Here is a 57,671-nt window from a genome sequence, read left to right on the forward strand (position 1 = left end):
GGAACTTTTAAATAAAAAGCCAAAGAGCATACCGCCGACATTTCCGCCGGCCCCTACAATACCACTTACCAACCCTATATTTTTTTCGTCGATAAAAGGTGTAATGGCATAAGTAGCGCCATTGGCCATTTTAAGGAATAAGGCAAAGGAAAGCATGGAAATGATGGCGAGCGTCAGTGAACCGGCCATCGCGAACAGCGTCAGGCCAATGCCTTCGAGCAATAATACCGAGGCTAAAAGGATGCCTTTACCACGCAGGCCATAGGAGCGGCCTACTCTATCGGCAAAGATGCCGCCCAATGCCCGCGCGAATAAGTTCATCAATCCGAATGCGCCGGCCCAAAAGCCTGCGGAACGCTGATCAAGATTGAACTCCTGCACAAAGTGCAGCGCTGCTACATTGTCGAACGTTATTTCCATACCAAAGCACATGGCGTAGGCCAATGTTAATGCCCATATGCGCCAATCCTTTAAAACCCTGTAATCGGTTTTCGCCTTTGTCTTGGTAGCTCTTTCAATTTCATCAAAGTTGCCTTGCGGCGTGTCTTTTGTAAACCGGTAATATAGAAAGGCTGCAAAAAGCATCATAATACCGGGTACGATCATGGCGTATCTCCAGGCCTCATGGGTTGTGTAACCCAAACCAACGATGGCGGCAAATATAATAGGCATCACTATGTTGGTAACACCGCCGCCGAGATTGCCCCATCCTCCGGTGACCGCGTTGGCAGTGCCTTTGATCGCAGGCGCAAACATCATAGAAGTGTGAAATTGGGTAATAACAAAAGAGGCTCCGATAACACTTATCGCCAAACGGAATAAAAGAAAGGAAGTATAACTTTCGGCAAGACCCACGCAGAAGACAGGTATAGCGCCGACAAGTAACAAAGCAGTGTAGGTTTTCCGGGGGCCCCATATATCACACAATCTTCCCATCAGCAAACGTGCGACAATGGTACCTGATACGGAAGCGATGACGATATTACCTATCTGGGATTTGTCTAACTGTAAGTCTTCTTTGATCGTGGGCATCAGCGGAGCAAGGCCAAACCATCCAAAAAAGCAAACGAAAAAAGTAAACCATGTAATATGAAAGGTACGCATCTGAACGCCCTTTATAGAAAGGATTTTCAATTTATTTAATGGCTTTGTGTTGATATCCGTCATAATAAAATTGATTGATGATGAGTGAATATATTTGATTGTCAAGGCAGAAAAGACATCAGAACTTATAACCGGCACCGATGCCTACCGCCCACCTTCCGTCAGTGGCGGCCGTCTTAGCATTGTAGTACAGCGGCACCTGCAGCGCCAGATGTTTAAAAGCGAGGCTAAGCCCTGCACCGAGAGAGGGCGTTACAAAAGCGTTTCTCCTGGCACCCTCAGGCACTTTATCTTCTTTGAAGCGCAGTGAAGGCAACATTCCCAACGAAAAAACAAAAGGCTTTACAGCGTATTTGATACAAGGCCCGCCAAAATTCAGGAAGGCGCCTTTGTCTACATATCCGGCTACAAGGCTGCCATCACACAAAGCGGTATGAACCTTTGGCCGCTCTGGCAACTGGGCCACAACATCCATTCCTGAAAAAAGAAAAGCGATAACGACTAACGGCTTTTTCAAAGCATTCATAAATTCTGTATTTAAAAAATAAAAGATCATGGCAGGTGTATTGGTGCACCGATAACAGTTGTTTTAAGGTTGAAGCTTTAGAGTTTGATTAATCAGTCTTTTCTCCGACCTTGATAAAAACCATACCGTCCTCTACTTTAACCGGGTAGGTTTTGATATCGCATTCGTCGCCGCTCAAACACTGGCCGGTAGCGAGCGAGAAGGTTTTCTTATGAAAAGGACAGGCCACTTTAGGCTCCTCGTTCCTGGAGCCAAGCATGCCGCGGCTTAATGCCATCTGCTTTTTGTGGGGACATAAATTTTGCGTAGCATACCATTCGTTACGCCGGGTGAAATAGAACAGCGCGATCTGTTCATCGCCATATTTTACACATACACCGCCGTTGTGAACAGCATCTTCTACACGACAGGCGGCAAACCAATGTTCCCGGGTTAAGGTTGTCTGATCTTGAACCATAATAAAAAGATTAATTTGAAATAAGATGTATTGCAGAATAAGCGTACAGGGAAATAGCGGCTACACACTTACCGGGTTGTTCCACTCGGCTGCTTTTTTCTGGCCTCTGAAAGTGTCGAACTGTACAGTAGGATCTTTCTCCTGGGGCGCATTGACAAAGTGATTAAAACGCTTCCTGATCTCAGGATCTTCGATGGCTGCTTTCCATTCGCATTGATAATGATCGACCAGTGTTTGCATTTCACGCTCGAGGTCTTCACCGATACCGAGGCTGTCGTTTACCACCACATTCCTCAGGTAATCGATGCCCCCTTCCATTTTATTCAACCAGGTAGCGGTACGGGTCAGCGGATCGGCTGTTTTGATGTAGAACATCAGGAACCGGTCAATATATTTGATGCAGGTTTCAGAATCGAGGTCCGTAGCCAGCAACAGCGCGTGCTGGGGCTTGGAGCCGCCATTGCCACAGACATAGAGGTTCCAGCCTTTTTCGGTGGCAATGATCCCAAAATCTTTTGACTGGGCTTCGGCACATTCCCTGATACATCCGGACACGGCTGATTTAATTTTGTGCGGCGCACGCAACCCGCGATAACGCTCTTCAATCCGGATGGCATAGCTGACACTGTCGTGCAGGCCAAAGCGGCACCAGGTGCTGCCCACGCAACTTTTTACAGTGCGGAGCGCCTTTCCGTATGCATGTCCGCTTTCGAAGCCTGCTGCAATCAACTCTTCCCAGATAAAGGGCAGGTCGCCCACATGAGCGCCGAACATATCAATGCGCTGTCCGCCGGTGATCTTTGTATACAGGTTGTATTTCTTAGCAACCTGCGCAATGACCATCAATTTGTCCGGCGTAATCTCTCCCCCGGGGATACGAGGGACGACTGAGTAGGTGCCTCCTTTTTGAATATTTGCTAAAAAGCGATCATTGGTATCCTGGGAAGTAGCGTTTTCCTTTTTGACAATTAATTCATTCCAAAGACTGGCCATAATGGAGCTTACGACAGGACGGCAAATTTCACAACCGTCTCCCTTACCCACCGCATCAAGCACCTGGTCAAAAGAATGAAGATCTTTCACTTTGATCAGGTCGTATAGTTCCTGCCTTGAGTAATTAAAGTGTTCGCACAATACATTGCGCACCACCTTACCTTGCTGCTTCAGGGTGTATTGCATGATATCTTTTACCATAGGTGCACACCCCCCGCAGCCTGTAGCTGCTTTGGTACATTTTTTAATGGCATCCACCGTTTCACAACCAGATTCGGTGACTGCATTGCAGATATCGAGCTTGGTTACTCCTTCACAACTACAGATCAAGGCGTCTCCCGGCAAGGCCTCAACGCCAGCGCCCTGACCGGCCGCTCCTTCTTTAGCCTTGATGATAAGGTCCATCGGATCGGGCGGCAGCGCCATTTTATTCTTACAGATCTGCAGCAGCATATTGTAGGCATCTGCATCTCCTACCAGGATGCCACCCAGCAACTCCTTTCCATCCGGGGAAAAATTGATCCGCTTGTAGATCCCTTTATGATTATCGCGAAACACGATTGTTTTGGCTTCGTCGCCGCTGATAAACGGATCACCGAAACTTGCTACATCCACGCCGATCAGCTTTAACTTGGTGCTCATATCGAAGCCCGGAAAGTGTTTGGCCGCATTACCCGCCAGCCTCGCCGCTACCACCTCTGCCATTTCGTAGCCCGGCGCCACCAATCCGTAGACCATGGAGTTATGGAGCGCACATTCGCCGACAGCGTAGATATGCTCATCACTGGTCTCCATGAAATCATTGACCACAATGCCCCCGCGCGGTCCGACCGTTAATCCGCAGGCTCTTGCGAGCTCATCGCGGGGTTTGATACCTGCCGAGATGATCAGCATATCGGTACTTAAAAGGGTCCCATCTGTAAAGATCATCCCGGTGATGGTTTCGTTTCCGAGTATGGCCGCGGTATTTTTTCCGGTGTGAGTGGTAATATTAAGATCGCGCAACTTTTGGATGAGCACATCGGATCCATGCTCGTCGATCTGGCGTGGCATGAGGCGTGGGGCAAATTCGATAACATGTGTATTCCTGATACCCAGATCAAGACAGGCTTTGGCCGCTTCCAGTCCCAGCAATCCGCCCCCGATCACTACGGCCGATTTGGCGGTAGCCGCATGGCGCCAGATCATGTTGAGATCTTCGATGGTTCGATATACGAACACCCCATGCTTGTCCACACCCGGAATCGGTGGCACAAACGCTGCCGAGCCCGTGGCCAGGATCAGATAATCATAAGAAAGGGTATTCCCTTCGAAGCAGGTAACCGTTTTCTTTTCGCGGTTGATCTCCTGCACGGGATCGCCGAGCCGGAGGTTGATACCCTGCTCTTCATACCAGCTTACCGGCTGCAAGGTGAGGTCCTCCACCGTTTTTCCTGCGAAATAGGAGCTCAGGTGAACGCGGTCATAAGCAGCTAAGGTCTCTTCTCCGAAAACGGTCAGTTGCAGACCAGGAATTTTTTTAGACAGTAACTTCTCACAGCATTTTTGGCCGACCATGCCATTTCCAATGATTACAACTTTCATAATGATGTCGTTTTAAAATCAAAAAAATGGCAAAAGAAATCGTATTATAATTTATTATATATAATATATTTATGAAAAATGATTTCAAAATAAAGTATAAACAATAAAATTATATTTCAAATATAATATTATAACTACAATATTTCCTATTTTAGCTAAATATTTATTATATATATTTAATTATAATTTGAATAGAATGCCCAAACTTACCTTAATCGGAGCCGGTCCGGGTGATCCGGAACTCCTCACCCTCAAAGCCGTTAAAAAATTGCAGCAGGCTGACGTTGTCCTTTATGACGCGTTGGCTAATCAGCAATTGCTGGAACATTGTCAACCCGGCTGCATCAGGCAGTTTGTAGGCAAGCGGTACGGCTGTCATGCGCTCAGCCAGGCGGCTATCAATGATCTGATCGTGGAATACGCGGCGTCCCATGAGAATATTGTGCGATTGAAAGGTGGGGATCCATTTGTTTTCGGGCGGGCCTGGGAGGAACTGGAAGCAGCACAGATGGCCGGCATGGAGGTTGAAGTTGTACCTGGCATATCAAGCGCGTTATCCGTTCCGGCTTCACAAATGATCCCGGTCACCGCCCGCGGCGTTAACGAAAGCTTCTGGGTGGTTACAGGGACCACACAAAAGGGCGATATTTCTCCGGACATACAACTGGCGGCGCAGTCTACCGCAACTATTGTGATCCTCATGGCCATGAGCAAGCTGGAAAAAATAGTAGATATCTTTCTGACCTATGGAAAAGGAGATACACCGGCGGCGATCATACAAAACGGGACGCTGCCCCACGCGAAGATGGTATGGGGCCAGGTAAAAGATATCAGCTTCAGGGCACAACATGCAGGCCTGGCAAACCCCGCCATTATTATAATAGGAGAAGTGGTGGCGCTTTCTCAACAGTTCCTGAAGCAACAGCCTATGCGCCAGCTGTTTCAGATCTGATAACAACCGAGCGAACGCACCAGCGATAGATTAAGTCGGGAATGCACGCATAATCCTATGTGAGTGTATCGACAAAGCATCTCAGCATCAAATGAAATTATATCCGTTCGTATATCTGTTATCAACGGATCAGGCCTAAAAGCATATGACTGCCTCTGCACCGAAATAGACAGCATTTTCACGCACCTGTCGCTGATATTGAGCTATCTTTATTTCCGCTATGCGTCAGAAGAAAGTAATTCCTGCCCAACACTCTTTTTTACACCAGCATTGTATGAAAGAATGGTGGCCCGCTCTTGATACGAACATTCAAATTGATCAATATAAAAAAGGCGATATCATCTTCGCCGAAGGCAGCCCTGTAACCGGCATTTATTTTATGCTGAGCGGCGTATTGAAAGTGCACAAGCTTTGGGAGCAGGACAAGGAGCTGATTGTCCGCTTTGCCCACAACCAGGATATTCTCGGTCACCGCGGATTAAGCACCGGTCCCGGCAACTACCCTATCACTGCAACCGCCCTCTCTCCTGTAACGGTTTGCTATATTACCCTGGATTTCTTTGAAGCCACCTTTAAGGTGAATAAGGATTTTGCCTACGCATTCATGATGTTCATGGCTGATGAACTGCACCTGTCAGAGATCAGGATGCGCAATCTGGCTCATATGCCTGTGAGAGCACGGCTGGCGAGCGCACTGCTGGCTTTAGAAAAAAAGTTTGGATATAATGACTTAGGCTTTATAGCTTTTACGATCAACCGGCAAGATATTGCTGCCTACGTAGGCACCGCTTATGAAACCGCCTACAAGTTCCTGGGAGAGTTTGCTGAATTGGGATATATCAGAACTGAAGGCAAGAATATTGCGCTGCTGGACCGGGAAGGCCTTGCCGCAGCTATCTGTTAATGTTACATCAATTTATCGAATAAATACTTCCGGTGCCTGAATTGGCACTGAATTCGATTGCGTGTAGTTAGTACCATTTTGTTAACTACTAAACTGATGAAAACATGAAAAGAGTTCTCGCAATCTTCGCTCTTGTAGCCTTATCCTTTTCACTTCCTTCTTGTAAGGGCAAAAGTGATGCTGACCTGAAAACGGCTGCTGAAGCGGCTTTGCAAACCAATCCCGATTTGAGCAATGTTACAGTTGAAGTAAACAAGGGTAAAGCTACCCTGACCGGCGAAGTGAAAGACCCTGCGACACAGGCGGCCGCCGAATCAACCGTAAAGGGCGTTGAAGGCATTAAAGACGTAGAGAATCTCACGACCGCTACTCCTCCGCCAGCCCCTACCCCCGCTATTACGGTAAGCCCGGATGATTCTTTATCCAATGCGGTGAGAGACGCTATTAAAGATCACCCGACTGTATCCGCTTCTGTATCCGGAGGTGTGGTTGTGCTGACCGGCGAGATCCCTAAAAGCGAGCTCACCACTATGATGCAAAAAGTTCAGGCTACCAAAGCCCGGAAGATCGATAGTAAAGGACTAACGGTTCAATAACCGGTTATGCTTCCCAATATTTATTCATTACATCAAAAAAACTCATATAAAATTTTATCCTTATGGCACTCCAGGAAAAATATAAGGCTTTGATCGATGCAGCTAATCAGGCAGGTGTTTCTAACTTATCCGTGAGGGAGCAGGACAACGTGCTATATATTGATGGTGACGCTCCGAGCGGAGCGGTGAAAGACCAGCTGTGGGAGCTGTACAATCAGATCGATCCTAATTATTCAGGGGGCGACCTTATCCTGAATGTAAATGCAAAAGCAGAAGTAGGAAGCCAGGTGAAGGTGATCACCCGCGAAACAAGTCTGAATATCAGGAAAGGACCCGGAACGGATCAGCCCGTGATTGGAAAGGCAGCGAAAGACGAAATCATTACTTTAGTTAGTAAAGCCAATGACCTCTGGTGGTTGGTGCGCACTAAAGATGGTGAAGAAGGCTACGCATATGCGCAATACCTGGAGCCGGTTTCCTAAATCGCAGAGCCTTTGTCTAACACCACCTTCTTTTCCATCCTTCTTCTCCGTGTATCATATAAAGCGGCTTTAGCCTGGCTACTTTATTTTTTTAACTCATTTTAAGATAACACCCATTTCGTTTAGAAATAATAAGGGATACATTAACGAAACGTTTATATCGGAAAAAGTTTTATGAGCGTTTTTATATAAGAGCCCTTACATCAAGGATGTTTACATTTCAAACAAATTTTTAAACATAAACAAGTTCAATTTAATTAACTCTAAAACCACATATCATGAAAAAAATTGCAACAAAATTCGTACTGGTAGCAGCTTCTACATTTTTAGTGGGTACAGCAATGGCCCAGACGGACACGACAAAAACTCCGACACCGGATACAACACAAACGCCTGTACCGGAGCCCACCGAGCCCACTGAACCGACAGATACGACAAGTACTCCCACTCCGCCCACAGCGATCAATGATAGTACAACAGCATCGTTGGCCACTCAGTTTAGTCAGTTCAGCAACACGTTTTATGCAATAACCAACAAGGAATTGCTGAGCGCTAAACAATATGACATAAAAACAGAAGAAGAGAACGAAGCTTAACCAGTATTACTGATTTAGCTAGTTGCAATAGCCATCCGCTTACGCGGGTGGCTATTGTTTTTAGAAGTAAGTAGCGTTTTCATTTTTTTGATTTTCACTGCGAGCGTGCGCAAACCTTTACAAGGCACGCAGAACTGAATGGAAACGTTATACTTCCGTTTTTGGGGCCTATGCGATACAATTTGTAAGTTTGATCTTTAACAAGCACCCATGACATCCACAAAAATAAAATGCCCGAGTTGTGGCACCGAGTTCGAACCGAATGAAGCAATCAGGGAAGAAGTAGAAAGAGAGCTGCGTTCGAAGGTTACCGAATGGCAAAGGAAGAAAACGGAAGAGCATGCAGCAGAGATGCAGCGAAAAGAATCCGAATGGCAGCAAAAGCTGCAGCTGGAAAAGACTTCATTGCAAAAGCAACTCGAAGGGCAGCTGAGAAAAACGATTTCCGGAGATTTCGAAAACAAACTGTCGCTGCTTCAAAAAGCGAACGAAGAAAACGAAGAAAAGCTTAAACTATCGCGACAGCGCGAAACAGAATTTCTGAAACAACAACAGGAATTTAAAAATAAAGAAGCTGAGCTGGAACTGACCCTCCAGAAAAAACTGAGCGAGGAACGCGAACGCCTGGCGGAAAGTCTTCGTAAGATCGAAGCAGAAAAATCGGCTCAAAAAGAAACAGAATACCAGCTACGTTTGAGAGAACTGGAGAAGCAACTGGAAGATCAGAAAAAGCTGGCCAGCGAGATGAAACGAAAGGCGGAGCAAGGCTCAATGCAACTGCAGGGAGAGAGCCAGGAACTTGCGCTGGAGGAGCTGCTGTCTACTGCCTTTCCCTTTGACCGGATTGAGGAGGTGGGCAAAGGCGTGCGTGGTGCCGACTGCATACAGGTCGTAAGGAACAACCTGGGAGCAGAATGTGGCCGGATCATCTGGGAAAGCAAGCGGGCAGAAAATTTTGGAGGCGAATGGATCGAAAAGCTGAAAGCGGATATGCGCTCGCTGGGAGCAGATATCGCGATCCTCGTGACACGGCGGTACCCGAAAGAAATGAATTGTTTTGGAGAAAAAGACGGCGTATGGATCTGCAGCTTCTCTGAAGCAAAAGCGCTGGCGGCGGTATTGAGAGACGGGATCCTGCGGATCTACAATGCTGCTAAAAGCCAGGAGAACAAAGGAGACAAGATGAACCTTCTGTATAGCTACCTGACGAGCAGCGAATTTGCCGAGCAATGGAAAGCCATACGCGAAGGGTTCCTGAGCATGAAGATCAGCATACAGAAAGAACGCGATGCAATGGAACGTCTCTGGAAAGCCCGCGAAAAACAATTGGAAAAAGTATTGCTTAATGCCACTCATATCCGCGGCTCGATCGATGGTATCAGCGGATTAGAAAATGTGGATCTGAACCTGCTGGAATTTGACGACGACAGCGGGTAACGCCCTTGGTCTTTCCCTTTCCTTATCGTAAAGAATACGGAAATTTTTTGGCCGCATTACGCATAAGCGCATCTACCAGCCTTGTCGGCGAAGCACCAATACTTCCGTTGGCAAGATAATCGTATTGCCATAAAAGATTACCCCGACGGTCATGAATGTCAATAATTGTTTTAACCTGGTTTGTGCTGCCCCAAACTCCGAAAACCGCAGCAACAGCGATAGCCGCACCGTCAGACATCGGTTTGTCCATATAGCTTTTATTTTGGATAACCGCATCCACATTGAGCATCTCCGCCAGCTTGGCTCTGTCTATTTTAATAATATCCTCGTAGGCTACCCCGGCATCTTTCAACAACCCGTTCGTTCTTGCAATATCCTGGAAGGATATGGTGTACTTATATTTGTCAGAACGTCGTAAGAACCAGGCTTGCATTTGTTGCTGTATGGAAAAACCAGTCTCTTCATTCAACTGTGCCAGCTGTTGCGCGGTTATTTTTTTGCGTTCGTTAGGTCGTAATTTTGTAGTTACATAAGCAGGTAAGATAGCCACGGTTTTGTGCTCCTTAATGGCTTGCTTGATGCCAGCCGATTTGTAGATGGAAGGCCCACAAGCCGAAAACAATAGGCACAGGGAAACGCAGACGAAACAAAGTCTCATATTAGTCAGTTTTAGTTAGCACCAAAGTTATCGATTTTATTGACCTGTCAAAAAAATGTTTAACCGATCAGACCTCGATAATCCGCCGGGGTTACATCCCGGTTTTCCCTCCGGTATCGGCAGGCCAAGCGACTGGTAGTAACGCACCCAGACCGGGAAGTATACATCCGAACCCGGCTTTTTAAAGGTCATAGGATACAGCCGAAAGAAAGGCTTGTTCTTATTCGCATGCATGAATGCATCATAGATCAGCTCGGAACAATAATACTTTCCGTTGTTATAAAGAAAAGCATCATCGTAAGGGACGCCATTATTGCGGTGTAAAAAACGAATAGCCGCGGGGACGAATTTCTGATACCGGTGTTTCAACCTGCCCGCTACTAAAGGATGTGCAGACCTGGCACGGAACGAATCAAGCGGCACCCGGCGGACACCCGGCCCCATACTTTCCCATACAAAGATGACACTATCGGTTGCTTCAACCATTCCTACATGAGAAAAAGAATGGTTGCGCCACCCGGTGGTCACCGCCTCAATAGCATCACACATTTCGCCGCAATCCAGGTTTTGAAACAGCAGGTCGCCGGTCTTCAAAACACGATGCTCCGAAAGCTGTGCCGATAGAGCGGTCCAAAAGAAAACGGGCAATATCAATAATCCTTTCAAGTGACAGGTTTTATATAAATCAATAATCAGCAGGCGTTGCGACATAACTAAGACAAAGCGGCGCGAGGTAAGCGAGCTGAATATCAATCAACACCTGGCGCTTCGTGAAGAAACAGCTGATCGATTTTTTATGGTTGCTAAATTCTTTCAGCTGTATGTGTTGCCTGAAGTCCACCTCGCCGTTGCCATACCACTTAAATACCGCTTCCTTCGCGCTCCAGAGTTGTGTCAGTTCTTCGAGCGTGTCAGGCGCCGCTACCCGCTCCTCTTCTTCGCTGAGAAACTTATGACGGACCTTCCCCACTTTGGGTGTGGGAAGTTCTATATCGATACCCACCCGATGATCTTTGCTGACAAGGGCGGCAGCATAATCGCCGCAGTGAGAAATAGAGAAATGATAGGCTTCATCCGCCAGGAACGGTTTCCTTGTATCGGCAATGACCACCTGCTCTGAAGGGAAACCGGGAAAAAGATATTTCAGCAGAAAGCGCCCCGCCAGATGCTGCAGCCTTTTGTGGGCATGCGTTACATCGCGATGCAAAGGCACCAGGTTCTTGAAAAAAGCTTCGTCTTCTTCGATCTGCCAGATCCCCAAACGGGTTGTTTCATTAATATCTTGTTGAAAAAAAACAGGCATGATGAGACTAATAATTTTATATTGCGCAAAGTAACTTAAAAGGGGCAATGGGCAATGGGCAATGGCAATGGCAATGGCAATGGGCAATGGGCAATGGTCAATGGGCAAGGGGCAAGGGGCAAGGGGCAATGGGCAAGGGGCAAGGGCCCAAACGAGTTGCAACCGGTTTCTACTTACTAAACGCTACAATCAACAATGATTCTCTCTGATATCAGGATAAAAGAAGAAATGGAAAAGCGCTCGATCGTGATTGAGCCGTACAGCCGCGAATGCCTGGGCAGCAACAGCTATGATGTGCACCTGGGCAAATGGCTGGCAACCTATAAAGCGCATATACTGGACGCTAAACAACACAACGAGATCGAATATTTTGAAATTCCTGAAGAGGGATTTGTATTGTATCCTCATGTATTTTACCTCGGTGTAACACTCGAGTACACCGAAACACATGCGCACGTTCCGTTTCTCGAAGGCAAATCGTCGACAGGCCGCCTGGGTATTGATATTCACGCCACCGCGGGAAAGGGAGATGTGGGCTTCTGTGGCCACTGGACGCTGGAAATATCAGTCAAACAACCGGTAAAAGTGTATAAAGGCATGCCTGTGGGGCAACTAATCTACTTCCCGGTGGAAGGCGAGATCGAAGTGAAATACAACCAAAAGAAAAACGCGAAATATAGCAGCCAGCCTGAAAAGCCCGTGGAGAGCATGATGTGGAAGAACCAGTTTTAACCTAGCTTTTGAGCAAGGGAAACTCCACCGTAAACACCGACCCTTTGCCCAGGACGCTATCCACTTTCACGGTACCATTGTGCGAATCCGCTACTGACTTCACATAATTCAGACCGAGGCCAAACCCTTTCACGTTGTGAAGGTTTCCTGTGTGCGCGCGGTAGAATTTCTCGAAGATACGCTTCTGTGTTTCGCGGCTCATGCCGATACCGTTGTCTTCAAAACGAATCACGATACTATTGCCTGTGTTGCTGGTTGAGATCTTCACCTGGGTCGGTACATTATCTTTTGAATATTTAACGGCATTGTCAATGAGGTTGCTTACCAGGTTGGTGAAGTGCACCTCATCCGCATTGATGCGATCGTTGATGGCAGCCAGTTTCAGTTCGGCATCCCCATTTTTATCATGTAGTTGCAACTGGAAATTATCTACCACATTTTCGATGACTTCGTGTACATGCAATGGTTTCAGATCGATCTCGGCCTCGCGCTTTTCAAATTGCGAAGCTTTGAGAATTGTTTCCACCTGCTTGTTCATGCGCTGGTTTTCTTCCTTAATGATCGCACTGAAGTAGTTCAGCTTTTCCGGATTACCCATCACCTTTTCATTCTTCAACGCGTCGACCGCCAGCGAAATCGTGGCGATAGGCGTTTTGAATTCATGGGTCATATTGTTGATAAAATCGTTCTTGATATCGCCCAGCTTCTTCTGGCGCAACATGGTGTAGACGGTAAGATAAAAGGCCGCCACAATCACCAGGGTAAACAGCACTGCCAGAATAATACGCCAGACCAGTGATTTCTTTACAAATGATTTCCAGTTGAGCACCGTCAGATACAGCACTTCGTCTTTGGTGATATTTTCTGAAGGCGACCCGCTTTTGGAACGGATAAACCGTACGGGAGGTGTATAATTCTTCAGGGAGTCGGCGCTTACCTGGTAAAAATTAGGGGACTGTTTTTCAATATTGATGTTTCCGCCCATCATTTGCCCGGAGATAAAAGCATACTCATACTTCATATTCTCGAGACCGGCCTTATCAAAAGCCCGCTGGATGATCCGTTCGATTTCCTCGCTACTCAGCCGGGAGCCGATGGTGATGGTCTTGTACGAATCAAAGAAATTGCGTTGAGAGAACAGGCTGGAGTAATCGTCATTAGCCTGCGTGATATATTGGTCCCGAAGCAAACCGAATTCATTGCTCAGGTTGAGATACACATTGTCAATATTCTGCTTTACCTGGTCTTCCCTTAATGCAATGAGGTTTTTGAGCCAGGATATCTGCATCACAATGATGCCGATGAGGGATAGCGTAATTAAGACAGTTATCGAAGAAAAGAGTTTTTTCACAAACGCAAATATAATCATAGCAGTCAAGCCGTTCGCTAATAAAAGCTTTGCGTTTTATATTTAACTTTTTATAAAAACCCGATCGCCGCGGGCCCTTCGTAAAAAATAAGTATATTGGCTTTATGATACAACCCGCAAACGGCACGCTACTGATCGCGAACCCCCATCTAGACGACCCTAACTTTTTAAGAACCGTCATCTTTCTGTGTGAGCATAATACAGAAGGCAGCTTTGGCTTTGTCCTGAACCGGAAATTAGCGTACTCGATAGACCAATTGGTTCCCGAGCTGGGCGACTTTCAACTTCCCGTTTTTGAGGGCGGACCGGTCGAGCTGAATACCCTGCATTTTCTTCACCAGTATCCTGAGGCAATCCCCGGCGGCAAGGAGATCGTGGACGGGATCTATTGGGGCGGGGCTTTTGACAAGCTGATCGAATTGATCAATTCCAGGACGGCCGACCTGAGCAAAGTGCGGTTCTTTTTGGGATATAGTGGCTGGAGCCAGGGTCAGTTAGATGCGGAGATGGACGAGAAAACCTGGATCGTGGCCGATGCAAGCAAAAAGTTCGTTTTTACGCCAGAGGAAAAAGCGTTGTGGAAAGATGTATTGAAGGAATTGGGTGGGGAATACGAGCTTATCATCAATGCACCGCTGGACCCGAGAATGAATTAGAAAATCAACTGATAATATAACAATCAACATGAGAAAACTATTTTTTGCAGCGCTCCTGAGCAGCACTTTTTTTCTGTCTGGCTGCGACACGATAAAGAACGTAGCGGGAACACTTTCCAACTTCGAAATTGCGCAGGGACTGAAAGAAGCTTTGACACAGGGCCTTTTTAGTGGCTTTGAGGCTTTTGCCAACCCCAGCCAGGGCAATGCGCTGGTTCGTTTCGCTTTTCCGGGCGAAGCAGCCAAGATCGAAAAAACGCTGAGAGATTTGGGCCTGACGTCGGTGGTGAATAATGCGACAGCCAAATTCACCAATGCCATGTCCCTGGCCGTACAAAAAGCGAAACCGATCTTCCTGAATTCAGTGAAGAATATGAGCATCGGCGACGCGGCAGGCGTTCTTTTCAGCAAGGATCCACACGCTGCTACCCAATATTTCAAAACGGCAATGAGCCCCCAACTGATGACGGCCTTTCGCCCGATCGTTGACAGCACCATCCGGACAACCGGAGCCGCGAGTGAATACAACACACTGGTGAAGGCTTATAATGCCATTCCCTTTCTGAGTAAAAAACTGGAAACCAACCTGAACGATTTCATCGCAGCAAGGGCCATTGACGGCATGTTCCTGTATGTGGCGCAGAAGGAGCAGGACATCCGGTCGAATGTGTCGGCACGTACCACGCCGGTACTGCAGCGCGTGTTTGGCTATGCAGATCTTCAAAAAAGAACTACGGGAACGATGTCCAATTAAAGCCCCCAACCAAACTTTGTGAAGTTAATTCTTGACTGGCCGATGAGCGAACAGGGGCGTACGCCACGAATGCGCAGCGGTTATATACGGAATCGCGCTCATGCGCTGATCGAAAAGGTAAACACGGAGTCAATGTAACACCGCGGTGCGACTGTTCCTATCCTGATGTCCGTAGCGCCTTAATCCAGGGGTCCATTGCCGGTACTTTTGTTCAATGTTTGTTCATTTATCGAAAACTTGTGGTAGTTTAGGACTATTATTAACTACTAAAACAAACACGATGACCGAGACAAACACAACCAGCGATCTTTTTAATGATGGCGGAATATTATCCCAAAACGGCAAAATGAATCTCGATGAGGCGGGAAAGTGGGCCCGGTTCCTGAGCATTGTCGGATTTGTCATCCTGGGTCTGACGTTTATTTTCGGAATTTTCGCTGGCTCTATGATGACGGCATTTATGAATTCATCAGACAGCCCTACCCCATTCAGAGGCATGGGCAGTGCCTTCTTCATCATCTATTTTATTGTCGTGTGTGCAGTAACTTTCTATCCCACGCTAATGCTGTACAAGTTTGGAACCACAGTACGTGGCAGTATCAGGTACAACGAACCCACAAAGTTCAACCAGTCGCTTTTGTATCTGAAACGATTCTTTAAATTCCTGGGCATATTAACCATCATTATGATTGGCTTCTACCTGCTGGCATTTATATTCGGGGGATTGGGCGCGTTAACGAGAGCTATGTAAAAAAAAGCACATGGGATGATAAAAGGCTGGTTGATCTACAGCGGGTGCCTTTTCGATTAGTAAACAACAAGAGTTTCCCGTTCATAACATCAGGATCAAAAACTTGCTTGGAGCCAGCCGAAACATGCGAAAACTTGACTGATATTTATCGATTTTTCAAAAACTTATTTTAGTTTAGGATCATTATTAACTACCAAACCCCAATTATTATGGAACCTACAACAAACTATGCCAACTCCGGCGAGTCTAATCTCTTCCATTCGCAACCAATTACTGTATATGGAGGCTTCTGGGAACGATTTGCCGCTGTAATTATCGACGCAATTCTTGTTGGAATATTAGGTTATGTGGTGAGAATGATTTTTGGCGCTCCAACTACGGAAGAAATCATGACTGTCTCGCAAAACGAAGGTTTTTCAAGCGCCGTGCGGATCAGCTATTTCAATACTTCTAATTTGTTATCGGTAGTTGTAAGCTGGTTGTATTTCGCGCTGCAGGAATCGAGCGCTGCACAGGCCACCCTTGGAAAGAAAGCGCTCAACCTGAAAGTAACCGGAATGGGTGGAGAAAGGATCTCATTTCTGAATGCAACAGGGCGCCATTTTGCCAAATGGTTATCCGCTATCATTTTACTGATCGGTTACCTGATGATGCTTTGGGACGACAAAAAACAAACCTTACACGATAAACTGGCAGGCACGCTGGTGGTGAAAGAAAAATGATTCAAACTTTTAAATGAGGCTGACTCCTTGTTTTTACACAAACATAGGAGACAGCCTTATTTTTTTATATTGCTTTACCCTCAAGCGCTTTATCTATCGCATTCTTAGTTCCTTCTCCGGGACGCAGCAATTCTCCCATGCGAGGTGCATTATTATCAATAATCAGTCCTTTTTGATCGATTAAAAAGTAATGCGGAATGCCTGTGATGTTATACTTTTTACACACAGGGTGCTCTGTCCAGCCTTCCGCAATCAGGTTTACCTGGTCCTTCATGTTGAATTTTTCCAAAGCCTGCTTCCATTGTTTCTCATTGGTATCCACGCAAACAGAAATAAACACCACGTCTTTTCCTTTATAGCGTTCATGCAGCTGATGGCTATAATTTTCGATGTCATAAATGCAAGGTCCACAACCTACACCCCAAAAATCAAGGTAGACCACTTTTCCGGCGAAATCGGCCAGGGACACGTTTTGTCCTGCTTCGTTTTTGAGTGTGAAACCCGGAGCTGCTTTTCCCGGCTTAAGGGTGAGTGCAGCCGTATACCTCTTTTCCAGTATTTCTTTCAAAGCCGGATCATCCAGTTCCTTTGAAAAAATATGATATACGTTCTCCACGTTTTCAAATGCATACCAGTTGAAGTCATTGACGATATTTTTCGCTATAAACCAGTTTCTGATTGTATGCACTTTCATCGTCGCGTAGGCCATATGATAATTGTTGAGCGTAGGGTCGAAGCCGGACATCTCTCCGGAAAACGAATGGTACGGGTACGAAAAACGCGTGTGGTTGTATAAGAAGTCGCGATAAGGATCTGAAGTCCAAAACCATCTTTCGTTAAGGAATGTGTATGACGTAATTTCTATCGTGGGAAACGTATAGCGTAGCCGTTTTACATAGCTTGTGTCAGCGTTCGCCAGGTCCACCGGTTTCAGGCTATACCGGGGAATCAATCTTTCACTTCTCAAAAGGTTCGTATACTTAAAATAAGTGTCTAAATAAAAAGCTTGTAATGGCGCCACCTTTTTGCCCGCTGAATCTACGAACATCCGGATCTCCTTTTGAAACAGTCCGTTGATCATCGCATATCTGTCGTCATCGGTCAAGGAATCTCTCTTTTTATATAGCTCTTCATGTAAGTCGGTCAAGGGCTTCCTGAAGTGCAGATAGTTCTGCCATTGAAGGCCGAGCAGTTGATTGCGCACGCCCTGCGGACTATTCACACGAAAGCTTTTAGTAAATTCCTCCGCATCCCAATACACCCGGACCGTATCGCCTGCTGCTACGGAGAATGTGATGGCGTCATCATTCAGGTACAGGTACAGATCCTGCTGAACGCCTTCTATCGTTATTGTATGTGAAAAGTTTCCGCCGGCATCCACCAGAACGGACGAAGAAGCGTTATCAAAAAAACCGGTTTGCGCGTACTCGAAATACGTATCGTTGAAGTTATCGATATGTCCTGTCAGCAATACCGTCCCGGTAGTATCGAAGCGCTGGGCATATAAAAGAGAAGGAAGGATCAAAGCAGCGATAAAGAGCAAGGGCTTCATAAAGATAGTTTTTACTAAAAATACAACTTAAAAATCAATTGATTAGACAACGATTATCTGGGCCCATACACAAAAAAGCCGGTCGACTTTTATCGACCGGCTTTTTAAATAAATATTTGTGTAGCAGCATTAAGCTTTTTGAGCGCCCTCTACCAGTACGGTTACTTTGTTGTTCAACACTTCTACGAAGCCGCCCTGGATATGGTAAAACGTCGCGGGACCTGTCAGGCTACCCTGCAATACTTTCAGCTTACCTTCTCCCAACGCTGCGATCAGGGGTGCGTGTTTATCCAACACCTCGAACGAACCTGTGACTCCGGGCATCTGTACACCGTAAGCCTCACCACTGTAAATACTGCCTTCCGGAGTTAATATATTAAGTGTCATTTATAAAAAGATTTTAGTATTGAGATTTGTAGTATAGAGACTAAGGCTCGTCGTTTTAACTCCACCCCTCAGAACATCTAAGTACTAATCATCTACCTTACGCTCCCGCCAACAGTTTTTTACCTTTCTCGATAGCGTCATCGATCGTACCTACCAGGTTGAAAGCCGCTTCCGGATATTCGTCAACTTCTCCGTCCATGATCATGTTGAAGCCGCGGATCGTTTCGTCGATCGGTACCAGTACGCCTTTCAGACCGGTAAAGGCTTCCGCCACGTGGAACGGCTGAGAAAGGAAACGCTGTACTTTACGCGCGCGGGCTACCGTCATTTTATCTTCATCACTCAACTCATCCATACCCAGGATCGCGATGATGTCCTGCAGCTCTTTATAACGCTGTAATATTCTTTTCACTTTGTTAGCACACTCGTAGTGAGCTTCTCCCACTACCTGTGGCATGAGGATCCTCGAAGTAGAATCCAATGGATCCACCGCAGGATAGATACCTAAATCCGCAATTTTACGGCTCAATACGGTAGTCGCATCCAGGTGAGCAAAGGTAGTTGCAGGCGCCGGATCGGTCAAGTCATCCGCAGGCACGTATACCGCCTGTACGGAGGTAATTGAACCGTTCTTGGTAGAAGTGATCCGCTCCTGCATCAATCCCATTTCAGTAGCCAGCGTTGGCTGATATCCTACCGCAGAAGGCATCCGGCCTAACAGGGCCGATACCTCAGAACCTGCCTGGGTGAAACGGAAGATGTTATCGACGAAGAACAGGATATCCTTACCTTTTCCTTCGCCATCGCCATCACGGAAATATTCGGCAATGGTCAGACCGCTCAGGGCCACACGCGCACGTGCTCCCGGGGGCTCGTTCATCTGTCCGAATACGAAAGTCGCTTTAGAATCAGCCAGCTCTTCTGTTTTCACTTTGCTCAGATCCCAGCCACCTTCTTCCATGCTATGTTTGAACTCTTCACCATATTTCATGATACCCGCTTCGATCATCTCGCGCATCAGGTCATTACCTTCACGTGTTCTTTCACCCACACCTGCAAATACAGAAAGACCAGAGTAAGCTTTCGCAATATTGTTGATCAGCTCCTGGATCAATACGGTTTTACCCACACCGGCACCACCAAATAACCCGATCTTACCACCTTTCGCGTAGGGTTCGATCAGATCGATCACCTTAATACCGGTAAATAATACTTCTGAGGCAGTGCTCAGGTTCTCAAAAGCCGGAGGCATGGCGTGAATAGGGCGGCCGTTTTCTTTGGATACAGCAGGAAGACCGTCAATCGGATCACCGGTTACATTGAACAGGCGGCCTTTGATCGCATCGCCGGTTGGCATTGCTATCGCCTTTCCGGTATCGCGTACTTCCGTACCACGCACCAATCCTTCAGTTCCGTCCATCGCGATGGTACGTACACTATCTTCTCCTAAATGTTGCTGAACTTCCAGCACCAGCTTTTCGCCGTTTTCTTTTGTTAGTTCCAGTGCATTGTAAATTTCCGGAAGGGCATCGCCAAACTGTACATCGATTACCGCTCCAATAACTTGCTTGATTTTACCAACTTTTGCCATATTAATTAAGGTGTGGTTATTTTTGTGGCTGCAAAAGTAAGGCTTATCTGCGTATTATGGCACAACGGCTTTACAAATTATTCACATTTGAGGGGTTACCATGGTAACCAATGCACAGGAACCAAAAAATCACCTCCTTTGTGTCAAAAATGGGCGGTCGCTCCCCTGTCTTGTTTTATTTGTATGTAATTAAGACTATTTTTGCGGGCAAATTTATTTAGCCTCTATGAATCGCAGCAGACCGATCCTTTACACTGCTTTAGTTCTCTTATTGATCACCTCCTGTCAGTTTTTTGACCAGGACGCCGATGAGTCCGCCCGGCAGGAAGAAAAAGCGGTCACCAAGGTCGACATTACGATCGATACCAGCAACGCTTTCAATTCGTTGTTCATCGACAGCTTCACCGTCCGGTTCATTTTGGCCAAAAACCAGCTGGACGATACGCTGATCAACCGCATCAAAAGCTTTTACAACAGCCGGAACTATCAATACGCCTGGTTCTCAAAAGAAGGCCTGCCGGAGCATACCATTTCTTTCTGGAACCTCTTAAAAAATTACCTGAATTATTCCAAAGATTCATCGGTCTATCACCCCTGGCTAAACGAGAAAATGGAAACCCTGATCCGGGTCTCTTCCATCAGGCCCAAAAACGATTCGCTTTATCAGAACCTGGAAATCCTGCTAACCAAGGGCTTTTACACCTACGCGGCACATGCCTACGGTTCTAACCCTAACTTCAGCATCAAGTCGCTGGAATGGTACGTTCCAAAAAAGAAATTGACGCTCGAAGCGACGCTCGACTCCGTGCTGTCCAGAAGCGGGCAGTATGCGGATGAGTATGCGCCCCACAATCCGCAATACCTGAAACTCAGGGATCAACTGCTCAAGTACAAACAGATCAAGGAAAACGGTGGCTGGCCGGTCGTTCACAGCAAAGTGGACGTGATGAGGCAGGGTTACCGGGATGCGGCTGTCAAAACCCTCAAAAAGCGGTTAAAAGCCGAAGGCTTTCTTTCAGGCGCTGACAGTACTTTTACCGACACTTTCGACGGGGAGCTGGCGGATGCCGTGAATGCCCTGAAAAAAACCTACGGATACAAACCTGACGGTACCGCTGGCAGCACATTTCTGAAAGATGTTAATGTTCCGGTGGATGAGCGCATTCAACAAATACTGATCAACATGGAGCGCATGCGCTGGCTGCCGGGAAATACCAACGACAGCGGCCGCTCGATCATGGTCAATATCCCCGAGTTTCGCCTGCATGTGTACGAATATGGCCGGCCGGCCTGGGACATGGACGTGGTGGTAGGGAAAGAAGGCAACAACACGACGGTATTTACCGGCCGGTTGAGCAATATTGTATTCAGTCCCTACTGGAATGTGCCGGCCAGTATCGTGAAAAACGAAATGCACGGCAAACCCAGCGCGGCCTACCTGGCCAGGAACCATATGGAGATCGTGAAAGGTCGCGTGCGCCAGAAACCCGGCCCGTGGAACTCGCTGGGCCTGGTAAAGTTTCTGTTTCCCAATAGCTATAATATTTATTTTCACGATTCGCCGGCCAAAAGCCTGTTCAATCGCGACAAAAGAAGTTTCAGCCATGGCTGTATCCGCCTGAAGGAACCCGCTAAACTGGCGGCCTACCTGCTCGATGACACGGTGAGGTACAGCGCCAGGAAGGTCGACAGCCTCATGCACACCTACAAAGAAAAGTATGTGCGCGTAAAGCGCCCGGTGCCGGTATTGATCACCTATTTTACTTCCTGGGTGAATGACAGCAGTGTATTGAACTTCAGGGAAGATATCTATGGTCACGACGCCATCATCGCAAAGAAAATGTTCCTCAACAGCGTCGGCACCAGTTACAGCCGGCAGAAAGCGATCAAAGACAGCATTCAGAAAGCGAAAGAGCGCGCCAAAATAAAAGAGCAGTTTCGAAAAGACTCAATTGCGAAGCAACGCCGGAAAGATTCGATCGCGCAAGCAACGACCGCCGTACCCGCGCGGCCTTCCCGCAAGGATAGCAGCACGGGCCGCCGGGAAGAAGAAAACTAAGACAGCGCACTACAAGCTTACTTACATTTGTAACATGAACCTGATTGAAGTGACCAGTCCGTCGCTGGCTAAAGATTTTATTTTGGTCAATGTGATCATCAATAAAAATGATCCGAATTATATCCGCCCGCTGGATAAAGACGTCCACCAGGTTTTTGATCCCGCCAAAAACAAAACGTTCAGATCGGGCGAAGTGATCCGCTGGATCCTCAAGGACGACCGCGGGCAACTGATCGGCCGTATCGCCGCTTTCGTTAATAAAAAATACAGGACCAAAGGAGATGACGGGCCTGTCGGCGGCATCGGTTTTTTTGATTGCATCCACGATCAGCAGGCAGCCAACCTGCTGCTCGACGCGGCTAAGGACTGGCTTCAGCAAAGAGGCATGACGGCAATGGACGGGCCGATCAACTTTGGAGAACGCGATACCTGGTGGGGGCTGCTGGTGGAAGGTTTTGAACCACCGCTCTACCGGATGAATTACAACCCTTCCTATTATAAAGAGCTGCTGGAAAACTACGGCTTCCGTCCTTTTTTTGACCAGATCTGTTTTGGCCTGAACGTGGGTAGCCGCATCCAGGAGAAGTTTTATGAAAGGCATGCTGCGCTGGCAAAAAACCCCGATTATTCATCAGACAATATCAAAAAGAATAACCTGGGCAAATATGCCAAAGACTTTACGACCGTCTATAATAAAGCCTGGGCGGGCCATGGCGGCCTGAAGCAACTGGATGAAAGAACCGTGATCAAGATGTTCCAATCGATGAAAGCCGTGATGGACGAGCGCATCAACTGGATCATTTATCATAAAGAAGAACCGATCGGCATCTGGCTCAATCTGCCCGATCTCAATCAATGGTTCAAATACCTCAACGGTCAGTTCGGCCTGTTCAATAAACTAAGGTTCCTTTGGTTGAAGAGAACTAAACCCTGCAACAAATTTGTCGGCCTCGTTTTCGGCATCGTTCCTGAATTCCAGGGAAAGGGTGTGGACGCGTACATGATCATCGAAGGCTGCCGGCTCATCCAGAACTTAACGATCACTGACGGACAATACCGCCTTGGAACGCCTATTTACGAAAACTATGAGATGCAGTGGATCGGGGCGTTCAATCCTAAAATGATCAATGTGGCCGAGTCGCTGGGCACGCATAAAAGCAGGATGCTGACCACCTACCGTTATTTATTTGACCGCGAAAAGCCATTTAAACCTCATCCCGTCTTATCTTAGCAGTAATCTTCCTGCTCAGGCCGATTAAGACCCCACGGATCATTAACGATTGGATTGATCAGGATCAAAAAACATATATGAATAAAAACCAGGTTGGTATAGTTTTCGTATATCAGGAACTGATGTGAATTTTCTCTATTGAAAGCCATACAAAAATATACCGAACAAGAGTTGGTTGCCTTAATAAAGCAACGTGATGCCAGTGCTTTTAGCTACTTGTACGATAACTATGCCCCTGCGCTCAATAGCGTGGTGCGTGGTTTTATCCAGGACGAGCAGCTGGCGGACAGCGTGTTGCAGGACAGTTTCGTGAAGATCTGGAACCAGGCAAGTACTTTTGACAGTATAAAAGGCCGTTTATTCACCTGGATGTCTTCGATCGTGCGCAATACAGCCATTGATACGTTAAGAAGTAAGGATTGGAAAAATTCGAGACTTAATGTGGAACTGACCGACAGGAACAATGAAATTGCAGCGGATAATGCGCTCAACGTAGACGCTATAGGTCTTCGCAAGTTTGTGAATGGTCTTCGCGATGAATATAAGACGGTAGTGGAGATGTGTTATTTCGACGGATTTAGTCAAAATGATATAGCTCAAACAACCGGTGTGCCCTTGGGCACCGTCAAAACCAGGTTGCGTAAAGCTTTGTTAGAATTAAGAAGCAGGATAAAACAATAGATGGACATAAGGGAGTACATACAAAGTGGCATAATTGAAAGTTATGTGTTGGGCCTGGCAGATCCGGAGGAAGTGGCCGAGCTTGAGCAGCTTCGTGCAACGCACCCGGAAATCCAGGAAGCCATAGAAGCTTTCGAAAACGAGCTGGAAGCATCTTCCATGCGCAACGCCGTACCCGTTTCCGCAGACGTCAAGTCAAAGCTGTTCGAGGAGCTCGACCTTCGGCCCGCCAACGAAGCTGAAGCCCCTGTGCCGGATCCCAAAGTGCACCCTATTGCCAGTGCCGGCAAAACGCCTTTTATTAAATACCTGGCTGCAGCGTCCGTCATTTTACTGATCATCAGCGCCGGCTTTAATATTTATACCTACTCGAAGTACCGTGAGGTAGCCGATGAAAACAAACAACTCGCGCTGCAGCGCGACCAGCTATACGCACAAAACAGTACGATCCAGACCAGGCTCGGCGAGCTCGACAGGAACATGCAGCTGATCACCGGTCCGGATATGATCAAGGTGCCCCTGGCAGGAGTACCTGGAAAAGAGAATAACCAGGCTGTGGTTTACTGGAACAAGGCGAACAAAGATGTGTACCTCATCGCTAATGCACTGCCCCAGGCACCGAAAGGCAAGCAATATCAATTGTGGGCACTGCTGGATGGAAAGCCCATCGATGCCGGCGTGCTGAGTGATTGCAACACGGTTTGTAAACTCAAGAACATTCCTAATGCCCAGGCGTTCGCCATTACATTGGAAAATGAAGGAGGTAGCCCTACCCCCAATCTCGAACAGCTATACGTGATGGGAAAAATTTAATTTTCCGAAATCCATTTTATTACAACTCTCGTATCTATAGCATGTCATGGTTAGAGAATGACATATCAGTACTGGGGCTGCAGGTTTGGGCGGCCCCTTTTTTTATGCCCAAAAACTGCGGAACTGTAGGGTCTTTTAACAGAGCATCGATTTCCTCCTACCTTTCTCTTCTCCATATCTGCTAATACCTTGACTGCTAAAGCAACATCCATTAAAAAGTTTTTTAGAAAATTTAACGGAAAAGAATCCATATACAGTTGTGTTCCGTATATGTCTATGAACGGGCCACTTTAAGTACCCAAAACCTATTTCCAAATCAAAAATCAAACATTATGAAATCAGAACATTCAAACCTGACAACCCGGTCTGAAGCACCAGGCAAGGAAAGTTTCAATAGAAGAAAATTCCTTTCTGCGCTGGGCATGGGTACTGCCGGGGTCGCCTTATTATCTTCTTGCGAAAGAAACGACTGGTACGATCAATTTAAAAACGGGAATAATAATAAAGACGGAGCTACATTAGATTTTAAAGATGATATCGGTGTATTGAACTATGCCTACGCCCTGGAACAACTGGAGGCGGCGTTTTACACACAGGTAGCAGCCAACCCTGCTTCCGGCTTCTCTGCTACACAGAAAGCCTACTTCACAGATGTGCAATATCACGAGATTGCCCACCGCGAGTTCTTCAAAAAGGCACTGGGTGAGAACGCTATCGGCAGCCTGGAGGTAGACTTCTCTTCCATTAACTTTTCAGATGCCGCCAGCGTATTAGCTGCCGCAAAAACATTTGAAGACCTGGGTGTGGCTGCTTACAATGGCGCCGGTGTGAGACTTAAAACAGATGCTTACTTGGTAATCGCCGGCCAGATCGTTTCTGTGGAAGCACGCCATGCCGCGTGGGTACGCGATCAGATCTCCAACGGTTCGTTTGCAGACCTAAACGATCTTACGGCGCTGGGCGCTAACAATGCAGGTGGTTTAGATGCCGCGCTCACTCCTGATAAAGTGTTGCCCCTGGCCGCTAAGTACATCAAAACAAAAATCAACGTTATCAATCTTTAAACCCGTTAAACATTACAACTATGAATATCCTTAATCTATTGGGCGAAATTGAAAAGACAGACGCCGATATATTTGACAGACTGAGCCCCCGCAGAAAGGTGATGAAAGACTTTTACAACACGGGCAAGAAAATTTCCCTGGCCGCGTTGCCCCTGGCTTTGAGCTCCATGTTCTCTAAAGCTTATGGACAAGCATCTACCTCAGCAGTGAATGATGTACTAAACTTTGCACTTACGCTCGAATACCTCGAGTACCATTTTTATAACCACGCCTTGCTGGGTACAGATGTAACTTTCGCGTTCCCTTCTACCGCGGCAAGAGGTGCCATTACTACCATCCGTGATCACGAAAAAGCACACGTGGACCTGTTGAAAGGTGCGTTAGGATCTGCAGCCCGCCCTGAACTGGCTTATGCTAATTTCGACTTCAGAGCCGGTGGCACTTTTGCAGATGTTTATACCAACTACCAGACCTTCCTGAAAGTAGCGACCGCATTTGAGGACACAGGTGTCAGGGCGTACAAAGGACAAGCGCCGGTACTCAAAGGCAATGCAGTTTTAACTACAGCACTTCAGATACATTCGGTAGAGGCACGCCATGCGTCTCATCTACGCCAGATGACAGCCGCCGCACTGGGCGTAGGTCTTAAACCATGGATCACGTATGCCGCCAACGGAAATGATACAGGTGTTGCTCCAGCTAACCCGGTATATGCAGGCGAGCAAAACACAACACAAGCCGGTATTCAGATCACCAACATTGCTTCAGGCGTGACGCAGGCCGCAGCCGCAGAAAGCTTTGACGAGTTCCTCACAAAAGCACAGGTCGTAACCATCGCTAATCTGTTCCTGAAAGATGGCTACAAATTGTAACAACATCCGGAATTTGAAATAGCAAAAAAGAAAGCCTGCGTTATTTACGCAGGCTTTCCCTTTTAAAGATAAACTATAAAAAATTATCTGCTACAATCAGCTGTCCAGGTATTACCATCTTTGATATACAGCATATCCAGGTTGTTAGCATCCAATCTGATGTAGTTGGTACCTTCGGAACCGCCTATATTCACCAGGACGTTATCGCCTTTCTTTTCAAACTCCACATTGTTGATATCAGGAATACCGTTTGAGAACTTAAAGCTGTACCTCGTGCCGGAACCTGCTTTAACCACCGTTACCGAACCATTGGTATTAGAAACATCATCACCGCTTCCGGAGTAAGATACTTGTCCGTTATAAGTTCCAACAAAAAAGTCGTTGTCTGCGGGATCATCATCTTTACTACAAGCAGAGAACACAACCGTCGCAAAAAGGGCAACACCTAAAACTTTCAAAATTGATTTCATAGAATGGGATTTTGATTACTAAATTATTTTCAACCCCTGAGTTGCAAACCCCGTACCAAGAGTAAAATCTGCCCGGAATATAATATTCACAAAACTTTATGATTTTGCAATGCAACCGTTTTCATTTTCGGACAAATGTTTGTGGCTTACCCCGTTGTTACATGAGATCTCTAAACCAGTTTTAAACGAAAACAGCTTGTACTATGAAAGTAAAAACTTGTCTCTTGGGGCACGGTCATGTGTGCGCCTGCCTCATTCTATTTTTCTCGCTTTTATCTTTTGCCTCCCATGCTCAGACCGTCAAAGGCTCGGTCACGTCGAAAGGCCAACCGGTAAATGGCGCCACCGTGAATGTCAAAGGAGCCACAACCAGCACAGTTACAGACAGTAGTGGTAATTTTTCCCTGGATACCTCTCCTGAAAGCGTACTCGAGATCTCTCACGTGAGTTATCTCCGCAAAGAAGTGCCCGTCAATGGGCAGACCAGTCTGATGATCGAGCTAGAACCAACCGCATCCAGTATGGATGAGGTCGTTGTAGTCGGGTATGGCACGCAAAAGAAGGTGACGCTCACTGGTGCGGTCGCCGATGTAAAAGGATCGGAACTGGCTAAAACGCCTACGCTGAACCTGACTAATTCCCTGGCCGGACGACTACCGGGGATCACCGCGCTGAATGGCAGCGGAGAACCGGGATACGATGGCTCCACCATCCGGATCAGGGGCACGAATTCGCTCGGTAACTCAGGCGCCCTGATCGTAATAGATGGTGTCCCCGACCGGGAAGGCGGGATGGAACGCCTGAATCCCAATGACATAGAAAGTATGTCCGTCCTCAAAGACGCCTCCGCCGCCATTTACGGTTCGCGCGCCGCCAACGGTGTCATCCTCATCACCACTAAAAGAGGAAAAAGCGGCAAGCCGCTGCTGTCCTACACTTTTAACCAGGGCTGGGCCCAGCCTACGGTGATTCCCGAATTGACCGACGCCGTTGAATATGGCATCCTCCGGAATGAACTTGCGGTCTACGAAAGCAGCGTACCGCCCGATCAATGGAAGGCCGCCTACGACGCATTGATCAATACCGGCACTTATACCAACCCGGATAATGGCGCCGCGATCAACTCGCCGACCGGCTTTTTCCCGGAAGACATGCAGAAATACCGCGATGGCTCGGATCCCTGGGGGCATCCCAATACGGATTGGTTCGACGCCACTTTTAAAAACTGGTCGCCTCAATCGCGCCACTATGTTCAATTATCCGGCGGTTCCGAAAACGTAAAATATCTCGGATCCTTAGGCTACCAAAACCAGGACGCCTATTATAAAAACTCCGCTACCGGCTACAAGCAATATGACCTGAGATTGAACCTCGATGCCAAGATCAACAAGTACATGAACCTTCAGTTGGGCATCGCCGGACGCGAGGAATACCGGGCTTTTCCGACCGATGGCGCTGGCGAGATCTTCCGCATGCTGATGCGCGGCAAGCCCAACGAGCCGGCCATCTGGCCCAACGGTTTGCCGGGCCGGGATATTGAATACGGTCAGAACCCGGTGGTGATCACTACCAATCAAACCGGCTACGATCGCGATAAACGGGATTATATTCAAACGACCGGTCGCCTGGAAATCCTGATACCCGGCGTAGAAGGCTTAAAGATTACCGGTACCGCGGCGCTTGACAAATACTTTAAAAATCAAAAACGATTTGAGACGCCCTGGTATTTATACTCGTGGGATAAAACATCGTACGAAGCGGACGGTGTGACGCCCAAGCTTACAAGAGAATTGCGCTCGCCTTTCACAGATCCGAGGTTGACCCAATGGACCGAGAACACGCTAAATATCAACCTGTCTGGTTTATTGAATTATGATAAAACCTTTGGTGCGCATACCATCAATTTCCTCGCCGGTGTGCAGCGCGAAACGGAGGACTATGAAGGGTTCAATGCATTCAGAAGATATTTTCTTTCCAGTGCGATCGATGTATTATCCGCCGGTGGCGACCTCGAAAAGAACAATGGTGGCGGGGCCTACAGAAGAGCAAGGCTGAGCTATTTTGGACGGGTCGGCTATAACTATGAGCAAAAGTATTTATTTGAATTCCTGTGGCGTTACGATGGATCATACATCTTCCCTCCCAACAAAAGATTTGGCTTCTTCCCCGGCGTAACAGCGGGCTGGCGCATCTCCGAAGAAAAATTCTTCAAGGACAACATCAGCTTTATCAACAACCTGAAAATACGCGGGTCCTGGGGCCAGATGGGTGCTGAGCCCTATTTTGGCGGCAACCTGGCCGAGTATCAGTTCATCTCCTCCTACCCTTTCACCACTTATGTTTTGAGCGACGCCGTAGTACAGGCACTTTATGAAACGAGAGTAGCCAATCAGAACTTCACCTGGGAGATCGGTAACAATACCAACGTGGGTCTGGATGCAGCATTTCTGAACAACCGGTTGTCGGTAGAACTTGATTATTTCTACAATGTACGAAGCAGGGCGCTGATTGCAGAAACCGGCCTGGTACCGCAAAGCAGCGGGATCGCCAACAAACTGCCGCCCACCAACAAAGGTAAAATGTCCAACCGGGGCGGTGAGTTCAAGATCTCCTGGAGTGACAATGTAGGCGAAGTCACTTATAGCCTCGGCATCAATGGCGGGTATGCCAAGAACAAAGTGCTTTATTCAAGCGAACCTGCCGGCGTGCCCGAATGGCAACGTTCGACCGGCAAACCCTATGGCACCAGCGGGTTCACCATTGTTGCCTATCAATATGATGGCGTGTTTCGCAACCAGGCAGACATTGACGCGAATACGATCGATTATTCTGCACTTACCAATAACCTTCGTCCCGGCGACATGAAGTTAAAAGACTACAACCAGGACGGAAAGATAACAGCGGACGATATGGTTGCGCTCGACAAAACGCGGGACCCTGTATTCACAGGCGGTTTCAACGGAAGCCTGAGTTACCGCAATCTTGATTTCAGCTTTATGTTCCAGGGCGCCGCAGGCGGAATGCTCTTTTTCGGAACCGAATCCGGTGATATCGGGAACTATCTTCAATACTCATTTGATAACCGATGGACCGTCGATAACGAGAGCAGCGTTGATCCGCGCATTACGAGCAGAAACAACCAGTATTACACCGATTTTGCCAAAGCCGGAAGGAACACCTATTTCCTGCGCAGCAGCAATTACCTGCGTCTGAAAAATGTGGAATTAGGATACTCAGTCAGCATGCCCAAATCGATCAGAGAAGTGATCAGCAATATCAGGGTGTTTGCTAACGGGCAGAACATTTTCACCTGGGACAAAATGCGCCTCTGGGATCCGGAAGCGACCAGCACCAATGGTCAATACTATCCTCAATCGCGCATCCTCAACATCGGAGCTACCGTGACCTTCTAATCACCCTTTTGATCACTGTCAAAAAGAAAAAAGATGAACATCAGAATATTGTTACCACAAGCATTGTTATTACTGGCGCTCCTGGGAACCTGGGGCTGTCAGAAAGATTTCTTAGATATCAATCCCACCGATCAGGTGCCCGCAGAAACGACCTGGCAGGACGGACCACTGGCCGAAGCTTTTGTAACCGGTATTTATAACCAATACCTGGGCGTGGGCGGTTTTACAGAAGAAATGCTGGCCAGCTTCAGCGATGAAGCGGTGTTCACGCACACCGGCCGTAATATTAATACCGTGAACGAAGGCAGCGCCAGTCCCAGCAATGTAGGCTTTGTGCCGGTCGGTTATGAATGGCAGAATATGTACAACGGGATCAGGGCCACCAACCTTACCCTCGAAAAGCTGGCCGCTCTTCAAATTGATACAGCACTGGCCAACCGGCTGAAAGGCGAAGCGCATTTTTTACGAGCCTTTTTCTACCAGCAATTATTAAGATATTATGGAGGCGTGCCACTGATCACGAAGACATACGGACTGGATGAAGATTACAGCGCACCCCGTAACACTTACGAGGAATGTGTCAACTTCATCGTAGCAGATTGCGACTCCGCCTCGTGGTTGTTGCATGAGAAAGACATGGCCGAAGGCCGTACAACGGTGCTGGCGGCGCTTGCACTGAAATCGCGGGTTTTATTATACGCGGCCAGCGACCTGCATTACCTGCCGGTCGCCACTGCCAAATTCCCGGAACTGGGAAGCCATCCTAATCCTGAACTGTTTGGTTATGCCGGCGGCAGCCGCGCAGAAAGATGGCAAAAAGCAAAGCAAGCCGCACAGGCTGCACTCGATCTTGGTGAAGGTTATCAACTCGATCTTGCGGCGCCCGTCTCAGCCGAACAAGGCCGGCTCAACTACATGTCGATTGCCATGGGTGGTTATAGTAAAGCCCTGGGAATAGATGCCAATGCTGGTGAAGAAATTATATGGGGCCGGTATTACAATTTAAATGTCAATACGGGCGCAGGCGTGAGCATAGGTTTGTATAACGGGCCAAATGGTTATCACAATTGGGCAGGCAACACGCCTATCGGCATTTTCGTGGACGACTTCGAAATGAGCGACGGCACCCGGTTTAGCTGGGAAAACGCGACCCACAAGGCAGCGCCTTATCAGAACCGGGACCCGAGATTTTATGCCACTGTGCTTTATGACGGCGCAGACTGGAAGCCGCGGAACCTGGTGTCGGGCAATGTGGATCCGGCCAACCAGATACAGACCGGCAAATACGATCTGATCCAGGGCGGCTCTAAGATCACCTTCAACGGGCTGGACACACGAAGCAGTTCGATCGAAGACTGGAACGGCAGCCGCACCGGCTATTATATGAGAAAGTTCATTGACCCTGACCCCAAAATCGCCGAAGCCAATACCAAACAGTTGATTCCCTGGCCCTTTATAAGATATACGGAAGTGGTATTTAACTTTATAGAAGCTTCCCTGGAACTGGGCGAAGAAGGGCCTGCCAGAACCTGGCTGAACCGGATCCGCTTCCGCTCAGGAATGCCGGCTATACCTGCTACCGAGACAGGAGCCGCATTGAAAAACAGGTACCGGAACGAAAAAAGAATTGAAATGAGCTACGAGGAACAGCGCTATCACGATGCCAGACGCTGGATGATCGCTCCCGAAACGCTGGGCAGAAAGCTTACTTTTATCAATATCACCGGCACTTTCAAGGCAGGAAAACAGTTAGCGAGCCCTTACAGGCATGATGAAACGATCTATAATTACATATATACGCCCACGACTGAAGTCGCACACGAAAACAGGAAATGGGTGAACAAAATGTATTATGCGCCCATCACGCGCGACGAGATCAATAAGAATACGGCGCTCGTTCAAAACCCCGGCTATTAAAATCAGGCCATAACATTTAAAAGCTGTTCAAGGTTATCGCTTGAACAGCTTTTTTTTATGACAGAAACTTCGAAGCTTACTTATTTGTAAACCACAGTCCATCATGATTCGGTGATTTCGACAAAACCCGTCCGGCTGGCCGGAGACACCGAAGATAGATCCTTTAAGTGCAGGGGATGCCTCGGCTGCGCTCGGCACGACGGTGTTAGCAGCAATGAATTCTGAAGAATAGCGAAGAAAAATATATGTCACACTAGCCTTTGAAAATTGACGAGACGGCTCCTAGCACCTGTATAGAGATTTTCCCACTTCATTCCTCCGACTTCGAACTTCGGTCCCCCGACTTCGGACTTCCGGACTTTGTTCCTCCGACTTCAGTCAGAGAATAGCAATTTTCCACATCCTCCGGCAAGGCAACAATTCCTCTCGCAATTATGTTACTTTTGTCACAGGAGTTATCATGGATAAATTTATTGTTTCAGCACGTAAGTACAGGCCTCAGAATTTTGATACCGTTGTGGGTCAGCAACATATTACCACAACGCTTAAAAATGCCATCAGGCAAAACCAACTGGCGCATGCCTTCCTGTTTTGCGGTCCGCGGGGTGTCGGTAAAACGACCTGCGCCCGGATCCTGGCCAAAACGATCAACTGTGAACAACCCACAGCCGATGGGGAAGCTTGTAATGAGTGTCGTTCCTGTGTTTCATTCAATCAAGGCAGTTCGTTAAATATCCATGAACTCGACGCCGCGAGCAACAACTCTGTCGACGATATCCGGACGCTCGTAGACCAGGTGCGGTTTGCACCCCAGGCCGGCCGGTATAAAGTGTATATCATAGATGAGGTACACATGCTGAGTTCGGCTGCTTTCAACGCCTTTCTGAAAACGCTGGAAGAGCCACCCCCCTACGCCATTTTTATCCTGGCCACCACGGAGAAACACAAGATCCTGCCTACGATATTGAGTCGCTGCCAGATCTTCGACTTTAAGAGGATCACGACAAACGATACCGTCGAGCACCTGGAAGATATTTGTAAAAAGGAACATGTTCAAACGGATAAAGCGTCCCTGCAACTGATCGCTCAGAAAAGCGAAGGCTGCATGCGCGACGCCCTCAGTATTATGGACAAGATCGTCAGCTTCAGTAACGGCGAGATCAGTTACGCCAACACGCTGGAGCACCTGAATATCCTGGACGAAGACTATTATTTTCGGTTGATGGACTACATGCAACAGCAGGACCTTTCGGGAGCGATGCTATTGTATGAAGATATTAACCGCAAAGGCTTTGAAGGCGACCTCGTGTTGAACGGCATGGCATCCTTTATCCGTAATTTATTGGTGAGCAAAGACGAAAAAGTAGTTGCTTTATTAGATACCGTAGAAAGCTTCAAAGAAAAATATATCACTACTGCCCGCCAGGTTCCTGCGCCGCTTTTGATCAGCGCGTTGAATGTGCTCAACGAATCGGAGATCAATTACCGCTCCGCCCGCAACAAGCGGCTGCATGTGGAGCTGACGCTGATAAAGCTCTGCTACCTTCAACAAGCGATGCAGGTGTCAATGGACGAACAATCCTTATCAAAAAAAAAACTAGTTGAGTCAAAGGGGGCACTGGCTTTCCGGCAAATCCAGCCGGTAGCGTTAAGGTCCGCATCCGCCAAAAACAAACCTCGTCAACAAGAGGCTGCGGCTAAGCTCACGATTTCCCGCGATGCTGAACCCGAGCCGCAACCGGCGTCTCAGGCGGCAGCCCCAGCGCCATCTGTACAGCAGGCGCCTGCCGAAACAAAGCCTGTTGGTTCCAAAAAGATCAGCAGCCTGGAAAAACTGAGAAAGCAGTTCAAACAAATCGCACCGGAGAAAGAAGATATCCCGCTGGAAGAAACAGCACTCATGCAAGCCTGGCAAAAATTCACGCAGGCATTGAGGGACAACAGGAACCCGGCCGCGCAAAGCTTCTCTCTGGCCAGCGTCAAAATTGTAGACGCTAATTCCTTTTATGTATACACCTCCAATCCGCTCGAAAACAGGTTCGTCGAAATCACCAAAAACGAGGCGGCAGAATTCTTAAAAGAAGAATTGCAAAATGCCCAGCTACAGATCTTCAACGTCATCAATCCCAACCTGCAGGTGCAGGAAGAGGAGATTGAAAAGCCGTTAACAGCCGTCGATCAATATAAAAAAATGGTCGCGAAGTATCCGCTGGTGCAACAGCTGAAGGACAAATTAAAACTGGAATTGGGAAGATAGTCACATGGTCAATGGTCCATGGCCCATGGTCCATCGATTCTAAGTGATCCATCATTTTAACTCGTCAACTTTACATATAATTCACTAATTTCGGGCGAAATATTTTAGATACATGGCTGATAAAATTTTAATGCCCCGTTTGAGCGATACTATGACTGAAGGGGTGATTGCTGCATGGCATAAAAAAGTAGGGGACAGCGTTAAAAAAGGCGACTTACTGGCTGAAATTGAAACAGATAAGGCCACAATGGAGTTGGAAAGTTATAAAGACGGAACCATTCTATACCTGGGCGCAGATGCCGGTGGAAAACTGCAGGTGGATGACCTGATGGTGATAGTGGGCGACGCAGGAGAAGATATTTCCGGCCTGGTGAATGGGAAGTCGGGAGGCGAGTCAGCTCCGAAAGAAGAAAAGAAGCCAGCCGCTGAAGCGCCCGCAAAAGAAGCGCCCCAAACAGCCGCCGCTCCTGCCGCTGATGTATCAAAAATGGATGAAGTGGTATTAATGCCCCGGCTAAGCGACACCATGACCGAAGGGGTCATCGCAAGCTGGGCTAAAAATATTGGCGACGACGTTAAAAAAGGTGATTTATTAGCTGAGATCGAAACAGACAAGGCTACCATGGAGCTGGAAAGCTACAAAAATGGTAAGTTATTGTACCAGGGCGCCAAGGCGGGCGACAAGATCCAGGTAAACGACCTCTTGTGTATCATCGGCGAAGAAGGTAGCGTGAATGTAGATGAGATCGTGGCAGCGGTAAAAGGCGGCGCAGCTCCTGCGAGCGCAGACAACCGCAGCGGCGATGTCGAAGCTGGCGAAAACACAGCTGTAAAGCAAGGGGAAGGACAGCCTGCGGTGAAAGACGAAGCGCCCGAAACTACTTCTGTGAGCAGCACCGGCGAAAATGGTCGCATCAAAGCATCACCTCTTGCCAAAAAACTGGCAGCTGAAAAAGGCATTGATCTGAAAGCGGTACAAGGTTCCGGTGACGGCGGACGGATTGTAAAATCTGACATTGATAATTACAAACCATCTGAAGCCAAGCCTTCTGCGCAGCCTGCGAAAGCCGCTGCTGCGGCTCCGGCAGCACCAGCCGGCCAGGTTTCCTTCGAAGACGTTCCGGTGTCTCAAATGCGCAAAACCATTGCCCGCCGCCTTTCAGAAGTGAAATTCTCTGCACCTGAGATCTACCTGACCATGGAAATCAACATGGACAAAGCGGTAGCAAGCCGTGCACAACTCAACGAAATTTCTCCGAACAAAATATCTTTCAACGACCTGGTGATCAAAGCCTGTGCTGTTGCCTTGAAGCAGCATCCTGCTATTAACAGCAGCTGGCAGGGCGAAACGATCCGTATCAACCATCATGTAGATATTGGCGTAGCAGTGGCCGTGGATCAGGGCCTCCTGGTACCCGTGGTACGTTTTGCCGATACGAAATCCTTATCCCAGATCGCTGGTGAAGTGAAAGAACTCGCAGGACGTGCTAAAGCGAAAAAATTAGCACCTGCTGAATGGGAAGGCAACACCTTCACGGTTTCCAACCTGGGAATGTTTGGCATTGAAGAATTCACGGCCATCATCAACCCTCCTGCTTCCTGTATTCTCGCGGTAGGTGCCATCAACCAGGTACCGGTAGTGAGAGACGGACAAATCACCGTTGGCAATATCATGAAAGTAACATTGACCTGCGATCACCGCGTGGCAGACGGAGCGGTTGGAGCAGCATTCCTTCAGACGCTGAAGAGCCTGCTGGAAGAGCCATTGCGGATGTTGGTATAAATTATTTCAGCTTCATATCAAACGCCGCATTTGTGAAATGCGGCGTTTCTTTTTAAACGACTTTAAAACCATTGAGTGATATGCAAATCCTACAAGTAGGCCCCTCACAAGGACACCTGGTTTACAGCCTTTTTAATGAATACCGGATCTTCTATAAACAGCCCTCTGATATCGACGTGGCCAAACGCTTTATCGAACAACGCCTGCTCAATAACGAATCTGTTATTTTCGCTGCAGTAATGGAGGGTCAGTCAAAAGCGGCAGGGTTCACCCAGCTATACCCTTACTATTCCTCGGTACGCGCGGCTAAAAACTGGATCCTGAATGACTTATATGTGGATGCCCGTCACAGGAAAAAAGGAATAGGTCGGGCGCTGATCCAGGCAGCTATCGATTTTACTTCGGAAACCGGGGCCACTTTCCTGCAATTGGAAACTGCCGCAGATAACGATACGGCACAAAGGTTGTATGAACAAATAGGGTTTGTAAAACACCACCCCGGCACTGATTTTATCACCTACAGGATCGCTATTTGAGCTGAACAACACCTGTCAAATAATTTGCAATGAATAAGAAAACACTGGTATTAGGCGCATCAGAAAATCCGTCACGCTATGGCAACATGGCTTTGAAAAGACTGCGCGCTCATGGACATGAAGTAGTGGCGATCGGCCGCCGTGAAGGCCAGGTCGGCGATGTGGCGATCCACAAAACAAAGCCCGAAGCAGCGGATGTCGACACCGTGACGATGTATATGAACGATCAGAACCAGAAAGAATATGAAGAGTATATTCTATCGTTAAAACCGAAACGGATCATATTTAATCCGGGCGCAGAAAACAGGGAGCTGGCTAAAAAGGCCGCTGAACAAGGCGTTCAAACGATCAACGCCTGCACTTTAGTGATGTTGAGCACGGGCCAGTATTAAAGACGACGGTTATAGCAACAATCAGTGTGCGCTTTGGGAAGGCAGTTAAAGTCCTGCCTTCCAACAACCTTTTAACTACTTATTGTTACGCTCCAGTAGGAAGCGATAAAAAGCCAGCTTGTCCTTAAGTCTAAAAACCTGCTTGCTGAGCCTCTTGTTTGCGCCAAGCATGATTTTGTTTTGGATATTTATGATTTTAATCCGTTGACGTATTATCTTGAGCGTCTGCAATTGAGCAGCAATTACTTTATCAAGATCGGATTCCGGCATACTCATCTTTATAATTTTATCGTTAAAAAATATTTATTATTTTTTGTCTTAAAAGCATTCATTTAAATATTAAAAAGCATTTTTTATTCAAATTCTTACTTATTCGAGCTACCTATATTTGTTTCCAGGTAGTTATTCAAGTGATGGAAAAACAGGTTTATAATCGGATAAAGGCGGTACTGGCCGAAAAGGGCAGGACCAACAACTGGTTGGCAGATCAGCTAGGGATGAACAGAACTACCGTATCGAAATGGTGCCGAAACGACATGCAACCTCGCGTGGAAACCTTATTTCTGATAGCAAAAATGCTTGAAGTGGATGTTAGACAATTGCTTGTGAGTTCGATGGATGAAGCGTTTTAAGCACCTGAACTGTTGCTAAAACTTTTTAAGCGTTTGCTGATTCTGATTCGACGTTTAAGAACCAACAGGAAAGCAGTTTTTTTAAACCGGAAGCGTTGTTTTATTTATCTACAAATCAAGCACTTTTTCCTTTATCATTGTGAACGGGAACTTAACAAATCAAAGAGATACGGTACGAAAAAGAGTCAGCCAGAAGGCGTGGTTGCTTACCTCCAAAAAAGAGAGCACACTGACCCGAAATCGTGCATCGACAAAGCGCAACCTCAACCTGAAGTACCTGAAAGATCTCCCTTTTCGGAAGCAAATATTTGCGGGTTCCTGACGTCAGATAAAATAATCAGCGGGCTATAGCTGCCTCCTGTGTGTCGCCATTTCTATCTGTTTACCTGATATTTTTGACGATGTTTCAAACTTCCTGTAGAAGGCCAATTACCTTAACATAGATAGTTTACATGGGTGCATAACATTTTTTAAGTTTATGATGTCTTTTTACCGCAGTGCACGCAAAGAATACACAAAGAACACTAAGTGAATAGCTGGATGACACTGACAGCAGGCAACTTCGATACTTTGACCCGTTCCGGACGTATCCGGCGCTGATCCCAACCTATCCGGCAGGGTTCCGCGCTGATCCATACCATTGTTATAATCATTCGTCGCAGTTGCCGACCTTTCTGAAGCGGTTCTATATCGCTATCGTGAAGTACTAAACCGCTCGCTCCAGGGTGTTTCGCCCCGAAATATACATTCCGGACCTCTAAATATAAAGTAGCACAACCTGTCCGAACCAGTTCCAGACCTGTTGGGATGGTTCAGGAAGCCGACGGAACTATTTCGGCAACCCATTGAACGGAGCAACATTATAAATATTTTTTAAAATTTCATTTTATTTTAATATATTGCAATACAACCAAAGCAGAAAACATGAGAACACACCCTATCACCACGGCCAGGTTTGCTTGCTTAGCCACTTTAATTATCATTTTATGCTGCACCTGCCAGCGGCAGGATGTATTGCTTCGCTCCGATCCTATTGACCAGCAAAAGGCGCGAGCTTGGTTGCAGAAAAACGGCCTGGGCTATAAGAACGGTACGATCACGGTGCAGGGTGCCGATGGACAAATGCTTACCGGCCAGTTGGACTGGAGCAAAGCGAGCCAATATAACTGGCAGGGCAGAGATTATATGGATGTGCCTTACAAGTTTGACCGCTATGGCTACTGGATTCCGGGTAGTGATGTGATTGCCCCGGCTTCTTTTAATTTAGTGTTGCGAAAAGGGGATGCTACTGGTTTTGAGGGTGCGATGCGCACGACTATTTACGAGCCTGAAGCGGAAAATATGGTGACAGGCGAAAAACAACCGGCATTGCTACAGACCTATCAATATTTGGACGGCGGCGATGGGAATGTGTGGCAAAGTGAAGGCAGTTATAATGACGTCCGGGCGGTGCAGCGCATTGAGTTGACGCAGGAGGAAATGCTTCTTATGAAAAGGAAAATGCAACCAGGGACGTCAACAGTGCGGAGGGTTGCGCAACAATGCGAGGTAACGGCTATTACCACTTATGCTACTCATTGTTATTACGCAACGCCTGAACACGAAGCGGATCAGCATGCGACCTGCTATTCACTTCCGACGACCACGTATGTCACCACCTGCGACGAAGACCCTAATCGCTATTTCACAGGGGGTGGAGGAGGAATCCCGCCTCCGCCTCCGTTTCCGCCGGCGCCACCTCCAATAAATGTGCCACCGGAGATAACGCCGTTGGAAGATCCTTGTGATGAAGTAGCAACGTTAGCACAAGATCCTACCTTTAACACAGCAATGAAGGCTCTGAAAAATTCCGTGACGGAAAACAAAGAATATGCGGGAATATATAAAATTAATCCTGAGACCAAAAAAATTGAGGACTGGGCGGCTATATCTGGTTTAGAAAACGCAGAAGGTATTGCCTTTGGTGCTTCAGAACCCTTTGATGGTATTTTGCATAGCCACTACACCGGTCTATTATCAGTATTTTCCGTTAGCGACTTATACACTTTTGCTAACCTTTATAGGCGAGGATTAATTAGAAACACTTCTACATTCACCATGGGTGTTGTAACGGCGTCGGGAACTCAATACTTGCTTAAGATCGACGACATTAAAAAATTTGGTGAATTTGCAACAAATATTGTGGACAACTCAAATCAAAATGCATTTGAAGTGTTGGCCGATAAAATATTTAAAATAAAGACTACAAATAGCAATAGCTCAAATGAAGCTGGATTTTTAAACCTTTTGCAACAAGCTAAAACCGGACTTCGTTTATTTAAGGGTGACTCAGATTTCAAAACCTGGAAACCTAAAAAAATAAACGAAAAAGGTGATGTTGTAGATGACCCTTGTAAAAATTAAAGTTATTATGAAACAAATACTCCTATTAATAGCAATACATCTATGTATCAGTCAGATCTCAAACGCTCAAAACCCGGCAGCGTCCAATACAAATTATTCCAATCCAAACCTTGATAAGTTTGTTGGCACCTGGGTCTGGACAAGTGGCACAGACACATTAACAATCGTGCTGAATAAGGAAAATGTTTTATTACCTTTTCTTGAAGACACAAGAATGGATGTGATTATCGGATATCATCTATATAAAAAGGGAAATACAGTTATAGAAAATTCCCTCATGCATGCCCGCAGCACCTATACGGACAAGCGTTCAACAATATTTGTTTCAGGCGATACAGATAGTTTGAATCTCTTGACCGGCTCACTCAAAGACATTAGTAAAAATAAACTGGTGAATATCAGGCTAAGCCTTAATAGCACGAATAATCAGTTAAAATGGCATATTAAAAATATGCCTGGATTGAAACTGGCGCCATTTGATTGGGACTTTACACTTCCACAGTCTATAACCTTAAAAAAACAATAGCAACTGATGTAACTACTCATATTTCAGACAGCTATTAAAAGCGATGCTATCTTCGCCGCATAAAAGCTTAATCATTTGTTGAGCAATCAGTACAGTATTTAAAATCTTTCCCCGTGCGTGGCTTTGATAATTTTTTTTGTTAACCAGGGCATTTTCTTTAATGCTCCCACGAACAAATTGGTTTGCCAGGTTTTTCCAAAATTAGACTGCACCATGCGGCCGATTTGAAGGCGATTAGAGAATTGCCCGCTCCATTTGGTTTCATACATAGCAAGCATTTCACTCAAGGTATAGCGCTGTTGAAGATAGGCATCTGCCAGGCCCGAGAAGATCTTGCCGCCGTGCATCGCCATGCTCATGCCATTGCCGCACAAGGGCGTGATCATACCGCAGGCATCACCCGCTAAAGGAACATTATCGTGGACAACCGTCTTTTGGTCAAACGAAATTTGCGAGATTGACACCGGCTGATCATACAAAAATTCGCTGTGCTCAAACAGGTATTTCAAATGCCGGTTCTGATATAAAAGTTGCCGCTCCATTTCCTGAATGCTCCCGGCGCTCTGAAGCGCGGCAGCCGTAGTGAGATAACAAAGGCAGTACCGGTCCGCCTCGATCTTAGAGATGCCGCAGTACCCGTCTCTGAAATTGTGCAAGGCAATGGTGTCGTGAGGAAAATCGGTTTTGATGTGGTATTTAATACCGACATAATTATTGAGCGCGTTGTGCTTCCGGGCCACAAAATCGCGCTTCCATTTGATGTCCAGGTTACTGCGTTTGCCAAAACTCCCCAAAGCCAGCTTCACGCAATACGTATCGGCACCGGCCTTTATTCTGTAGGTATTCTTATCAAACACGATATCATCCGCCTTCCTGCCCTCTATCACTTCGACGCCGAGCTGCTTTGCACGTTTGCACAACAGATCATCGAGCAGGTATCTGCTGATGCCAAAACCGCCCAGATCCAGATCAGCATCAAGCACAGAACCGTTGGGCGCACTCACCTTCAACTTCCGGATCATCGGCAACTCCATGGCAGACAAGTCGAGACCAGCATTCACCAGATATTCCCAGCTTTCCAGGCTGATATATTCACCACATACGCGATGAAACGGGTAATGATTCTTCTCTAAGAGAATAACACTATATCCCTTCTTCCTTAGTTGAATGGCAGATGTCAACCCCGCCAGTCCCCCGCCCACAATGCCTATATCGTAATCCGTTACGCTCATTTTTTGCAGACGATTAAATGCCGGAAGGCCCAGGCCCATTTCACTTTCGCGTTTGGCAATCCGGCTGTACGCAGCAGTAGCTCCCATTCCTTTTGTTTGAACCCCCGCAAAACAGACATCGGTGCGTCGTTTTTGACCAGGTATGACTTTGAACACCATTGGGTGAGCAGCCGGATGCTGTGATAAGCCAGCGGATGACGGTGCAGGTCATTAATAAAAAAGCCGGAAGCAGCTTGTTGATCCATCCATTGGAGCATCTGTACCAGTTGCTCGTCCGTAAAATGGTGACAAAAAAGGGCGTTGAAGATAATGTCCGGCGTTTGATCGAATATGAAATCCCTATAGTCGCTGTCCGCAAATTGAATATCCAAATGGCCATAACGGGTGCGGGCAAAAGCCACGCAATGCGGATTGATATCGATGCCCAACAAACGCACGGTAACGCCGTGTTGTTCACACCATTTGTGGATGACGGCAAGATTGTCGCCGCCGCCGCATCCGATCTCACAAACGAATACCTGTTTCCTGTCGCCCAGCAACTGCTTAAACCCCTTGATAGTTATGGCATGACCGCCCAGCAAGGTGTTAATTGTATTTAACTCGCGCATGTTCTGCCTGATATCAGCGAAAGGTATTGCCGGGTCGTCCAGCAATTCTTTTTCATTACTTCTTGTTGAGAAATCAGGCATATCAGTTACCGGGACGGTCGTTGAATGATTATTGGTGCAGGTAGAATGTTTCCAGCGTCAGGCCCGGACCGAAGGCCATCCCCACAACATGGTCGGAAGTGTCGTTAACCGTTTGCTTCATGATCTTCTCTAAAACAAACAGCACAGTGGGACTGCTCATATTTCCGTACTCGCGCAACACTTCGTAACTCTGCTGCAGTTGCTGCCTGTTAATATCCGTGCCCCGTTCTATCGCTTCAAGGATGCGTTTTCCGCCGGGATGCACGCACCAGCTGTTGATAGCATCTGCATCAATCCCGTAATGTTGAAGCGCATTTTTAACGATGGTATCGCATTTCTGCTCCAGGATGTCTGGCACGTTATGCGTGAGTGTCATCAGGAAACCATCGGCGGAGATCTTCCAGGCCATATCTTTCAACCCTTCAAAATTGATCTCGCTGTAAAAACCATTTATTTCCCAGCCTGACCTTTCACTTTCCGAATGCTCTACCAATACAGCCGCAGCACCATCGCCGAAAATGATCGTGCTCGTAATATTGTCCATGGTTTTATGCTTCTGAAAGTGCAGGGTGCATAATTCAACACATACCACCAGGACTTTTGCGCCCGGATCGGAAGCCGCGATATAATGCGCATGCTTCAGCCCATGAATCGCGGCATAGCACCCCATAAAATTTACTGAAGTCCGGTAGATGTCTGATCTTAATCCCAATTGCTGGATGATCAGCAGATCAAGGCCCGGCGCCTGCATACCGGTGCAACTCACCGTGATCAGGTGGGTAATTTCCGAAGGTTCCATTCCCTCCGGCAGACATTTTTGAATTACTTCAAGAGAGAGATCCAGCGCGGCCGTATCATAAATCTTCAGACGATCTTCCAGGCTTTTCGTTTGATGCGAATCACCTTCACCCATCAACAATTCACTACGACCATTGTCCAGGTTAAAGTCAGGGACCGCTGCATACCGAGTTTCAATGCCGCTCGATCTATACATAAACCGCAGCACGCGATCTTCCTCTTCAGTATCTGCATGAAATGATTTTACCACGTCGTAGATCTGCATTTGTGTCTGTTTGTACCGGGGCACAGCAGTCGCTATGGAAGTAATTTTGCTCATATAAATTGTAGATGACGAATGATGAGCAAGAAGTAATCATTAAAAGGCACCATTACCTGCTAACCTCAAACGCCAATGTTATCAATACTTATTGATTATTAAAATAGTGACAAATGCTATCGTGTTACAGACAGAAGCCACATAATTCATTTTCATTAAATTTTTGAAATTGGCATGCTCCATGTCTTTAATGACCTTAAGATACCAATTAGCAAAGTAAAAACCTACCGGCAACATTGCAAGGCCGTATGCCAGGAGCCCATAGTCCTGGTTGGTTTTCATTAAATATAGAGTAAGCAATAATAGTGCAATAAAAAGCACTATACCGCAAAAAATAAAAGTGCCTCTAACGCCTAGTACATAGCTCAGCGTGGTCACACCATCTTCCCGGTCCTGCCGGTGCTGATACACCTGTGTGAGCGGGTACGTTCCACCGATCAGCAAAGACGTAATCGCTGCGGGAAACACCACTTGTTGTAGCTCCATTGCCTCGCTGATGCTGGCGCTGACTATGTAATAGACCAATGCCCCCTGGCAGAGAATGACCGTCAGGTAGCCTGCTACGGGGTATTTCTTTAACCTGACACCGCGATAGCTATATAACCTGGAGGCTACAATGTAAACGAATACGCCAATCGCAACAGGAAGGTTGATGATCAAAGATAATCCCACAGCAAGAATGTCCATCACCAGGCTGACAAAGAACAGTTGCCGGTCCACCGGAAGCGGCTGCTCTACCCCCCCGATGCTGCCCGTGTCGCGGTCCATATAGGAGTTGTAGCCATTGCTGGATGGGTATACCAGCAGATGAAGAATACAAAAGATGAGCACAGCACGAGGCACATGAATAACATCGGCCTGGCTCAGTGCGAACCAATAGACGGGCATCAGAAAGAGAGAAAATCTGAAACGCAAATGTTGTATCGTCGATTTGTGAAGCAACTTATCGGCGTAATTATAAGTCTAATATTCGAACTTTCTATAATTTTACCTAAAATATTCATTTTTACCTAAATAATTGTGTTATGATTAAAAAGACTTTACTGCTATTTTTTATATTAACTGTATATACTACTTCATTCGGTCAAAACCTTACTCCTACTGACGCGGGCAGCAGGGTATCGTTTGTGATCAAAAACCTGGGCTTCGATGTAGATGGTAGCTTAAAAGGTTTAAATGGTAAAATCAATTTTGATCCTAAAAACGCAGCTTCAGGCTCGTTTGATGTAACCGTGGATGTGAACACGATCAATACCGGCAATGAAAAAAGGGATGCGCACCTGAAAAAGGACGACTTTTTTCACGCAGAAAAATATCCGACTATCAACATTAAATCAACGCGCATCGTGCCCAAAGGCAATGATGTATATTTCGCAAAGGCCGTGCTGACCATGCACGGTGTGTCCCACGATATCCAGTTCGACTTCATTGCTAAGCCTGTAAGCGGAGGCTATAATTTCAAAGCTGGTTTTACCCTGAACCGCCGCGATTATGGCGTTGGAGGCAGTAGCCTCGTCATGAGCGACGACGTTAAAGTTATTCTCGACGTGGTGGCGAAGAAATAACGGACATCGCTTCGTGAAATTTTAAATTATCTTTGAGCTATGAAGTTTTCAGAGCTGGATCTAAATAAAACCTACACTTACGCAGATTATCTCAAATGGCAATTTGAGGAAAGACTGGAGCTGATCAAAGGGCGCATTTTTAAAATGAGTCCGGCACCCCGCCGTATTCATCAAAAAGCCAGCGTCATTATACTAAATAAGCTATACAACTTTTTACAGGGCAAGCGATGTGATGTATATAGTGCCCCCTTTGATGTGCGCCTGCCTCGCAAGCTGAAAGATGACGAAGAGATTATCACCGTTTTGCAACCCGACATATGTGTGATCTGCGATCTGGAAAAGTTAGATGACCGCGGATGCATTGGAGCTCCCGACATCGTGGTGGAAATATTGTCTCCCGGCAACAATAAAAAAGAACTTCAAAACAAATACGAGGTATACGAGGAAAGCGGTGTGAAAGAGTACTGGATCATTCATCCTGATGAAAAGACTTTCCTGAAGTATACGCTTGATAGCGCCGGCAAGTACCAGCCATCACGGTTGCTCACCCTTGGCGATGTAGTAACCACCCCGGTTTTACAAGGCTTCGAAATGAGCCTTGATGATGTCTTCAATTTAGACTAACCAGACAATCCAAAAAATGCATCTGATTGACCGCATGGTACGGAAGCCGGACGGCAAGTTCCCGATTTATCCGGCCACCCACACTTGCGCATTAATCCTTGATAAATTATTATCTTCAACCCATGTTAGTGAAGATAAACGGCAGCGCTGTTTACGGCGTTGAAGCTATACCTATTACCGTCGAAGTGAACTGGATGATGAGCGGCAAAGATCCTTCCCTTGTGGGTTTACCGGATAGTGCCGTCAAAGAAAGTTTACAAAGAGTCGAAAGCACCATTAAAACGAATGGTTATGATATGCCGCGTACGAAAGTGGTTGTCAACCTGGCTCCTGCGGACATCAAAAAAAGCGGCACGGCTTTCGATCTTCCCATTGCGATAGGCATCCTGGCAGCTTCTGAACAGATAGCCAATGTGGAAGCCATTTCCCGTTATGTGATCATGGGCGAACTCAGCCTCGATGGCGAGATCCGGCCTATCAAAGGTGCTTTGCCGATTGCCATCCAGGCCCGCAAACAGGAATTCAAGGGACTGATCGTACCCACCGCCAACGCGCGGGAAGCGGGAATGGTTAATAACCTCCAGGTATATGGCGTCAATCATATTAAAGACGTGATCAGCTTTTTTGAAAGTGAAGAGAAGGGCCTTGAACCTGTTGTAGTAAACACACGTGAAGCCTTTTTTCATTCTCAATATGACTTTGATATCGATTTCGCGGATGTGAAGGGACAGGAAAATATTAAACGTGCATTGGAAATTGCCGCTGCCGGTGGCCACAATGCGGTGCTGATCGGCCCGCCGGGCGCGGGCAAGACCATGCTGGCTAAACGGCTCCCGACGATCCTGCCACCGCTCACCCTTCAGGAGGCGCTGGAAACCACTAAGATCCATTCAGTCGCAGGAAAGCTTCCTGAAAATGCAACACTGATCTCCAGACGTCCTTTCCGGTCTCCACATCATACCATTTCCGACGTGGCCCTGGTGGGCGGAGGCGGCAATCCCCAGCCGGGCGAGATATCGCTGGCCCACAACGGTGTCCTGTTTCTCGACGAACTCCCCGAGTTTAAACGAACCGTGCTGGAAGTCATGCGCCAGCCTATGGAGGAGCGACGGGTGACCATTTCGCGCGCCAAAGTAGCACTCGACTTCCCGGCCAGCTTCATGTTGATCGCTTCGATGAACCCCTGCCCCTGCGGCTTCTATAATCACCCGGAGAGGGAATGCACCTGTCCGCCGGGCGCCGTTCAGAAATACCTGAATAAAGTGTCAGGACCACTGCTCGACCGGATTGATCTTCATGTAGAAGTGACGCCGGTGCCCTTCAGCGAGCTGGCCAGCATCCGGAAAGAACAGAATTCTGAAAGCATCCGCGAACGAGTGATCAAAGCTCGCGAGACGCAGGCCGCCCGCTACAAGGATCATCCGGGTGTATATGCTAACGCGCAGATTAGCAGCAAAATGTTGAAGGAGATCTGCGCGATTGACAACGTAGGCCATATGTTGCTGAAGGCAGCGATGGAGAAGCTGAATCTTTCCGCACGCGCCTATGATCGTATTCTGAAGGTCTCCCGCACCATCGCTGACCTTGAAGGATCGGAAAAGATAAAACCAGAATACCTGGCCGAAGCGATCCAATACCGGAGCCTGGACCGGGAAAGCTGGGCGGGGCGGTAGTGGCGGAAGTATATCTTTTTCAACGCCTTAACTGAATTTGTTAATAGGAAGCAGCCGTAGATATGGTAAGTTCAAATCTGGTAAACTTTGTTACTAGGTATTTGTTAGATATTCGCATTAATACTTTGACTACCTTATGCGCATACTCTTACACTATCTGAAACCTTATAAATGGTTGGTGGCGTTCGCCTTGTTTTTGGCCTCCATCAACCAGATCTTCTCCTTGTTTGCCCCGATGATCAGCGGTAAATTACTGGATCTTTTTGCCAATCATCCTCATTATTTTGATAAAGCGCGAACGGAACCAAGGACAGAAACGCAATACCTTTTCGGCACAGACCAGTATCACGGCCTTTTCTATTACCTGATGCTATTGATCGGTACCGCCATGGTAAGCCGAATTGCCAAAGCTTTTCAGGACTACTTCGTGAATGTGGTTATTCAAAAATTTGGGGCAACGATTTTTACGGACGGTCTGAAACACTCCATGCGCCTGCCCTACCAGGACTTCGAAGACCAACGAAGCGGGGAAACGCTGTCGATTCTCACCAAAGTCCGCACCGACACTGAAAAGTTTATCAGCAGCTTTGTGAACGTATTTTTCGTGATCATCGTGAGTATCGTGTTCGTATCCGTCTACGCCTTCCAGTTACATTGGAGCATCATGCCGGTGTATGCGCTCGGGATCTTCTTTATTGCGTTGGTGACCAGCCTCCTGAGTAAAAAGATCAAGCTGATCCAAAAAAACATTGTAAAAGAAACGACAGCCCTGGCGGGTACTACTACCGAGAGCCTGCGCAATATCGAGATCGTGAAAAGCCTGGGGCTTACCGGCCAGGAGGTCACCCGGCTCAATAGTAATACGTTTAAAATATTAAAGCTGGAGCTACGCAAAGTGAAAAGCATCCGCTCGCTGAGCTTTATCCAGGGAACGCTGGTCAACTTCCTGCAGCAGGTCATCGCATTCACCTTATTGTGGCTGATCTTTAAAGATGAGATCACACCGGGTCAATACCTTTCGCTCTCCTTCTACGGCTTCTTCCTGTTCGGACCGATGCAGGAGATTGGAAACGTGATCCTGTCTTACCGGGAAGCAGAAGCCTCTTTACAGAACTTTCACAACCTGATGCTGAAGAAAGTGGAGCCTCAACCTTTACAGCCCCGGCCATTGGGCATCTTGCAGGAACTGGAGTTCCGGAACGTATCTTTTCAGCACCAGACAGCACATTTTAAAGCGCTGGACAATATATCATTTGATGTAAAGAAAGGAGAAACGATTGCATTTGTGGGGCCAAGCGGTTCGGGCAAAAGCACGCTCGTGAAATTGCTGGTGGGTCTGTATCGCCCGAAAGAGGGAAATATTTACTACGACGGTATAGAAGGCGATGAGATCGACTTTGATGAACTGCGCCGGCAAATAGGTTTTGTAACGCAGGACACCCAGCTGTTTGCCGGAACGATCAAAGAAAATTTATTGTTTGTCAACCCGATGGCAACAGATGAAGATCTCCAGGCAGCCCTGAAGAAAGCCAGCTGCACCAGCTTGTTGCAAAGAGCGGAAAACGGCATTGATACGATGTTGGGAGAAGGAGGCTTAAAGTTAAGTGGCGGTGAAAAGCAACGGATCGCCATCGCACGGGCGTTGCTTAGGGATCCGCATTTGTTAATTTTTGATGAAGCCACTTCGGCTTTAGATTCCATCACGGAAGAAGAGATCACAAAAACAATCCGCGACGTATCCTCCAAGGGAAGCCAGATCACCGTGCTGATTGCACACCGGCTCAGTACCATTATGCACGCCGATCGCATTTATGTTTTAGAACGCGGCGAAGTGGCCGAAACCGGCAGTCACGACGAACTGATCGGAAAGAAAGGACTTTATTACGCCATGTGGCGGCAACAAATCGGGGAAAGACGAAAAACCGGCAGCCCTGTGTCGGCATGAGTTATATCTGGAAGGAAGCGTTAAAAATGGCAGATAGTATCTGAATATTTCGAGCGCTTTAGCGTAATTTTATAGAGTTAAAAAAAATATGATGAACGTAGCTGATAAAGATTTACGCGAACAGGTAAAGCGATTTATTGACCATGCTGATATGAAAGTGGTAGAAATGGTATATACCTTACTGGAAGCGAACTCGGGTGGTGATCACGACTGGTGGCAAACGTTACCGGAAAATATCAGACAGGAGCTTGATGATTCTATCGCTGAAGCTGATGCAGGTAAGACTTTTACCCATGAGGAACTAAAGGAAAAGCACCCCGAATGGTTTATAAGATAGTATGGACACAAAAAGCACTTCACAGCTACCTTCAGAATATACATTATCTTGAACATTACTGGACGGAAAAAGAAGTCAGGGCATTTATTCTTTTAGCAGAAAATCGTTTAGATACCCTGAGAAACCAGCCATACAGTGGCCAGGTAGGCAATAATAAATTGGTAGTTATCCGTCGCGCTGTGTTGCATAAACGTGTAGTGCTTATTTATCGGATACGGGAAACACAGAAGGAAATTGAGTTACTCCTATTTTGGAATACTTACCAAAACCCTCGCAAGCTAAAGATATAATCGTCTTATTTTTGCTTTTCGGATCATTTTATCAAAAAAGAGATTTACCATTAAATGCTTTTTTCAAAAAATTCGAATCTTCTCTTATCTATTACTGGAGCGCTCCTTTTATGGGCCGCCTGGCCCACGTCGCCATTGACCTTACTGATCTTTATCGCGTGGTTACCGATGCTGTTTATCGCACACAACGCCAATAGCTGGAGAAGGTTTTTTGGCTACGCCTATATTCACATGGTATTATGGAACGTGCTGACGACCTGGTGGGTGGCTAAAGCCAGCGCCATTGGCGGCGTCAGCGCTTTTTTTGCCAACAGCCTCATCATGTGCGTGCCCTGGCTGTTATATTTTTTAACCATCCGGTACGTCAAAAATTTTCTGGCAACTGCATCCATTATATTTTACTGGCTGGCCTTTGAATATCTTCATCATAACTGGGACCTGAGCTGGCCCTGGCTGAGCCTGGGCAACGCCTTTGCCACACACCCCGGATGGGTTCAGTGGTATGAATACACGGGCACCTCTGGCGGAAGCTTGTGGGTGATGCTGAGTAACATTCTCGTGTTTCACCTGCTCCGGCTCTATCGGACGGAGGGACGCACGCTGCGCTATTTCGGCACAGCAATTTCATGGATCGCTGTGCTTTTTGTTCCCATTCTCGCTTCGCGATTTATCAAAAATGATCTGACCCTGCTGCATAATAAATACAATGTAGTGGTCGTTCAACCGAATATCGACCCCTGGGGCGAAAAGTTTGAAGCCGGCAGCGGGGAGGCGCAACTCCGGAAATTAATATCCTTATCAGAACAACAAATGGACCAACAGACCGCTCTGATTGTTTGGCCGGAGACCGCGATCCCTTTTCAGACCGACGAAACTCACCTTAAAGAAGATTTTGCGCTTGCTCCCTTGTGGCAGTTTTTAAAAGATCATCCGCAGGTCAATTTATTGACAGGCCTCGAGGGCTACAGAACGTTCCCCGAAAAAGTTAGTCGCTTTGCCCGGCCGCTGCGCGATGGCAGCGCTTTTTATGAAATGTATAACAGCGCGGTTATGCTCGACAGTAGCCAGGCGCAGATCTATCACAAGTCCAGACTGGTACCGGGCGTCGAAGTTTTACCCGGCTTCCTGGGCTTTATGGCGCCTGCATTTGAAAAATTCGGAGGCACGGGCGGCGGCTATGCGCGCGATACCGCTACGCATGTCTTTACTACCAGCAACAAAACCTTTGCGGTTACCCCGGCTATTTGTTATGAAAGTATTTATGGTGATTTCCTGTCGGATTTCAACCGTAAAGGTGCCAACCTGATTTGCATAGTAACCAATGATGGATGGTGGGGAGACACACAAGGTTATCAACAACACATGAACTACGCCAGACTGCGCGCCATAGAAAGCCGGAAATGGGTGGCAAGGAGCGCCAACACAGGCATCAGCTGCTTTATCGATCCGTTCGGCAACATCATACAACAACTTCCCTGGGACGTGGATGGAGCGTTGAAGCAAACCGTTCCTGCTTATATAACAGATACATTCTACACGAAGCACGGTGACTGGCTTTCCAAACTGGTGTCCTTCCTGGCTGCGGCATTATTGTTGTTGACAATAACCAAAGTATGGATCGAAAAACGGAAGATCAGGCAAGATCAACGAGGCAGCGATAAGATCGCCTAATATTGTCTCATAAAACATTTCCGGTTCATGATCAAACTATGTTTCCCATTCATGAGATAGGGGAATGATATAATTCCTCCACTCACATAAAAATTTTTTATGGAAAGAAAAACCACTTCTGTTGAAGGTAAAGTGATTAGTTATATAAGTGCAGGAGACGGCCATGCGGCACTGTTGCTGCATGGCTTTGGCGCAGATAGCTCGGCGTGGAAAGAGCAGATAGATTATCTCAGTGAAAATTATCTTGTTATTGCACCTGACCTCCCGGGCATCGGCGGGTCAGAACTGACAAGTGATACCAGCATGGAAGGTCTTGCTGAGTTGATAAAGGAAATTCTGGATCAGGAAGAAATAGAACAAGCCGCGGTAATAGGTCACAGCATGGGCGGCTATGCCACATTAGCTTTCGCTGAAAAATATCCCGAACGCTTAACCGGCTTCGGATTGTTTCACTCTACTGCCAAAGCAGATGACGAAGAGAAAAAAGCCAATCGGCAGAAAGGCATTGACTTCACCAGGAAACATGGTGCCGTCGCCTTTCTCGAAACAACCGCCCCAAAGATGTTTTCAGAAACGACTAAAAAAGAAAAAACAGATCTGTATGATCAATTTATGAAGCAGCTGCCGGATATGAGCAACGAAGCGGTCATTAATTATTACGAAGCCATGATGAAAAGGGAAGACAGAACGCAAGTGCTGAAGAATGCAAAGGTTCCGGTACTCTTTGTTTTCGGCGCGCAGGATGAAATTATTCCGCTCGATAAGACCATCGGGCAGGCGTCTTTACCGTCAATATCAACTGTTCATATTCTGAAAAACTCAGCCCATTTAGGGATGATAGAAGAGCCGCTTGAGTCTGGAAAAGTGATTGAAGATTTTTTATCCGATATTTAGCCTCTGAAATAACATTAACAACATGGAGAAGATTGCTTTAATCACGGGCGCTACTTCCGGCTTCGGAGAAGCATGCGCCAAAAAATTAGCTGCTAACAATTACGACCTGATCATTACCGGCCGCCGGAAAGACCGGCTGCACCAGTTGTCCGAATATCTTCGGGAAACATATGAAACCAGGGTATTGTCGCTGACTTTTGATGTAAGAAATAAAAATACAGTGGCCGCCAATATCAACGCATTGCCTAAGGAGTGGCAACGCATCGACCTGCTAATTAATAATGCAGGCCTGGCTTTGGGCCGTGACAATTTTGACGAAGCCAGCATTGATGATTGGGATGTTATGATCGATACAAATCTGAAAGGTCTTGCGTATGTAACCAAGGCCGTGTTACCCTTAATGATCAATGCGGGGCAGGGACATATCTTCAACATCGGTTCTATTTCCGGGAAGGAAGTATACGCACAAGGGAATATGTATTGCGCCACGAAGCACGCTGTGGGCGCCTTAAGCGAAGCCATGCGCATCGATCTGCTGAAGTATAATATCAAAGTGACTGCGATTCATCCCGGCGCGGCAGACACCGAATTCTCCAATGTCCGGTTTAAGGGAGATAATGAAAAAGCGTCAAAAGTATATGAGGGAATGAAACCGCTTGTAGCGGAAGATGTGGCGGATATTATTTATTATTGTGCCGGCCTGCCACCGCATGTATGTATCAACGATCTGGTAGTTACGTGTACGCAGCAGGCGAATAGTTTTTACACTTATAAAAAGACCGAAAGTCAGTAAGCCCGGAAGACCAAAAGGGTATTTGCTGCGGCAATCGCCTTCCCGGAATGCTTACAACTTTCGACCTGGATTAAGAGGTAATCCGATCTACTAAAACTATTTTAATTAACAAGATTTATCAGACCTCGGACTTCCGACTTCTGTCTCCGGACCTCCGACTTCGGACTTCCGACTAACAACAACAATGGCAGTAAAATTTGGCGTAATAGGTAGTGGTAGCTGGGCAACGGCGCTGGTTAAAATACTTACCGATAATGGCAACAAAGTGAATTGGTGGGTAAGAAATAGCGCCTCGGCGGCTTACATCAAAAAAAGGTCTCACAATCCGCATTACCTTACATCCGCCGTTTTAAAAACAAAATTATTGAAGATCGAACCGGACCTTACGAAAGTCGTGGCCGCTTCGACGGTGCTTATTGTGGCTGTACCCTCTGCTTATGTAACAGAGACGTTGTCTGTTTTAAGTAAGAATGATCTTAAAACAAAAAAGATCCTCTCGGCTGTTAAAGGCATCCTGCCCAAAGAGAATGTGTTACTGAACGATTACCTGGCAAAATATTTCAATGTACCGCTGACCAGTTACTTCGCGGTGTTAGGCCCTTGCCATGCAGAAGAAGTGGCAGCGGAAAAACTGTCTTACCTCACGTTCTCCGGGGTCGACGTTCCTCTTACTCAAAAGATTGCCTCTTATTTTGCATCGCCGGCAATCAACACCGTGGTGAATGATGATATACTGGGCGTTCAATACGCAGCCGTATTGAAAAATATTTATGCCCTGGGAGCAGGTATTGCGCACGGCCTGGACTATGGCGACAATTTTCAAAGCGTATACATTGCCAATTGCGCGGACGAAATGGCCGCTTTTTTAAGGATGTTCGGCGCAGCTCATATTACCGTGGGCGAACACGAAACGGAACCTGTCACCGGCGCGAGAGCCGCCAATTATGCGGCCTCTGTGTACCTGGGCGACCTTTTGGTAACATGCTACTCCCTTTACAGCCGCAACCGGACTTTTGGCAACATGATCGGCAAAGGCTATTCCGTACAGGCAGCAAAACTGGAATTGAATATGGTAGCCGAAGGATATAACGCTGCGAAATGTATTTACAATATCAACCGGAAAATAAAAGCGGAGATGCCCATTGCCGACAGCATTTATAAAATACTTTGGGAAAAAATTCCGCCAGCTACCGGCTTTGAAATGATCGAAAAAGTATTGGTATAAAGAATCCAGATTTACCCGGACCGTTCCCGGATATTATTCATCGAAGAATAGATCAGCGGCAATGCCATCTGCAAACAGCTTCCCTTCATTTGTCAGTCGCAACGATCCATTCGTATCCACCAGGCGACCCTGATCGATAAACTTTTGAGCCTGTTTCTTTAAAACGCCGGCCTGATCAGGAGCAATACGCCTCCATTCGATGCCTTCACTGGTTCTGAGCGCAATCATAATGTACTCGTTGACTTGCTGCACGGGCGTTAACCGTTCGCTTTCAACAGGCAATTCACCTTTATTAATAGCATCGATGTATTGTTGATTGTTCGCCACGTTCCATTGCCTTTCCGACCCGTTAAATGAGTGCGCAGACGGACCCAACCCGATATAAGGTTTGCCCTGCCAATATGATCCGTTATGCCTGCTTCTGAAACCCGGCCGCGCAAAATTGGAGATCTCGTAATGCTCATAGCCCGCATCCTGCAACCAGTTCATTAATAACAGGAATTGTTCAGACTGCAATCCCGGATCGACATCCTGCTTCTTTTGCTGGCGGATCAGTTTATCTAAAGGCGTCTTCGGCTCGACGGTTAATGCATAGCACGACAGGTGTGGAATATTTAGCCGGATAGCCGTCTCCACATTTTGCTTCCATTTCTCGTTCGTGAGTCCGGGCGTACCGTAAATAAGATCTATCGTGATGTTGTCAAAGTGCTTCAGCGCGAGCTCCAGGCCTTGTCTGGCCTGACCGGCATCGTGCGCACGGTTCATCCATTTCAGATCTTCCTCAAAAAAAGATTGAATCCCCATGCTCAGGCGGTTGACACCAGCCCGTTGCCACCCGATCAATTTATCTTCAGTAATATCATCCGGATTGGCCTCCAGCGTGATCTCTGCCGCGTCATTCACTTTATAGGTCGACCAGATCCGATTCAGCAGCCCGGCTACTTCTTCTACGGATAATAAACTGGGCGTACCGCCGCCAAAGTAGATCGTATTAACTGCCCCATCGTGTTGAGGCGCCACCAGCGCGATCTCTTTTCCGATCGCATCTAACAGCGGCTGCTTCTTTGCGAGAGAAGTCACAAAGTGAAAATTGCAATAATTACAGGCCTGTTTGCAAAAAGGTATATGTATGTATATGCCGCTCATGGTGAGAACTGGTCGATTGACTGTCGGATAAGAGTTGAGTAGGGTTTTACCTTGTATAGTAACAAGCTTCAACTACCGTTCAACAATTATTCAACAACTTTCAACTAATTTTACCTCCGTTGAAACCTGCAAAGATACGATACCTGCTGACAGCACTTTTGCTTTTGTATACCTTATTCACAAAAGCTCAAAACATGTACTCGCTGCGCATTATACCTGTAGACAAAGACACGGTGGCTGCCGGGACCATCATTCCCCTGCAACAGAACTTTGCTAACCGGGACGAGTGTCTCATTTCCATAGAGCAATTGCTTCCCGGGCTACAGGCAAAAGGATACATCACCGCTTCCATCGATTCGACAGTGCTGGATTCATCATCAGCCACCGTGCAGCTTTTCTTCGGGCAGGTGTACCGGTGGGCTGCGTTGGAGGTCAGCAGTGCTTCAAAGCCCTGGCTGGAGAAGATCGGCTGGACCGCAAACAGTTTTGCAGCAAAGCAATACGATCCGCAACAGGTGCAGGCCGTGCAGCAGCGCATGCTGGAATACATGGAGAATAATGGCTACCCCTTTGCTGATATTTATCTCGACAGCATACAGATCAATGGCACCGAGGTGGCTGGCAGGATCAACGTGGAGCCCGGACCGCTTTATCATATCGACAGCCTTAAAATAACCGGCAACGCAAAGATCAGCAACGAGTACCTGCAGCAATTCCTTGAGCTCGAAAACGGGTCGGTCTACAACAAAGAAAAATTACAGCGCATCAGCAGCGAGCTGAAGAAGCTCAACTATGTAGAAGAGCAATTTCCACCGCAGGTGATCTGGGGTAGCACGGGGGGAACGGTAGAATTATTTCTACAGCAGAAAAAAAGCAGCCAGGTAAATGTGATCATCGGCTTCCTGCCCAATAGCGACGCCTCGGCCAACAAAAAATTATTGGTCACCGGTGAAGCTTTGCTCGATCTTAAAAACGCTTTTGGCACAGGAGAAAGCATCGGTCTCGTTTGGCAACGCTTGCAGGCGTCCTCTCAACGCCTCAATCTCAGCTTCGATCAGCCTTACCTGTTTAAAACGCCTTTCGGCCTGGATCTCAGATTCAACATGTTGAAAAGAGACTCCGCCTTCCTGAATTTCGATATTCGCGTGGGAACACAATTGGCCCTCAACCGGCAGCAGCGTGTAAAGTTGTATGTCCAAAGATTCAGCAGCATTCTGAATTTCATCAACGAAGCTGCTATCATCGCTACCAGGCAGCTACCCGAAGATGCCGATGTAAAGATCACCAACCTGGGTGTTGAATACCAGCTGAATAC

Annotated in this window: 55 protein-coding genes (2 of these 55 running past the window's edge); 37 read left to right on the top strand and 18 right to left on the bottom strand. The window is 47.1% G+C overall.

What is annotated here, in order from left to right; translation table 11 throughout:
* The 4 genes from ACU37H_RS05890 to nirB all read right to left on the bottom strand — a co-directional run.
* Positions 1-1,104: the 5' portion of a NarK family nitrate/nitrite MFS transporter gene (locus ACU37H_RS05890; RefSeq protein ID WP_472705682.1), read on the bottom strand. 138 nt of this gene lie to the left of the window's left edge; the window shows 1,104 of its 1,242 coding nt (coding positions 1-1,104); the start codon lies at positions 1,102-1,104; its stop codon lies off the left edge, out of view.
* Positions 1,105-1,222: 118 nt separating this feature from the next.
* Positions 1,223-1,630, bottom strand: coding sequence for a hypothetical protein (locus ACU37H_RS05895; protein ID WP_472705680.1), 408 nt, complete (start codon positions 1,628-1,630; stop codon positions 1,223-1,225).
* Positions 1,631-1,718: 88 nt separating this feature from the next.
* Positions 1,719-2,087 (bottom strand): nitrite reductase small subunit NirD, encoded by a 369-nt coding sequence (nirD, locus tag ACU37H_RS05900; protein ID WP_472705678.1) that lies wholly within the window; start codon positions 2,085-2,087, stop codon positions 1,719-1,721.
* A 60-nt stretch (positions 2,088-2,147) separates the two neighbouring features.
* On the bottom strand, positions 2,148-4,664 hold the full coding sequence (nirB, locus tag ACU37H_RS05905) for a nitrite reductase large subunit NirB (protein ID WP_472705677.1): 2,517 nt from the start codon (positions 4,662-4,664) through the stop codon (positions 2,148-2,150).
* Positions 4,665-4,860: 196 nt separating this feature from the next.
* Here nirB and cobA point away from each other — a divergent pair, with 196 nt between their 5' ends.
* From cobA to ACU37H_RS05935, 6 genes are all read left to right on the top strand, one after another.
* Positions 4,861-5,616, top strand: a complete 756-nt coding sequence (gene cobA, locus ACU37H_RS05910) for a uroporphyrinogen-III C-methyltransferase (RefSeq protein ID WP_472705675.1) — start codon at positions 4,861-4,863, stop codon at positions 5,614-5,616.
* A gap of 220 nt (positions 5,617-5,836) precedes the next feature.
* On the top strand, positions 5,837-6,520 hold the full coding sequence (locus tag ACU37H_RS05915; protein ID WP_494407589.1) for a Crp/Fnr family transcriptional regulator: 684 nt from the start codon (positions 5,837-5,839) through the stop codon (positions 6,518-6,520).
* Positions 6,521-6,624: 104 nt separating this feature from the next.
* Positions 6,625-7,116, top strand: a complete 492-nt coding sequence (locus ACU37H_RS05920) for a BON domain-containing protein (RefSeq protein WP_472705671.1) — start codon at positions 6,625-6,627, stop codon at positions 7,114-7,116.
* Between the two features lie 62 nt (positions 7,117-7,178).
* Entirely contained in the window at positions 7,179-7,598 is a 420-nt protein-coding gene (locus ACU37H_RS05925; RefSeq protein ID WP_472705669.1) for an SH3 domain-containing protein, read from the top strand.
* Positions 7,599-7,876: 278 nt separating this feature from the next.
* Complete coding sequence (locus tag ACU37H_RS05930) at positions 7,877-8,194, top strand: hypothetical protein (protein WP_472705667.1); 318 nt, start codon at positions 7,877-7,879, stop codon at positions 8,192-8,194.
* Between the two features lie 210 nt (positions 8,195-8,404).
* The gene (locus ACU37H_RS05935) at positions 8,405-9,631 is read left to right on the top strand and encodes a DUF2130 domain-containing protein (RefSeq protein ID WP_472705665.1); all 1,227 of its coding nucleotides are present in this window, start codon (positions 8,405-8,407) and stop codon (positions 9,629-9,631) included.
* A 22-nt stretch (positions 9,632-9,653) separates the two neighbouring features.
* Here ACU37H_RS05935 and ACU37H_RS05940 read toward each other — a convergent pair whose 3' ends face one another.
* Genes ACU37H_RS05940 through ACU37H_RS05950 form a run of 3 tightly spaced genes read right to left on the bottom strand, consistent with a single transcriptional unit; the run spans position 9,654 to position 11,592 of the window.
* Positions 9,654-10,289 (bottom strand): hypothetical protein, encoded by a 636-nt coding sequence (locus ACU37H_RS05940; RefSeq protein ID WP_472705664.1) that lies wholly within the window; start codon positions 10,287-10,289, stop codon positions 9,654-9,656.
* A gap of 36 nt (positions 10,290-10,325) precedes the next feature.
* The gene (locus ACU37H_RS05945; protein WP_472705662.1) at positions 10,326-10,955 is read right to left on the bottom strand and encodes a YiiX/YebB-like N1pC/P60 family cysteine hydrolase; all 630 of its coding nucleotides are present in this window, start codon (positions 10,953-10,955) and stop codon (positions 10,326-10,328) included.
* A gap of 19 nt (positions 10,956-10,974) precedes the next feature.
* Positions 10,975-11,592, bottom strand: a complete 618-nt coding sequence (locus ACU37H_RS05950; protein ID WP_472705660.1) for a 4'-phosphopantetheinyl transferase family protein — start codon at positions 11,590-11,592, stop codon at positions 10,975-10,977.
* Positions 11,593-11,787: 195 nt separating this feature from the next.
* On the opposite strand from ACU37H_RS05950, the gene dcd reads away from it, so the two are divergent.
* Positions 11,788-12,324 (top strand): dCTP deaminase, encoded by a 537-nt coding sequence (dcd, locus tag ACU37H_RS05955; RefSeq protein ID WP_472705658.1) that lies wholly within the window; start codon positions 11,788-11,790, stop codon positions 12,322-12,324.
* A gap of 1 nt (position 12,325) precedes the next feature.
* Here the strand turns inward: dcd and ACU37H_RS05960 are convergent, their stop codons facing one another.
* Positions 12,326-13,675, bottom strand: coding sequence for a sensor histidine kinase (locus ACU37H_RS05960; protein WP_472705656.1), 1,350 nt, complete (start codon positions 13,673-13,675; stop codon positions 12,326-12,328).
* A 122-nt stretch (positions 13,676-13,797) separates the two neighbouring features.
* Here ACU37H_RS05960 and ACU37H_RS05965 point away from each other — a divergent pair, with 122 nt between their 5' ends.
* From ACU37H_RS05965 to ACU37H_RS05980, 4 genes are all read left to right on the top strand, one after another.
* The gene (locus ACU37H_RS05965) at positions 13,798-14,349 is read left to right on the top strand and encodes a YqgE/AlgH family protein (protein WP_472705654.1); all 552 of its coding nucleotides are present in this window, start codon (positions 13,798-13,800) and stop codon (positions 14,347-14,349) included.
* A 28-nt stretch (positions 14,350-14,377) separates the two neighbouring features.
* Entirely contained in the window at positions 14,378-15,103 is a 726-nt protein-coding gene (locus tag ACU37H_RS05970) for a DUF4197 domain-containing protein (RefSeq protein ID WP_472705652.1), read from the top strand.
* Positions 15,104-15,383: 280 nt separating this feature from the next.
* Entirely contained in the window at positions 15,384-15,854 is a 471-nt protein-coding gene (locus ACU37H_RS05975) for a hypothetical protein (protein ID WP_472705650.1), read from the top strand.
* A 209-nt stretch (positions 15,855-16,063) separates the two neighbouring features.
* Positions 16,064-16,576: an RDD family protein gene (locus ACU37H_RS05980; protein ID WP_472705648.1), complete on the top strand. Its 513-nt coding sequence runs from the start codon at positions 16,064-16,066 to the stop codon at positions 16,574-16,576.
* A 64-nt stretch (positions 16,577-16,640) separates the two neighbouring features.
* Here ACU37H_RS05980 and ACU37H_RS05985 read toward each other — a convergent pair whose 3' ends face one another.
* The 3 genes from ACU37H_RS05985 to atpD form a co-directional block, all read right to left on the bottom strand.
* Positions 16,641-18,128 carry a TlpA family protein disulfide reductase gene (locus ACU37H_RS05985; RefSeq protein ID WP_472705646.1) on the bottom strand — a complete coding sequence of 496 codons (1,488 nt, stop codon included), beginning with the start codon at positions 18,126-18,128 and terminating at the stop codon, positions 16,641-16,643.
* Positions 18,129-18,257: 129 nt separating this feature from the next.
* A complete protein-coding gene (gene atpC / locus ACU37H_RS05990; RefSeq protein ID WP_472705644.1) occupies positions 18,258-18,515 on the bottom strand; it encodes an ATP synthase F1 subunit epsilon in 258 nt (85 codons plus the stop codon).
* A 97-nt stretch (positions 18,516-18,612) separates the two neighbouring features.
* Complete coding sequence (gene atpD, locus ACU37H_RS05995) at positions 18,613-20,106, bottom strand: F0F1 ATP synthase subunit beta (protein WP_472705642.1); 1,494 nt, start codon at positions 20,104-20,106, stop codon at positions 18,613-18,615.
* 226 nt (positions 20,107-20,332) lie between these two features.
* On the opposite strand from atpD, the gene ACU37H_RS06000 reads away from it, so the two are divergent.
* From ACU37H_RS06000 to ACU37H_RS06025, 6 genes are all read left to right on the top strand, one after another.
* Complete coding sequence (locus tag ACU37H_RS06000) at positions 20,333-22,165, top strand: L,D-transpeptidase family protein (RefSeq protein ID WP_472705640.1); 1,833 nt, start codon at positions 20,333-20,335, stop codon at positions 22,163-22,165.
* Positions 22,166-22,199: 34 nt separating this feature from the next.
* The gene (locus tag ACU37H_RS06005) at positions 22,200-23,396 is read left to right on the top strand and encodes a hypothetical protein (RefSeq protein ID WP_472705638.1); all 1,197 of its coding nucleotides are present in this window, start codon (positions 22,200-22,202) and stop codon (positions 23,394-23,396) included.
* Positions 23,397-23,534: 138 nt separating this feature from the next.
* Entirely contained in the window at positions 23,535-24,077 is a 543-nt protein-coding gene (locus ACU37H_RS06010) for an RNA polymerase sigma factor (protein ID WP_472705636.1), read from the top strand.
* Positions 24,078-24,890 carry an anti-sigma factor gene (locus tag ACU37H_RS06015; RefSeq protein ID WP_472705634.1) on the top strand — a complete coding sequence of 271 codons (813 nt, stop codon included), beginning with the start codon at positions 24,078-24,080 and terminating at the stop codon, positions 24,888-24,890. It abuts the gene before it with no gap.
* Positions 24,891-25,222: 332 nt separating this feature from the next.
* Positions 25,223-25,954: a ferritin-like domain-containing protein gene (locus ACU37H_RS06020; RefSeq protein WP_472705632.1), complete on the top strand. Its 732-nt coding sequence runs from the start codon at positions 25,223-25,225 to the stop codon at positions 25,952-25,954.
* Between the two features lie 20 nt (positions 25,955-25,974).
* Complete coding sequence (locus ACU37H_RS06025; RefSeq protein WP_472705631.1) at positions 25,975-26,826, top strand: ferritin-like domain-containing protein; 852 nt, start codon at positions 25,975-25,977, stop codon at positions 26,824-26,826.
* An 83-nt stretch (positions 26,827-26,909) separates the two neighbouring features.
* Here the strand turns inward: ACU37H_RS06025 and ACU37H_RS06030 are convergent, their stop codons facing one another.
* Positions 26,910-27,296: a hypothetical protein gene (locus ACU37H_RS06030; protein WP_472705629.1), complete on the bottom strand. Its 387-nt coding sequence runs from the start codon at positions 27,294-27,296 to the stop codon at positions 26,910-26,912.
* 203 nt (positions 27,297-27,499) lie between these two features.
* Here ACU37H_RS06030 and ACU37H_RS06035 point away from each other — a divergent pair, with 203 nt between their 5' ends.
* The 6 genes from ACU37H_RS06035 to ACU37H_RS06060 all read left to right on the top strand — a co-directional run bounded on the left by ACU37H_RS06035 (position 27,500) and on the right by ACU37H_RS06060 (position 37,594).
* Positions 27,500-30,709 carry a SusC/RagA family TonB-linked outer membrane protein gene (locus ACU37H_RS06035; protein WP_472705627.1) on the top strand — a complete coding sequence of 1,070 codons (3,210 nt, stop codon included), beginning with the start codon at positions 27,500-27,502 and terminating at the stop codon, positions 30,707-30,709.
* Positions 30,710-30,742: 33 nt separating this feature from the next.
* Positions 30,743-32,626, top strand: a complete 1,884-nt coding sequence (locus tag ACU37H_RS06040) for a RagB/SusD family nutrient uptake outer membrane protein (RefSeq protein WP_472705625.1) — start codon at positions 30,743-30,745, stop codon at positions 32,624-32,626.
* Between the two features lie 460 nt (positions 32,627-33,086).
* On the top strand, positions 33,087-34,883 hold the full coding sequence (dnaX, locus tag ACU37H_RS06045; protein WP_472705623.1) for a DNA polymerase III subunit gamma/tau: 1,797 nt from the start codon (positions 33,087-33,089) through the stop codon (positions 34,881-34,883).
* Positions 34,884-34,995: 112 nt separating this feature from the next.
* Positions 34,996-36,666 carry a pyruvate dehydrogenase complex dihydrolipoamide acetyltransferase gene (locus ACU37H_RS06050; RefSeq protein WP_472705621.1) on the top strand — a complete coding sequence of 557 codons (1,671 nt, stop codon included), beginning with the start codon at positions 34,996-34,998 and terminating at the stop codon, positions 36,664-36,666.
* A gap of 80 nt (positions 36,667-36,746) precedes the next feature.
* On the top strand, positions 36,747-37,202 hold the full coding sequence (locus ACU37H_RS06055) for a GNAT family N-acetyltransferase (protein WP_472705620.1): 456 nt from the start codon (positions 36,747-36,749) through the stop codon (positions 37,200-37,202).
* Between the two features lie 29 nt (positions 37,203-37,231).
* Positions 37,232-37,594 (top strand): CoA-binding protein, encoded by a 363-nt coding sequence (locus tag ACU37H_RS06060; RefSeq protein ID WP_472705619.1) that lies wholly within the window; start codon positions 37,232-37,234, stop codon positions 37,592-37,594.
* 75 nt (positions 37,595-37,669) lie between these two features.
* On the opposite strand, the gene ACU37H_RS06065 is transcribed toward ACU37H_RS06060, so the two are convergent.
* Positions 37,670-37,870, bottom strand: coding sequence for a hypothetical protein (locus tag ACU37H_RS06065; protein WP_472705617.1), 201 nt, complete (start codon positions 37,868-37,870; stop codon positions 37,670-37,672).
* A 137-nt stretch (positions 37,871-38,007) separates the two neighbouring features.
* Here ACU37H_RS06065 and ACU37H_RS06070 point away from each other — a divergent pair, with 137 nt between their 5' ends.
* The 3 genes from ACU37H_RS06070 (at position 38,008) to ACU37H_RS06080 (ending at position 41,155) form a co-directional block, all read left to right on the top strand.
* Positions 38,008-38,226, top strand: a complete 219-nt coding sequence (locus tag ACU37H_RS06070; protein WP_472705615.1) for a helix-turn-helix transcriptional regulator — start codon at positions 38,008-38,010, stop codon at positions 38,224-38,226.
* 924 nt (positions 38,227-39,150) lie between these two features.
* Positions 39,151-40,629, top strand: coding sequence for a hypothetical protein (locus ACU37H_RS06075; protein WP_472705613.1), 1,479 nt, complete (start codon positions 39,151-39,153; stop codon positions 40,627-40,629).
* 7 nt (positions 40,630-40,636) lie between these two features.
* Positions 40,637-41,155, top strand: coding sequence for a DUF6705 family protein (locus ACU37H_RS06080; RefSeq protein WP_472705611.1), 519 nt, complete (start codon positions 40,637-40,639; stop codon positions 41,153-41,155).
* Between the two features lie 98 nt (positions 41,156-41,253).
* On the opposite strand, the gene ACU37H_RS06085 is transcribed toward ACU37H_RS06080, so the two are convergent.
* From ACU37H_RS06085 to ACU37H_RS06100, 4 genes are all read right to left on the bottom strand, one after another.
* The gene (locus tag ACU37H_RS06085; RefSeq protein ID WP_472705609.1) at positions 41,254-42,474 is read right to left on the bottom strand and encodes an NAD(P)/FAD-dependent oxidoreductase; all 1,221 of its coding nucleotides are present in this window, start codon (positions 42,472-42,474) and stop codon (positions 41,254-41,256) included.
* Positions 42,384-43,076 (bottom strand): methyltransferase domain-containing protein, encoded by a 693-nt coding sequence (locus ACU37H_RS06090; protein ID WP_472705607.1) that lies wholly within the window; start codon positions 43,074-43,076, stop codon positions 42,384-42,386. Before ACU37H_RS06090 ends, ACU37H_RS06085 begins: the two co-directional genes overlap by 91 nt.
* Before the next feature lie 28 nt (positions 43,077-43,104).
* Positions 43,105-44,193, bottom strand: a complete 1,089-nt coding sequence (locus ACU37H_RS06095; RefSeq protein ID WP_472705605.1) for a type III polyketide synthase — start codon at positions 44,191-44,193, stop codon at positions 43,105-43,107.
* An 81-nt stretch (positions 44,194-44,274) separates the two neighbouring features.
* Positions 44,275-45,108 (bottom strand): UbiA family prenyltransferase, encoded by an 834-nt coding sequence (locus ACU37H_RS06100; protein ID WP_472705603.1) that lies wholly within the window; start codon positions 45,106-45,108, stop codon positions 44,275-44,277.
* Positions 45,109-45,218: 110 nt separating this feature from the next.
* On the opposite strand from ACU37H_RS06100, the gene ACU37H_RS06105 reads away from it, so the two are divergent.
* The 10 genes from ACU37H_RS06105 (at position 45,219) to ACU37H_RS06150 (ending at position 55,210) form a co-directional block, all read left to right on the top strand.
* Positions 45,219-45,758: a YceI family protein gene (locus ACU37H_RS06105; protein WP_472705601.1), complete on the top strand. Its 540-nt coding sequence runs from the start codon at positions 45,219-45,221 to the stop codon at positions 45,756-45,758.
* 39 nt (positions 45,759-45,797) lie between these two features.
* A complete protein-coding gene (locus ACU37H_RS06110) occupies positions 45,798-46,382 on the top strand; it encodes a Uma2 family endonuclease (RefSeq protein WP_472705599.1) in 585 nt (194 codons plus the stop codon).
* Positions 46,383-46,504: 122 nt separating this feature from the next.
* A complete protein-coding gene (locus ACU37H_RS06115; RefSeq protein WP_472705597.1) occupies positions 46,505-48,055 on the top strand; it encodes a YifB family Mg chelatase-like AAA ATPase in 1,551 nt (516 codons plus the stop codon).
* A 136-nt stretch (positions 48,056-48,191) separates the two neighbouring features.
* Entirely contained in the window at positions 48,192-50,000 is a 1,809-nt protein-coding gene (locus tag ACU37H_RS06120) for an ABC transporter ATP-binding protein (protein WP_472705596.1), read from the top strand.
* Between the two features lie 88 nt (positions 50,001-50,088).
* On the top strand, positions 50,089-50,337 hold the full coding sequence (locus ACU37H_RS06125) for a hypothetical protein (protein ID WP_472705594.1): 249 nt from the start codon (positions 50,089-50,091) through the stop codon (positions 50,335-50,337).
* The gene (locus ACU37H_RS06130) at positions 50,322-50,627 is read left to right on the top strand and encodes a type II toxin-antitoxin system RelE/ParE family toxin (protein WP_472705592.1); all 306 of its coding nucleotides are present in this window, start codon (positions 50,322-50,324) and stop codon (positions 50,625-50,627) included. Before ACU37H_RS06125 ends, ACU37H_RS06130 begins: the two co-directional genes overlap by 16 nt.
* A gap of 54 nt (positions 50,628-50,681) precedes the next feature.
* Positions 50,682-52,298, top strand: a complete 1,617-nt coding sequence (gene lnt, locus ACU37H_RS06135) for an apolipoprotein N-acyltransferase (RefSeq protein ID WP_472705590.1) — start codon at positions 50,682-50,684, stop codon at positions 52,296-52,298.
* 99 nt (positions 52,299-52,397) lie between these two features.
* Entirely contained in the window at positions 52,398-53,192 is a 795-nt protein-coding gene (locus ACU37H_RS06140) for an alpha/beta fold hydrolase (RefSeq protein WP_472705588.1), read from the top strand.
* Positions 53,193-53,214: 22 nt separating this feature from the next.
* Positions 53,215-53,985 (top strand): SDR family NAD(P)-dependent oxidoreductase, encoded by a 771-nt coding sequence (locus ACU37H_RS06145; RefSeq protein ID WP_472705586.1) that lies wholly within the window; start codon positions 53,215-53,217, stop codon positions 53,983-53,985.
* A 184-nt stretch (positions 53,986-54,169) separates the two neighbouring features.
* Positions 54,170-55,210: an NAD(P)H-dependent glycerol-3-phosphate dehydrogenase gene (locus tag ACU37H_RS06150; RefSeq protein WP_472705584.1), complete on the top strand. Its 1,041-nt coding sequence runs from the start codon at positions 54,170-54,172 to the stop codon at positions 55,208-55,210.
* Positions 55,211-55,243: 33 nt separating this feature from the next.
* Here ACU37H_RS06150 and hemW read toward each other — a convergent pair whose 3' ends face one another.
* A complete protein-coding gene (gene hemW, locus ACU37H_RS06155; protein ID WP_494407590.1) occupies positions 55,244-56,290 on the bottom strand; it encodes a radical SAM family heme chaperone HemW in 1,047 nt (348 codons plus the stop codon).
* Positions 56,291-56,550: 260 nt separating this feature from the next.
* On the opposite strand from hemW, the gene ACU37H_RS06160 reads away from it, so the two are divergent.
* Positions 56,551-57,671, top strand: the 5' portion of a protein-coding gene (locus tag ACU37H_RS06160) for a POTRA domain-containing protein (RefSeq protein WP_472705580.1). 610 nt of this gene lie beyond the right edge of the window; 1,121 of the gene's 1,731 nt are visible here — the first part of the coding sequence; it begins with the start codon at positions 56,551-56,553; its stop codon lies off the right edge, out of view.

Source organism: Niabella sp. ZPM-14 (assembly GCF_055693045.2).

Excerpts from the sequence above, each read along its gene's own strand:
- ACU37H_RS05895 (WP_472705680.1), bottom strand. The coding sequence starts at position 1,630 with ATGAATGCTTTGAAAAAGCCGTTAGTCGTTATCGCTTTTCTTTTTTCA.
- nirD (WP_472705678.1), bottom strand. The coding sequence starts at position 2,087 with ATGGTTCAAGATCAGACAACCTTAACCCGGGAACATTGGTTTGCCGCC.
- nirB (WP_472705677.1), bottom strand. The coding sequence starts at position 4,664 with ATGAAAGTTGTAATCATTGGAAATGGCATGGTCGGCCAAAAATGCTGT.
- cobA (WP_472705675.1), top strand. The coding sequence starts at position 4,861 with ATGCCCAAACTTACCTTAATCGGAGCCGGTCCGGGTGATCCGGAACTC.
- ACU37H_RS05915 (WP_494407589.1), top strand. The coding sequence starts at position 5,837 with ATGCGTCAGAAGAAAGTAATTCCTGCCCAACACTCTTTTTTACACCAG.
- ACU37H_RS05920 (WP_472705671.1), top strand. The coding sequence starts at position 6,625 with ATGAAAAGAGTTCTCGCAATCTTCGCTCTTGTAGCCTTATCCTTTTCA.
- ACU37H_RS05925 (WP_472705669.1), top strand. The coding sequence starts at position 7,179 with ATGGCACTCCAGGAAAAATATAAGGCTTTGATCGATGCAGCTAATCAG.
- ACU37H_RS05930 (WP_472705667.1), top strand. The coding sequence starts at position 7,877 with ATGAAAAAAATTGCAACAAAATTCGTACTGGTAGCAGCTTCTACATTT.
- ACU37H_RS05935 (WP_472705665.1), top strand. The coding sequence starts at position 8,405 with ATGACATCCACAAAAATAAAATGCCCGAGTTGTGGCACCGAGTTCGAA.
- ACU37H_RS05940 (WP_472705664.1), bottom strand. The coding sequence starts at position 10,289 with ATGAGACTTTGTTTCGTCTGCGTTTCCCTGTGCCTATTGTTTTCGGCT.
- ACU37H_RS05950 (WP_472705660.1), bottom strand. The coding sequence starts at position 11,592 with ATGCCTGTTTTTTTTCAACAAGATATTAATGAAACAACCCGTTTGGGG.
- dcd (WP_472705658.1), top strand. The coding sequence starts at position 11,788 with ATGATTCTCTCTGATATCAGGATAAAAGAAGAAATGGAAAAGCGCTCG.
- ACU37H_RS05965 (WP_472705654.1), top strand. The coding sequence starts at position 13,798 with ATGATACAACCCGCAAACGGCACGCTACTGATCGCGAACCCCCATCTA.
- ACU37H_RS05970 (WP_472705652.1), top strand. The coding sequence starts at position 14,378 with ATGAGAAAACTATTTTTTGCAGCGCTCCTGAGCAGCACTTTTTTTCTG.
- ACU37H_RS05975 (WP_472705650.1), top strand. The coding sequence starts at position 15,384 with ATGACCGAGACAAACACAACCAGCGATCTTTTTAATGATGGCGGAATA.
- ACU37H_RS05980 (WP_472705648.1), top strand. The coding sequence starts at position 16,064 with ATGGAACCTACAACAAACTATGCCAACTCCGGCGAGTCTAATCTCTTC.
- ACU37H_RS05985 (WP_472705646.1), bottom strand. The coding sequence starts at position 18,128 with ATGAAGCCCTTGCTCTTTATCGCTGCTTTGATCCTTCCTTCTCTTTTA.
- atpC (WP_472705644.1), bottom strand. The coding sequence starts at position 18,515 with ATGACACTTAATATATTAACTCCGGAAGGCAGTATTTACAGTGGTGAG.
- atpD (WP_472705642.1), bottom strand. The coding sequence starts at position 20,106 with ATGGCAAAAGTTGGTAAAATCAAGCAAGTTATTGGAGCGGTAATCGAT.
- ACU37H_RS06000 (WP_472705640.1), top strand. The coding sequence starts at position 20,333 with ATGAATCGCAGCAGACCGATCCTTTACACTGCTTTAGTTCTCTTATTG.
- ACU37H_RS06005 (WP_472705638.1), top strand. The coding sequence starts at position 22,200 with ATGAACCTGATTGAAGTGACCAGTCCGTCGCTGGCTAAAGATTTTATT.
- ACU37H_RS06015 (WP_472705634.1), top strand. The coding sequence starts at position 24,078 with ATGGACATAAGGGAGTACATACAAAGTGGCATAATTGAAAGTTATGTG.
- ACU37H_RS06020 (WP_472705632.1), top strand. The coding sequence starts at position 25,223 with ATGAAATCAGAACATTCAAACCTGACAACCCGGTCTGAAGCACCAGGC.
- ACU37H_RS06025 (WP_472705631.1), top strand. The coding sequence starts at position 25,975 with ATGAATATCCTTAATCTATTGGGCGAAATTGAAAAGACAGACGCCGAT.
- ACU37H_RS06030 (WP_472705629.1), bottom strand. The coding sequence starts at position 27,296 with ATGAAATCAATTTTGAAAGTTTTAGGTGTTGCCCTTTTTGCGACGGTT.
- ACU37H_RS06035 (WP_472705627.1), top strand. The coding sequence starts at position 27,500 with ATGAAAGTAAAAACTTGTCTCTTGGGGCACGGTCATGTGTGCGCCTGC.
- ACU37H_RS06040 (WP_472705625.1), top strand. The coding sequence starts at position 30,743 with ATGAACATCAGAATATTGTTACCACAAGCATTGTTATTACTGGCGCTC.
- dnaX (WP_472705623.1), top strand. The coding sequence starts at position 33,087 with ATGGATAAATTTATTGTTTCAGCACGTAAGTACAGGCCTCAGAATTTT.
- ACU37H_RS06050 (WP_472705621.1), top strand. The coding sequence starts at position 34,996 with ATGGCTGATAAAATTTTAATGCCCCGTTTGAGCGATACTATGACTGAA.
- ACU37H_RS06055 (WP_472705620.1), top strand. The coding sequence starts at position 36,747 with ATGCAAATCCTACAAGTAGGCCCCTCACAAGGACACCTGGTTTACAGC.
- ACU37H_RS06060 (WP_472705619.1), top strand. The coding sequence starts at position 37,232 with ATGAATAAGAAAACACTGGTATTAGGCGCATCAGAAAATCCGTCACGC.
- ACU37H_RS06065 (WP_472705617.1), bottom strand. The coding sequence starts at position 37,870 with ATGAGTATGCCGGAATCCGATCTTGATAAAGTAATTGCTGCTCAATTG.
- ACU37H_RS06070 (WP_472705615.1), top strand. The coding sequence starts at position 38,008 with ATGGAAAAACAGGTTTATAATCGGATAAAGGCGGTACTGGCCGAAAAG.
- ACU37H_RS06075 (WP_472705613.1), top strand. The coding sequence starts at position 39,151 with ATGAGAACACACCCTATCACCACGGCCAGGTTTGCTTGCTTAGCCACT.
- ACU37H_RS06080 (WP_472705611.1), top strand. The coding sequence starts at position 40,637 with ATGAAACAAATACTCCTATTAATAGCAATACATCTATGTATCAGTCAG.
- ACU37H_RS06085 (WP_472705609.1), bottom strand. The coding sequence starts at position 42,474 with ATGGGAGCTACTGCTGCGTACAGCCGGATTGCCAAACGCGAAAGTGAA.
- ACU37H_RS06090 (WP_472705607.1), bottom strand. The coding sequence starts at position 43,076 with ATGCCTGATTTCTCAACAAGAAGTAATGAAAAAGAATTGCTGGACGAC.
- ACU37H_RS06095 (WP_472705605.1), bottom strand. The coding sequence starts at position 44,193 with ATGAGCAAAATTACTTCCATAGCGACTGCTGTGCCCCGGTACAAACAG.
- ACU37H_RS06105 (WP_472705601.1), top strand. The coding sequence starts at position 45,219 with ATGATTAAAAAGACTTTACTGCTATTTTTTATATTAACTGTATATACT.
- ACU37H_RS06110 (WP_472705599.1), top strand. The coding sequence starts at position 45,798 with ATGAAGTTTTCAGAGCTGGATCTAAATAAAACCTACACTTACGCAGAT.
- ACU37H_RS06115 (WP_472705597.1), top strand. The coding sequence starts at position 46,505 with ATGTTAGTGAAGATAAACGGCAGCGCTGTTTACGGCGTTGAAGCTATA.
- ACU37H_RS06120 (WP_472705596.1), top strand. The coding sequence starts at position 48,192 with ATGCGCATACTCTTACACTATCTGAAACCTTATAAATGGTTGGTGGCG.
- ACU37H_RS06125 (WP_472705594.1), top strand. The coding sequence starts at position 50,089 with ATGATGAACGTAGCTGATAAAGATTTACGCGAACAGGTAAAGCGATTT.
- ACU37H_RS06130 (WP_472705592.1), top strand. The coding sequence starts at position 50,322 with ATGGTTTATAAGATAGTATGGACACAAAAAGCACTTCACAGCTACCTT.
- lnt (WP_472705590.1), top strand. The coding sequence starts at position 50,682 with ATGCTTTTTTCAAAAAATTCGAATCTTCTCTTATCTATTACTGGAGCG.
- ACU37H_RS06140 (WP_472705588.1), top strand. The coding sequence starts at position 52,398 with ATGGAAAGAAAAACCACTTCTGTTGAAGGTAAAGTGATTAGTTATATA.
- ACU37H_RS06145 (WP_472705586.1), top strand. The coding sequence starts at position 53,215 with ATGGAGAAGATTGCTTTAATCACGGGCGCTACTTCCGGCTTCGGAGAA.
- ACU37H_RS06150 (WP_472705584.1), top strand. The coding sequence starts at position 54,170 with ATGGCAGTAAAATTTGGCGTAATAGGTAGTGGTAGCTGGGCAACGGCG.